Origin of the sequence: Rhodococcus sp. DN22 (assembly GCF_036669995.1) — a bacterium.
GTDB classification, from domain to species: domain Bacteria; phylum Actinomycetota; class Actinomycetes; order Mycobacteriales; family Mycobacteriaceae; genus Rhodococcus_F; species Rhodococcus_F erythropolis.
Genome location: NZ_CP133326.1, coordinates 6382002 through 6439672, shown reverse-complemented (window position 1 = coordinate 6439672; position 57671 = coordinate 6382002). Strand labels below are relative to the sequence as shown.

At 61.6% G+C, this 57671-nt stretch carries 51 protein-coding genes and 1 pseudogene (1 of these 52 only partly in view); 26 read left to right on the top strand and 26 right to left on the bottom strand.

What is annotated here, in order from left to right:
• Positions 1–370, bottom strand: the 5' portion of a protein-coding gene (locus RA302_RS29705) for a TIGR03668 family PPOX class F420-dependent oxidoreductase (RefSeq protein ID WP_003942513.1). The gene continues 47 nt to the left of window position 1, outside the view; the window shows 370 of its 417 coding nt (coding positions 1–370); its start codon is at positions 368–370; the stop codon falls past the left edge of the window.
• Between the two features lie 54 nt (positions 371–424).
• Between RA302_RS29705 and RA302_RS29700 the strand changes: the two genes are divergently transcribed.
• Positions 425–1426, top strand: coding sequence for a PHP domain-containing protein (locus RA302_RS29700; RefSeq protein ID WP_003942580.1), 1002 nt, complete (start codon positions 425–427; stop codon positions 1424–1426).
• 116 nt (positions 1427–1542) lie between these two features.
• Positions 1543–2391 (top strand): hypothetical protein, encoded by an 849-nt coding sequence (locus tag RA302_RS29695; protein ID WP_338478877.1) that lies wholly within the window; start codon positions 1543–1545, stop codon positions 2389–2391.
• Positions 2392–2400: 9 nt separating this feature from the next.
• On the opposite strand, the gene RA302_RS29690 is transcribed toward RA302_RS29695, so the two are convergent.
• From RA302_RS29690 to RA302_RS29680, 3 genes are all read right to left on the bottom strand, one after another.
• Positions 2401–3762, bottom strand: a complete 1362-nt coding sequence (locus RA302_RS29690) for an HNH endonuclease signature motif containing protein (RefSeq protein WP_166502866.1) — start codon at positions 3760–3762, stop codon at positions 2401–2403.
• 119 nt (positions 3763–3881) lie between these two features.
• Positions 3882–4793, bottom strand: a complete 912-nt coding sequence (locus RA302_RS29685) for a cation transporter (RefSeq protein ID WP_030537660.1) — start codon at positions 4791–4793, stop codon at positions 3882–3884.
• A 72-nt stretch (positions 4794–4865) separates the two neighbouring features.
• Positions 4866–5564 carry a haloacid dehalogenase type II gene (locus tag RA302_RS29680; protein ID WP_007735269.1) on the bottom strand — a complete coding sequence of 233 codons (699 nt, stop codon included), beginning with the start codon at positions 5562–5564 and terminating at the stop codon, positions 4866–4868.
• Between the two features lie 110 nt (positions 5565–5674).
• Here RA302_RS29680 and RA302_RS29675 point away from each other — a divergent pair, with 110 nt between their 5' ends.
• The 3 genes from RA302_RS29675 (at position 5675) to RA302_RS29665 (ending at position 14809) form a co-directional block, all read left to right on the top strand.
• The gene (locus tag RA302_RS29675; protein WP_019746148.1) at positions 5675–7012 is read left to right on the top strand and encodes a glycogen debranching protein; all 1338 of its coding nucleotides are present in this window, start codon (positions 5675–5677) and stop codon (positions 7010–7012) included.
• Positions 7013–7068: 56 nt separating this feature from the next.
• Positions 7069–7815 (top strand): glycoside hydrolase family 25 protein, encoded by a 747-nt coding sequence (locus RA302_RS29670; protein WP_003942452.1) that lies wholly within the window; start codon positions 7069–7071, stop codon positions 7813–7815.
• Between the two features lie 979 nt (positions 7816–8794).
• Complete coding sequence (locus RA302_RS29665) at positions 8795–14809, top strand: isopeptide-forming domain-containing fimbrial protein (protein ID WP_225320213.1); 6015 nt, start codon at positions 8795–8797, stop codon at positions 14807–14809.
• Positions 14810–14888: 79 nt separating this feature from the next.
• On the opposite strand, the gene RA302_RS29660 is transcribed toward RA302_RS29665, so the two are convergent.
• On the bottom strand, positions 14889–16970 hold the full coding sequence (locus RA302_RS29660) for a PhoX family phosphatase (protein ID WP_030537659.1): 2082 nt from the start codon (positions 16968–16970) through the stop codon (positions 14889–14891).
• Between the two features lie 234 nt (positions 16971–17204).
• On the opposite strand from RA302_RS29660, the gene RA302_RS29655 reads away from it, so the two are divergent.
• The 7 genes from RA302_RS29655 (at position 17205) to RA302_RS29625 (ending at position 22692) form a co-directional block, all read left to right on the top strand.
• Positions 17205–17441: a hypothetical protein gene (locus tag RA302_RS29655; protein ID WP_225320212.1), complete on the top strand. Its 237-nt coding sequence runs from the start codon at positions 17205–17207 to the stop codon at positions 17439–17441.
• The gene (locus RA302_RS29650; protein WP_030537657.1) at positions 17438–18376 is read left to right on the top strand and encodes an ABC transporter ATP-binding protein; all 939 of its coding nucleotides are present in this window, start codon (positions 17438–17440) and stop codon (positions 18374–18376) included. The genes RA302_RS29655 and RA302_RS29650 overlap by 4 nt, the downstream gene beginning before the upstream one ends.
• Entirely contained in the window at positions 18373–19164 is a 792-nt protein-coding gene (locus tag RA302_RS29645; protein WP_003946064.1) for an ABC transporter permease, read from the top strand. The genes RA302_RS29650 and RA302_RS29645 overlap by 4 nt, the downstream gene beginning before the upstream one ends.
• 21 nt (positions 19165–19185) lie before the next feature.
• The gene (locus tag RA302_RS29640) at positions 19186–20328 is read left to right on the top strand and encodes a histidine kinase (RefSeq protein ID WP_007735262.1); all 1143 of its coding nucleotides are present in this window, start codon (positions 19186–19188) and stop codon (positions 20326–20328) included.
• Entirely contained in the window at positions 20325–20939 is a 615-nt protein-coding gene (locus RA302_RS29635; RefSeq protein ID WP_030537656.1) for a response regulator transcription factor, read from the top strand. Before RA302_RS29640 ends, RA302_RS29635 begins: the two co-directional genes overlap by 4 nt.
• A 152-nt stretch (positions 20940–21091) precedes the next feature.
• Positions 21092–21499, top strand: coding sequence for a YciI family protein (locus RA302_RS29630; protein ID WP_003945999.1), 408 nt, complete (start codon positions 21092–21094; stop codon positions 21497–21499).
• 8 nt (positions 21500–21507) lie between these two features.
• Positions 21508–22692, top strand: a complete 1185-nt coding sequence (locus tag RA302_RS29625) for a DUF6596 domain-containing protein (protein ID WP_030537655.1) — start codon at positions 21508–21510, stop codon at positions 22690–22692.
• On the opposite strand, the gene RA302_RS29620 is transcribed toward RA302_RS29625, so the two are convergent.
• The 11 genes from RA302_RS29620 to RA302_RS29570 form a co-directional block, all read right to left on the bottom strand.
• A complete protein-coding gene (locus RA302_RS29620) occupies positions 22678–23424 on the bottom strand; it encodes an amino acid ABC transporter ATP-binding protein (protein WP_003946070.1) in 747 nt (248 codons plus the stop codon). The genes RA302_RS29625 and RA302_RS29620 overlap by 15 nt on opposite strands.
• Positions 23425–23428: 4 nt before the next feature.
• Positions 23429–25246 carry an ABC transporter substrate-binding protein/permease gene (locus tag RA302_RS29615; protein WP_030537654.1) on the bottom strand — a complete coding sequence of 606 codons (1818 nt, stop codon included), beginning with the start codon at positions 25244–25246 and terminating at the stop codon, positions 23429–23431.
• Positions 25247–25397: 151 nt separating this feature from the next.
• Positions 25398–26312, bottom strand: a complete 915-nt coding sequence (locus RA302_RS29610) for an SMP-30/gluconolactonase/LRE family protein (protein ID WP_030537653.1) — start codon at positions 26310–26312, stop codon at positions 25398–25400.
• A 31-nt stretch (positions 26313–26343) separates the two neighbouring features.
• Positions 26344–27543, bottom strand: a complete 1200-nt coding sequence (gene zigA / locus RA302_RS29605; protein ID WP_007735255.1) for a zinc metallochaperone GTPase ZigA — start codon at positions 27541–27543, stop codon at positions 26344–26346.
• Between the two features lie 98 nt (positions 27544–27641).
• Positions 27642–28280 carry a nitrile hydratase subunit beta gene (gene nthB, locus RA302_RS29600; RefSeq protein WP_030537652.1) on the bottom strand — a complete coding sequence of 213 codons (639 nt, stop codon included), beginning with the start codon at positions 28278–28280 and terminating at the stop codon, positions 27642–27644.
• Between the two features lie 26 nt (positions 28281–28306).
• Entirely contained in the window at positions 28307–28930 is a 624-nt protein-coding gene (nthA, locus tag RA302_RS29595) for a nitrile hydratase subunit alpha (RefSeq protein ID WP_003946052.1), read from the bottom strand.
• Positions 28931–29003: 73 nt separating this feature from the next.
• Entirely contained in the window at positions 29004–30569 is a 1566-nt protein-coding gene (locus RA302_RS29590) for an amidase (protein ID WP_030537651.1), read from the bottom strand.
• Positions 30570–30683: 114 nt separating this feature from the next.
• Positions 30684–32090 (bottom strand): substrate-binding protein, encoded by a 1407-nt coding sequence (locus RA302_RS29585; protein WP_030537650.1) that lies wholly within the window; start codon positions 32088–32090, stop codon positions 30684–30686.
• 44 nt (positions 32091–32134) lie between these two features.
• Positions 32135–32503 carry a winged helix-turn-helix domain-containing protein gene (locus RA302_RS29580; protein ID WP_007735244.1) on the bottom strand — a complete coding sequence of 123 codons (369 nt, stop codon included), beginning with the start codon at positions 32501–32503 and terminating at the stop codon, positions 32135–32137.
• A gap of 115 nt (positions 32504–32618) precedes the next feature.
• Positions 32619–33680, bottom strand: a complete 1062-nt coding sequence (locus tag RA302_RS29575; protein WP_030537649.1) for a phenylacetaldoxime dehydratase family protein — start codon at positions 33678–33680, stop codon at positions 32619–32621.
• A gap of 204 nt (positions 33681–33884) precedes the next feature.
• Positions 33885–34865, bottom strand: a complete 981-nt coding sequence (locus RA302_RS29570; protein ID WP_030537648.1) for a helix-turn-helix domain-containing protein — start codon at positions 34863–34865, stop codon at positions 33885–33887.
• 176 nt (positions 34866–35041) lie between these two features.
• Here RA302_RS29570 and RA302_RS29565 point away from each other — a divergent pair, with 176 nt between their 5' ends.
• From RA302_RS29565 to RA302_RS29555, 3 genes are read left to right on the top strand one after another with little or no spacing between them, the layout of a single operon-like run.
• Entirely contained in the window at positions 35042–35677 is a 636-nt protein-coding gene (locus RA302_RS29565) for a TetR/AcrR family transcriptional regulator C-terminal domain-containing protein (RefSeq protein WP_030537647.1), read from the top strand.
• Between the two features lie 36 nt (positions 35678–35713).
• The gene (locus RA302_RS29560; RefSeq protein ID WP_030537646.1) at positions 35714–37219 is read left to right on the top strand and encodes a long-chain-fatty-acid--CoA ligase; all 1506 of its coding nucleotides are present in this window, start codon (positions 35714–35716) and stop codon (positions 37217–37219) included.
• Between the two features lie 10 nt (positions 37220–37229).
• Entirely contained in the window at positions 37230–38921 is a 1692-nt protein-coding gene (locus tag RA302_RS29555; protein ID WP_030537645.1) for an acyl-CoA dehydrogenase family protein, read from the top strand.
• On the opposite strand, the gene RA302_RS29550 is transcribed toward RA302_RS29555, so the two are convergent.
• Positions 38918–39796 (bottom strand): LysR family transcriptional regulator, encoded by an 879-nt coding sequence (locus RA302_RS29550; protein WP_030537644.1) that lies wholly within the window; start codon positions 39794–39796, stop codon positions 38918–38920. The genes RA302_RS29555 and RA302_RS29550 overlap by 4 nt on opposite strands.
• Positions 39797–39943: 147 nt before the next feature.
• Between RA302_RS29550 and RA302_RS29545 the strand changes: the two genes are divergently transcribed.
• From RA302_RS29545 to RA302_RS29535, 3 genes are read left to right on the top strand one after another with little or no spacing between them, the layout of a single operon-like run.
• The gene (locus tag RA302_RS29545) at positions 39944–41320 is read left to right on the top strand and encodes an MFS transporter (RefSeq protein WP_030537643.1); all 1377 of its coding nucleotides are present in this window, start codon (positions 39944–39946) and stop codon (positions 41318–41320) included.
• Positions 41320–43035, top strand: coding sequence for an acyl-CoA dehydrogenase family protein (locus RA302_RS29540; protein ID WP_030537642.1), 1716 nt, complete (start codon positions 41320–41322; stop codon positions 43033–43035). Before RA302_RS29545 ends, RA302_RS29540 begins: the two co-directional genes overlap by 1 nt.
• Positions 43032–44261, top strand: coding sequence for a CoA transferase (locus RA302_RS29535; protein ID WP_030537641.1), 1230 nt, complete (start codon positions 43032–43034; stop codon positions 44259–44261). Before RA302_RS29540 ends, RA302_RS29535 begins: the two co-directional genes overlap by 4 nt.
• Here RA302_RS29535 and RA302_RS29530 read toward each other — a convergent pair.
• Positions 44183–44977, bottom strand: coding sequence for an LLM class F420-dependent oxidoreductase (locus tag RA302_RS29530; protein WP_030537640.1), 795 nt, complete (start codon positions 44975–44977; stop codon positions 44183–44185). The genes RA302_RS29535 and RA302_RS29530 overlap by 79 nt on opposite strands.
• A gap of 283 nt (positions 44978–45260) precedes the next feature.
• Here RA302_RS29530 and RA302_RS29525 point away from each other — a divergent pair, with 283 nt between their 5' ends.
• Together RA302_RS29525 and RA302_RS29520 are read left to right on the top strand one after the other, a co-directional pair.
• Positions 45261–45869 (top strand): ATP-dependent Clp protease proteolytic subunit, encoded by a 609-nt coding sequence (locus RA302_RS29525; protein WP_007735229.1) that lies wholly within the window; start codon positions 45261–45263, stop codon positions 45867–45869.
• A 4-nt stretch (positions 45870–45873) separates the two neighbouring features.
• Positions 45874–46461: an ATP-dependent Clp protease proteolytic subunit gene (locus RA302_RS29520; protein WP_003945993.1), complete on the top strand. Its 588-nt coding sequence runs from the start codon at positions 45874–45876 to the stop codon at positions 46459–46461.
• Here the strand turns inward: RA302_RS29520 and RA302_RS29515 are convergent, their stop codons facing one another.
• Together RA302_RS29515 and RA302_RS29510 are read right to left on the bottom strand one after the other, a co-directional pair.
• Positions 46462–46830: a helix-turn-helix transcriptional regulator gene (locus tag RA302_RS29515; RefSeq protein ID WP_030537639.1), complete on the bottom strand. Its 369-nt coding sequence runs from the start codon at positions 46828–46830 to the stop codon at positions 46462–46464. It abuts the gene before it with no gap.
• A 58-nt stretch (positions 46831–46888) separates the two neighbouring features.
• Positions 46889–47053: pseudogene (locus RA302_RS29510) on the bottom strand (TIGR04338 family metallohydrolase); the annotation flags it as partial.
• Positions 47054–47134: 81 nt separating this feature from the next.
• On the opposite strand from RA302_RS29510, the gene RA302_RS29505 reads away from it, so the two are divergent.
• The 5 genes from RA302_RS29505 to RA302_RS29485 all read left to right on the top strand — a co-directional run bounded on the left by RA302_RS29505 (position 47135) and on the right by RA302_RS29485 (position 53579).
• On the top strand, positions 47135–48685 hold the full coding sequence (locus RA302_RS29505) for a hypothetical protein (protein WP_155277947.1): 1551 nt from the start codon (positions 47135–47137) through the stop codon (positions 48683–48685).
• Between the two features lie 43 nt (positions 48686–48728).
• Positions 48729–50426, top strand: coding sequence for a hypothetical protein (locus RA302_RS29500; protein ID WP_030537636.1), 1698 nt, complete (start codon positions 48729–48731; stop codon positions 50424–50426).
• A gap of 134 nt (positions 50427–50560) precedes the next feature.
• Positions 50561–52597, top strand: a complete 2037-nt coding sequence (locus tag RA302_RS29495) for a hypothetical protein (RefSeq protein WP_166502865.1) — start codon at positions 50561–50563, stop codon at positions 52595–52597.
• The gene (locus tag RA302_RS29490) at positions 52594–53091 is read left to right on the top strand and encodes a hypothetical protein (protein WP_030537634.1); all 498 of its coding nucleotides are present in this window, start codon (positions 52594–52596) and stop codon (positions 53089–53091) included. Before RA302_RS29495 ends, RA302_RS29490 begins: the two co-directional genes overlap by 4 nt.
• Positions 53091–53579 carry a TIGR04338 family metallohydrolase gene (locus RA302_RS29485; protein ID WP_030537633.1) on the top strand — a complete coding sequence of 163 codons (489 nt, stop codon included), beginning with the start codon at positions 53091–53093 and terminating at the stop codon, positions 53577–53579. The genes RA302_RS29490 and RA302_RS29485 overlap by 1 nt, the downstream gene beginning before the upstream one ends.
• A 318-nt stretch (positions 53580–53897) precedes the next feature.
• On the opposite strand, the gene RA302_RS29480 is transcribed toward RA302_RS29485, so the two are convergent.
• The 6 genes from RA302_RS29480 to RA302_RS29455 form a co-directional block, all read right to left on the bottom strand.
• Positions 53898–54032: a hypothetical protein gene (locus RA302_RS29480; RefSeq protein WP_261943810.1), complete on the bottom strand. Its 135-nt coding sequence runs from the start codon at positions 54030–54032 to the stop codon at positions 53898–53900.
• Between the two features lie 87 nt (positions 54033–54119).
• On the bottom strand, positions 54120–54344 hold the full coding sequence (locus RA302_RS29475) for a hypothetical protein (RefSeq protein WP_225320211.1): 225 nt from the start codon (positions 54342–54344) through the stop codon (positions 54120–54122).
• A gap of 69 nt (positions 54345–54413) precedes the next feature.
• A complete protein-coding gene (locus tag RA302_RS29470; RefSeq protein WP_225320210.1) occupies positions 54414–55151 on the bottom strand; it encodes a Fic family protein in 738 nt (245 codons plus the stop codon).
• Between the two features lie 39 nt (positions 55152–55190).
• Positions 55191–55715 (bottom strand): hypothetical protein, encoded by a 525-nt coding sequence (locus tag RA302_RS29465; protein WP_030537629.1) that lies wholly within the window; start codon positions 55713–55715, stop codon positions 55191–55193.
• A gap of 65 nt (positions 55716–55780) precedes the next feature.
• Positions 55781–56056 (bottom strand): hypothetical protein, encoded by a 276-nt coding sequence (locus tag RA302_RS29460; protein WP_030537628.1) that lies wholly within the window; start codon positions 56054–56056, stop codon positions 55781–55783.
• Between the two features lie 223 nt (positions 56057–56279).
• Complete coding sequence (locus RA302_RS29455) at positions 56280–56447, bottom strand: hypothetical protein (protein WP_166502864.1); 168 nt, start codon at positions 56445–56447, stop codon at positions 56280–56282.
• 938 nt (positions 56448–57385) lie between these two features.
• Between RA302_RS29455 and RA302_RS29450 the strand changes: the two genes are divergently transcribed.
• Entirely contained in the window at positions 57386–57637 is a 252-nt protein-coding gene (locus RA302_RS29450; protein WP_080712806.1) for a helix-turn-helix transcriptional regulator, read from the top strand.
• Positions 57638–57671: the final 34 nt, after the last annotated feature.

Below are 57671 nucleotides of genomic sequence, written 5' to 3'. Positions count from 1 at the left end.
TGACCTGTCCGTGCGGTCGGTGATCTACGTACTGCGGATACTTTGCGGCCAAAGCATCGATCGCGCTCTCGGACTCCTTGGTGCCGGGGTCGAGAACCTCCGCATGTCCGTCGACGCGGACCCACCAGAGCGCGGACCAGTCGTCGTCGTAATGATCGACCAGCAGGCTTGCGCGCCCCGTCTCGGTGATGTTCCGGAGCCTGCGAAGAGCGGTCGTGGTTTTCGGTTTGTGGTCGACACAGGAATAGACGGTGCCGCCGACCAAGACGAATACCAGCGGCACGATGTGCGGAACGCCGGCCGCATCTGCCGTTGCCAGGTGAGCCACCCGCGCGGCTTCAAATCGTGCTCTCGGGTCGTCCATATTCACAGCGTAAGGGGATCAAGGGTTGCCGCGAGCCGCTGCTGACGGAACAGTGGTCTCATGGAACCGGATGAAGCGCTTCGGGAGATCGCCTACTGGCTCGAACGATCACGCGCTGAAACGCACCGCGTCAAGGCCTATCGCCGAGCTGCGGAGGTCTTTTCAGGATTGTCCGACGAGCAGAAGGAGTCTCGCCGGAAAGCCGACAGTTGGAAGGCCCTCACCGGCATCGGGCCGAAGACTGCCACGATTATCGCTCAGTCGTACGACGGCATCCCCGAGTATCTCGAGGAACTGCGGGGGCAGGCTGAGCCCATCGGCGACAGCCCATTGCGCCAAGCCCTCCGCGGCGACCTCCACACCCACTCCGACTGGTCCGATGGTGGAAGCCCCATCGAAGAAATGATGCGACGCGCAGCAGCACTCGGCCATGACTACTGCGCCCTCACCGACCATTCGCCTCGCCTCACAGTTGCCAACGGGCTGTCCGCGGAGCGCCTACGGTCTCAACTCGACGTGATAGCCGGGTTGAATGCCGAACTGGCTCCCTTCCGCATCCTCACGGGAATCGAGGTGGACATCCTCGAGGACGGTTCACTCGACCAGGATCCCGATCTGCTCGACGAACTCGACATCGTGGTGGCGAGCGTCCACTCCAAGCTGCGGTCCGAACGTGAGGCGATGACCCGCAGAATGCTTGCTGCAGTGAGAAACCCGCGTGTCGATATTCTCGGACACTGCACCGGGCGTCTTGTCGAGGGTGCTCGCGGAACCCGGCCCGAGTCGCAGTTCGACGCGGAGAAAGTGTTCGAGGCCTGCCGCGAATCAGGCACAGCCGTTGAGATCAATTCCCGACCGGAGCGTCGTGACCCGCCTTCGCGTTTGATCGAGTTGGCCCGCGATCTCGATTGTCTTTTCTCCATCGACACTGACGCCCATGCCCCCGGTCAGCTGGCTTGGCAGGGCTACGGCTGTGACCGGGCCGAAAAGTGCGGCGTCGAAGCCGATCGGGTGATCAATACCTGGACCGCCGAAGATCTTTTGGAGTGGGCGGGCAATTGACGGTCTCGGCACGCGCGCTGCTGTCGGTGCCGTTGGTGGCGTCGCTTTGCCTGGTCACCGCTTGTTCGGCTCCGTTCTGGCGAGATTCGGTGTACTTCACACCTCCTGAGGCTCGGGTGTTCGAGACTGCCAACTGTCTCGGAATTGAAGTCGCATGGGGCCTGTTCGGTGTCGATCTGTATTCGCGTCCGAAACACGAAACAGGGTATCTTCCATCTGATTTCGATCCAGTGGCAGTATTTCGTTGCGAAGTCGGCGAAGATGCCTCCGGAGCGCTAACCGTCGACATGGTTCGACTCGAAGGTGACGTAGCCGCCGTCAAGGATGCATATCGTGTCGACTCCAAACGCTTTCCCGACAATGTCGTTGCGAGTTGTGTCACAAGCGAACTGGTTCCCGTCAAACTGTGGATGGTCAACAGCGCCGGACAAGTGATGTTTCCGGCCTGGCCGTCGAGTCCGTGCGGCTTTCAAGTCGGGCCTCTCGATTCGCTTCGATCTCTGCATGAAGTCGAACGTGTCCGAACTTCGTTGAGTCTTTCTCCGACGATGGCGAATTGCGATCGCTCGTCTGCCGTTCAATTCGACCGGACAGATGCCAGAGAAGTTGACAAGGCGCGCGAGCAGTTCGAGAGAGGCGAAGGCTATGACCCGCTAGACAATGAGCTGGCTACGCCTGTCGCTGATGCTGCAGGACTATCCGTGTGCCGGCATGAATCTCAGACAGACGTGGACGTTATTCGCCTGTCCGAAGCGGAGAGTCGAGACGTGGTTGCCGCCATAGCCGATGCTCCTATAGCTCCGCCTTGTGATCAGATCGCGACAGCGACAGCATCATCAACCCTCCTACGGGTTGACGGTTCTGGTGGTACTCCTGTGAGCGTGGAGTTGGATGGATGTCGCCGCGCCGCCCTTTCCGGCTATCGAAGCACGCCGGAATGGGTCACCGAGGCGTTTGCTCGGTGACCTCCGGGTTCAGAGTCGTGTGGTGGAGCGGAGGGGTTTCCGGTCGGGGTCGATGCCCGGTGGTGGGATGAACCAGGGCAGGTGATCGGTGCCCATTCGGATTTCCCATTTGCCGGTGAATCCGGGTTTTCGGTGCATCAGGGTGTGGTGGGTTCGGCAGAGTAGGACCAGGTTGTCCATGACGGTTGGTCCTCCTTTGGCCCAGTGTTGGATGTGGTGGGCGTCGGTCCAGGCGGGGACGCAGTCGCAGCCGGGGAAGGCGCAGCCTTTGTCGCGGGCGATCAGGGCGGTGCGTTGTGCTGCGGTGACAAGCCTTTTGAGTGGGGTGACGTCGAGTGGGGCACCGTTTTCGTCGAGGAGGACGCTGGAGAGCATGCAGTCGCAGGCGATCATGCGGGTGCGGCCGACGCTCAGTGGTCCCATCCAGGGCATGTGGCCGACATCGAGATCTTGTTTGTCGAGATCGTGAAAGTCGAGATCGAGCATGCCGGGATCGTCGTCCTCGGAGGGGACAGGTGTTGAGCCATCACCCGTTGTGGCGCATTCACGGTGGTAGGCCAGGTCTTTGGCGTTGATGTGCACGTTCAGGTGTGGGCGTTGGCCGCCGTCGATGCCGGTGGCAGCGTTGTCGAGGTAGCGCCGGATGAGTTCTGCCATGGCGTCTGCGTTGCGTGTGGCGGCGGGTCGTTTGTCGGGTGTGCCGTCTTCGGCGGGGGTGGGCATGGAGAGGTTGGAGAGGGCGGAGAGAAGCATTTCGCCGGTCACTCCGTCGAAATCGCCTCGGACGGCGACTCTTCCGTTGAGGGTGGGGGAGATGCGCAGTTCGTTGCGGTCGGTGTCTTCGCTTGGTGGTGGGTCGTCGGATTCGAACATGTGCTCGAGGACGCTGATGGCGTAGCGCAGTTTGACGGTGGTTGCTTCGGTTCCCGATGCTGCGGCGAGGAGTGTGTCGCGGCAGTACGGTAGTGCGGCGTCGGGCATTGCCTTGGGTGGGGATTCGCAGAACGCCACGATCAGTGCTGCGTGCTCGAAAGTGAGGTCACCGGCATCGAATTGGTCTTCGATCTCGGGAAACGACCGTAGCGCTTTGCCCAGGGCTGCGATTCTTCTGCCGGTGGAGATCTGCAGCATGGTGTGGTTCGCGAGCCATTGTCCGGTGCCGCGGTAGCAGAGTACTTGTTCGTCCGGGTTCAACGTCAGGGTGTCGACAGCGGCCACTCGAATGGCTTCCAGGCGAAGGATTTCCGCTGACGCGGTGATGGCGATCTCGCGGACGTCGCTGGGGTGAAGCCGCCACAATCGTCCGCGCACACCCACGGCGGAGTTGTTGACCACGTCGGTGACGGCATCGTCGGTGATGTTGATCGTCATGAGAACCCCCCGTTCCACCTCCCATCATACTCGAACATACTTTCGAGTCAAGGGCTTTTTCGAGAAGGTGAGGTGGGCCCGGCCGTCGTGATTCTGTTGTTCGAGAGCAGATTCCGTCGCTAGAGCATCAGCGCCGGATCTGTAGTCAGTTCGATGTTCAGCCACGGTTCGTAGGGGAGATCGGCGAGGCTGGTGGCGAACGAGCGTCGTACTGCGTCTTCACCGTCGATGTCCCAGCTGTGTGGCGCGACCATGAACGTCGCTTCGACATACAGCTTGCGACCCACCTTGCTCATGGTGAGAGTCGGTTCGTCCAAGCCGAATTCGTCGCGGACGACGGCGATGGCTTCGTGCACGCGGGCCTGAACGTTTTCGCCGGGAGCACCTTCGAGGAGTTCGATCAGTGCGGTTCGCAGAAGTGCGTACGGTTGCGGGACCAGCATCGCGCAGCCGAGGAGGACCAAGACGGAGTCGGCATATCGGTCGGCGTCGGAGAAATCGGTGCGGCCCAGGATCATTGCGACGACAGCACCGACTGCGACCAGCGCGCTGAAGGCAGCCGACGCTCCCCATTGCCTGGCTTCGGCGACGAGCAGATCAGATGTGCGGTCGACTTGTCCGACGTAGCGCCAGATGATGATCGACACCACTGCGCTGACAGCGCCGTATGCCACCAGAGACCCCGCGGTGACGTCGGCTCCGCCCGCGAGGATGACACGAACTGCCTCGACTGCGGCGTAGGCGAGCGTCGCCAGTAGTGCCATGCCCTGGACAGCGATGACGACCGGGATCAATGCCTCCTTTCCGAACGGGAAGCGTGCGGTGGGGCCCGAGTCGGCTATCCGCGAGACCCGCAGTGAGATCGCCGTCAACACCATTCCGATGAGGGCGTACACACCGTCGAGCAGGATCACCTGGGACTGCGAGATCCAGCCCCAGAATGCGGCGAGCACAGCCAACGCCGTTGCGACCACGAGCGAGTACCGCAGGGCCTTGCGTTCGCGGGTAGCGCTGTCTTCCTTGGTGCCCATGAATTCCAAACCGCCTGTCCGTTTCGATATTCGTTCACGTAGGAATACCAGCAACGACGCGCAGGCACGGGATCAGTGGACCAATTGCGCTGCCAGATCGAGAAAGTCCTCGGCGTTGATGTCGAACTCGTCGGAGAAGGACACATCGGGATTGCCCCTGGCTCCGAATTCGAGTGGTCGAGCTATGAAGGCTGTGCGGAATCCGAGAGCTTTGGCCGCCCGGATGTCGTATTTGTGACTGGCAACCATCATGATCTCGGCCGGGTCGTACCCGAGATATCGAGCAGCCAGGTGGTAGATCTTCGGATCTGGTTTGAAGACGCCGGCCATTTCGGCAGTGAAGACGGCATGCCATGGCAGATTTCCGTGCCGGGAGATGCTGACTGCGGCATTCACGTCGGCGTTGGACAAGGCAGCGATTGTGTACTGCTGGCGCAGGGTTGTCAGGCCGGCGACAGTGTCGGGCCACGGGTCCAGGAATTTCCAGGCGGTGGTGAGTTCTTCCTGTTCGGCATCGGAAAGTTCGATGCTCTCGCGGGCCAACAGCTTGCGCAGAGCCTCGCGGTACACCGAATGTACTGTCACCCATTCGCCTGTGGAATCGTCGGCCTCGGAGGTGTTCGCGAAGTACTCAGCGCGCCAGAGATTGACGAATCTTGGCCAGTCCACGTCGGCGTCGGTGATTCGACGGGCCTCTCGGCACAGTGTGCTGTGAAAATCGGTCGCTGTGCCCTGGACGTCGAACAGCAGTGCTTTGATCTTCTCGCGCACTAGGCCTCCACTCCGAGATCACCTGACGGACTTCCTTCATTATTGCGGCTGCAGCGCCGGATTCGTGCTCGGTGAGCGCAAAGGCTCGACGCGTCGCAAAATAGACATCTATGGCCGACCGCGGATTTACCCCGACTCAGCTCGCCGCCCGAGCTGCCTACTTGCTGCGCGGAAACGACCTGGGCACGATGACCAGCGCTGCCCCGAAGCTGTATCCCCACATGTGGAGCTGGGACGCCGCGTTCGTGGCGGTAGGTCTGGCGCCGCTCAGCGTCGAACGGGCGGTAGTAGAGCTCGATACCTTGCTCTCGGCTCAGTGGAAGAACGGAATGATTCCGCACATCGTGTTCGCGAACGGTGTCGACGGCTACTTCCCCGGCCCGACGCGGTGGGATGTCAATGCGTTGGCAGCGCATGCTCCTTTGGGTACCGCTACATCGGGAATCACCCAACCCCCCGTTCACGCGATCGCGGTGCAGCGGATTCTCGATCATTCGCGTCGGCACGGACGTACGACGCGTGCGGTCGCGGAAGAGTTCCTCGACCGGCGCTGGAGCGATCTGGTTCGGTGGCACCGGTGGTTGGCGGAGGCCCGCGATCTCGACGGCAACGGCCGTATCGCGCTCTATCACGGGTGGGAATCTGGGATGGACAACTCTCCGCGGTGGGATCTGGCGTACGCGAATGTTGTTGCGGGACAAGTTCCTGCGTATCAGCGTGCTGATCTCGCTGTGGTGACGGACCTGTCTCAGCGGCCCACGGATCACGAATACGACCGCTACCTTTGGCTTCTCGAAGAGATGAAGGCCGTGCGGTACGAGGACTCGCAGCTTGCCACAGCCATGAGTTTTGCCGTCGAGGACGTGTTTGTCAGCGCGGTCTTCTCGATGGCGTGCGACGTCCTGGCGACGATCGGCGAGGAGCATTCCCGGCCGAACTCCGACGTCCGTGATCTACGCGGGTGGGCAGATCGATTCCGGCAGGGCGTGATTGCCACCACCGATGAACGATCAGGTGCAGCAAAGGATTTCGATCTTCGCACCGGGCGATGGGTTCATACCGAGACCATCGCGATGTTTGCGCCGTTGCTGTGCGGCGGTCTGAGCCGCGATGCCGAGCGCGCTCTGTTGCGCACTTTCGAGGGGCCCAAATTCTGTGGTCACCCGGACATGCGGTTTGCTGTCCCACCGTCGACGTCTCCGGTTTCCGGCGATTTCCGCCCGCGGGAGTATTGGCGTGGCCCGGTGTGGCCGGTGATCACGTGGTTGTTCTCGTGGGCGTTCGCGCGTCGGGGGTGGGCCGAGAGATCGCACGTGTTGCGTTCGGAAGGGTTGCGGCAGGCCAGCGATGGCAGTTTTGCCGAATACTACGAGCCTTTCACCGGTGAGCCGCTGGGCAGTATGCAACAGTCGTGGACCGCTGCGGCTGTTCTCGATTGGCTCGGTTGAGTGAACATTCCCTGAATTAGGGGACAAAACGGACTAGTCGACCTTAGTCTCGGGAAATGGTCGAGCGACGGATCGTCAGGACACTGGGCAAGCTCACCCCGATCGCGATGGCAGCTGCCATCGCGATCACGGCACCTGGCCTCGCCGCTGCCGACGCTCCCCGTGGCCCGGACGTCTCTTCGTGGCAACACGTGGACGGAACCGGAATCGACTGGTTCCAGGTCAAGGCGTCAGGGCACGAGTTCGCGATGGTCAAGGCCACCGAGTCGCTCAACTACGTCAATCCGTACTTCATCCAGGATTGCCTGGTCATGCGTGCTGCCGGCGTCTCGCGCGGGGCCTACCACTACGCAGACGTTCGCCAGTCCCCCGAAGCCCAGGCCGCCTTCTATTCGGCGATCGTCCTGGGTATCAACGGACCTGGTGACCTCCCGCCCGTTCTGGATCTCGAGGACGCGAAGGGACTGCCCGCCGGGCAGGTCATCGACTGGACTCATCGCTACTTGAATACAGTCCAGGCACTTACCGGGCGGCAGCCCATCATTTACACGTATCCCAACTTCTGGCGTACTCAGATGGCCAACACCACCGAGTTCAACCACTACCCGCTGTGGATCGCCGATTACAACGGGCAGAACGCACCGGGGCCGCTACCCGGCGGTTGGTCCAACTGGACTTTCTGGCAGTACACCAGCACCGGACGCATCCCCGGAATCACCGGAAACACTGATATCAACGTCTACAGCGGAGCCCAGGGCGATTTCGATCGCTACGCCAACAGTGTGGGGTTCGGCAGCAGCTAGTTTGCGGCGGGGCCCTTGGCTCCGTGGTGCCCGGTTCGGGCCCTTTCGCCCTCGATGCATTTGCCTCGAGGCACGCGGAAGGGCCCTTTTTGGCACTCTTGTGACGCTTGGCTGTTTAGTCCGGTTGTTGCTCGTCAGTTACGAGAATTCTGCCGGGCGGTAGCCACGGTCGCTGAACTTTCGACTAGCTGAGCAGGATCAGAAAATAGCTATGGCAGAAAATGAGCAGAACTGCTCTGCCTGAAAAGCTACAAAACGGACTTGAAGTTGGGTTTGAATCGAAGGCGGCCGCCCGGTTTCGGGCGAAGTTGGTGCCTCGCAATCCAATTATCGGAGCCTCGGGATGCTTCGTTACCGGCAGCCGTCGCTGAGTGTGGTCTGGATCAATTCGATCAATTTCGACGTGCTCGCACGGGTGATCGGACTCCATTCAGGACGGGGTTTCCGACCGTCGTTCGAGGGTCTGTGGCGCATCCAACAGGCCTTATCCATATTGGGCATTTGTCCAGATTCCGTACCTTCCTTGAGGTTGGTCGTCACCCGATCTGGTCAGCGGAAACGTTGAATGTCATCGCGTTCGCCGCGGTGCCGCACTCCGAGGGCTGAATTGTCCGCTCGGACAACACTGCTCCTCGAAGCTTGTCCGATCTACGAACAAAAACGTCGATCGGTCTGCTTTGTCCGACTTTCGATGGGCAAGCTCCCGGTTATCTGTTATCTTGTTCCTGATAACTGGAAGGTTGCTCTCGATTTGCGCGGATTTCGAGGGCCAAGGTCCTGTTCAGGGCGGCTCTTCCAACACGCAGGTGTTTCCGAAGAGGAGCTCGAATGACAGGACCGGCAACAGCGTCCGGTGTGAGGTCGATCAGCCGAAAACAGGCGCATCGACCCGAACCAACCGATCAACCGGGAGTTCGCGCCAGCGCTCTCGCATCTCCGTCCATCGAACATCGATCAGGCACATCCTGGGGAGTAAGAAATGCCTAACGACATACCGCCGACAAGGTCGGCCATATTCACCGCAGGGCTCCCGCCCTGGGTGCGAGCGTGGACGGTGGTATGGACCGCCATCGCGATGATTCTCGGTATCTCCGGCGCGACGGCAGTGGTTGCGTCAGCGCAGCCGGCCGCGACGCTCGGCGGCCCCGTTCAGGCTCAGGCGCCGGCTCGCGCCGCTGTTCTTCCGGATGAACAGCCTGCAAAAGGCTGCGCATTCAGCGCCCCCGGCACCGGTCCGTTCTCGCAGAACATCTGCTGGATCGATATGTCGACGCTCGATGCGGCAACGGCTGCTTCTGCGGCAGGGCAGTCGATGGAAATCCAGCTCACCGACGGTTACAAGATCAACTTCAAGGCTTTCCTCACCGACTCGGTAGCGGGAAAGACACACCAGGGGATCGAAACGAAGGCATTTCCCACGTTGCACTATGCAGCGTTGGGAACTTCCGCGTACACGGGTGTGCCGACGACGATCAAGCCGGCGATCTACCAAACCTCAGCCACCGCTGGTCAGTCCGGTGGAACAGTCTCGCTGAAGAACATCGTGATGACGGGGCCGAATGGCGCCGTCAACAACTACGGGCTTGTAGCAGCCGACGCCGAGTCGACAGACGCGAATATCAATACTACGAACGACCGTGAATTCCTCACTTTCAATTCGGACAAGCCTCTACGGCAGATCGCACGTACCGTCGGTGACGACAGTGATCCTGCCTACCCCGGAATTCGGGCCTGTGACGGTGGGCTGACGGGTATGCCAGCCAATACCGTCCGATGCGATTCGTGGAACAACGTCAATGGCCAGGGGCGCACGCCCGGAACGCTGGTCGTTGCATCGACTGCTCCGACAAGTTTCGCAGCCACTTTCGGAAATACCGTTCAGGCGACCTCGCGTCAGGGCCTGGCGTTCGGTGTGCTGCTGTCGAAGGTCAAGATCGACAAGGACCTCACGCGCGTCACCCCCGGTGACGATTTCACTATCGGCATGAGCACCGGACACCACGCTGATGCAGGCGCCGCTGCAGCAACCGAGATCAAGAGCACCACGACCGGTGCGACTGATACGACGGCATCGACTGGCTGGCGGACGCTCCTCGCAGATACCACGCCCACCCCTGTCACGTTCTGGGAGAAGCCAACTACCTCGGCGACCAAGACCGCGAACTATGCGACATCGTGGGATTGCCAGGTAAACGGCGTGACCCAGGCCCTCAGGGTCGGTGACGTTGCGCAGGCAGCACTTACACCGGGTGACAACGTGTATTGCAAGGTCAAGAACACCCCGGTTCTCGTGAAGAAGTCGTCGTCACCACCTACCGGTGAGACGGTCAATATCGGCCAATCAATCACCTACACTCTGAATTTCGAGAATCCGGGCACTGCGCCGGCAACGATCGACTACACGGACTACCTCGCCGACGTCATTGATGACGGAACAGTTGCGGTCGGTGCTGCAACCGGCGGACTCACCGCCGCATTGAACGGCGCCGACAAGATCAAGGTCGGCGGCACCTTGCCGGCCGGCGGCAAGGGGACAGTCACATACACCGTCACTGTCAAAGACGGCGGCAACAAAGTTCTGAACAACTATCTGGTTCCGGGGACTACAACTCCCCCCACAACATGTGATCCTGCAACCAATCTCTGCACGACGCATCCCATGCCTGGTTTCACGCTGACCAAGACGGCTGATCCGGTTTCCGGTTCGACGGTTCAGGCCGGCGACACCATTACGTACACCGTCACCGGTGCCAACACCGGCAGGACGGCCCTGACTCCCGCGACGATCACCGATGATCTGAGTGCGGTTCTCAACAATGCTGCTGTCGTTCCGGGCTCGCTGAAGGCGACCATCGACGGTGCTCCTGTTGCTGCTCCGACTCTTTCGGGCAGCACTTTGTCGTGGTCCGCGAATCTCCCGGCCGGTAAGTCTGTTGTTCTGACATACCAGGTGAAGGTCAATGCCGGCGTTGCCGCGGGAACGGTTCTGAACAACAAAGTCACCGGTACTGCGAAGCCGCCGACCGGTCCGGACATCACTCCTCCTCCGGTGGAAACGAATCACTCGGTTCCAGGTTTTACGCTGGCGAAGACTGCCGATCCGATCTCCGGTTCGACGGTTCAGGCCGGCGAGTCGATCAAGTACACCGTCACCGGCACCAACACCGGCAAGACGAAGCTTGATCCGGTACAGATCAATGACGATCTGGGTGCGGTCCTCAATAATGCTGCTGTCGTTCCTGGTTCGCTGAAGGCGACCATTGACGGAGCTTCCGTGGCTGTTCCGACTTTGTCGGGTACGACGCTCTCGTGGACTGGCGTTCTCGAAGCCGGCAAGTCGGTTGTCCTGACCTACGAGGTGAAGGTCAACGACGGTGTCGCTGCGGGTACGGTCTTGAACAACAAGGTCACGGGTACTGCGAAGCCGCCGACCGGTCCGGATATCACTCCGCCGCCGGTTGAGACGAATCACTCGGTTCCCGGTTTCACTGTCGCGAAGACTGCGGATCCTGCGTCGGGTACCGGCGTCAATGCTGGTCAGACGATCACGTATACGGTGACCGGTACGAACACCGGTAAGACGACGCTCAATCCTGTTGTGTTGACTGATGATTTATCGAAGGTTCTCGACAACGCGACGTTGGTGGACGGTTCGCTGAAGGCGACTGTTGACGGTGTCGACGGTGCTGCTCCGACGCTCTCGGGCACCACGCTCACCTGGACCGGTGGATTGGAAGCCGGTAAGTCGGTTGTCCTGACCTACCAGGTGAAGATCAATGCCGGTGTTGCCGGTGGCACGTTGATCAACAACAAGGTCACTGGTACTGCGAAGCCGCCGACGGGTCCGGAGATCACTCCTCCGCCCGTGACGACGGAGCATCCGGTTCTGTCTCCGAAGATTGCTGTGGTGAAGTCTTCTGATCCGGTGTCGGGGTCGAATGTTGTTGCCGGTCAGGACATCAAGTACACGCTTTCGTTCTCGAACACCGGTAACGGTGCGGGTGAGGTGGCGTACTTCGATGATTTGCGTCAGGTTGTGGACAAGGGTGCATTGAGTGGTTTGGCTGCTGATGCTCCGTTGGTTGCGACGATGGTCGGCAGTGATGGTTTCTCGGTGACGGGGACCTTGGCGGCCGGCGAAACGAAGACGGTGACGTATTCGGTGAAGGTCAATGCCGATGTGGTCGGTGGGGTGTTCGTGAACAACTTCGTTGTTCCGGGGACGACTCCTCCGGTTGATCCTCCGGAGGTGTGTGATCCGGTGACGCAGCTGTGCACGACGCATCCGGTGGTCTCTCCGAAGATTGCTGTGGTGAAGTCTTCTGATCCGGTGTCGGGTTCGAATGTTGTTGCCGGTCAGGACATCAAGTACACGCTTTCGTTCTCGAACACCGGTAACGGTGCGGGTGAGGTGGCGTACTTCGATGATTTGCGTCAGGTTGTGGACAAGGGTGCATTGAGTGGTTTGGCTGCTGATGCTCCGTTGGTTGCGACGATGGTCGGCAGTGATGGTTTCTCGGTGACGGGGACCTTGGCGGCCGGCGAAACGAAGACGGTGACGTATTCGGTGAAGGTCAATGCCGATGTGGTCGGTGGGGTGTTCGTGAACAACTTCGTTGTTCCGGGGACGACTCCGCCGGTTGATCCTCCGGAGGTGTGTGATCCGGTGACGCAGCTGTGCACGACGCATCCGGTGGTCTCTCCGAAGATTGCTGTGGTGAAGTCTTCTGATCCGGTGTCGGGTTCGAATGTTGTTGCCGGTCAGGACATCAAGTACACGCTTACGTTCACGAACACCGGTAACGGTGCGGGTGAGGTGGCGTACTTCGATGATTTGCGTCAGGTTGTGGACAAGGGTGCATTGAGTGGTTTGGCTGCTGATGCTCCGTTGGTTGCGACGATGGTCGGCAGTGATGGTTTCTCGGTGACGGGGACCTTGGCGGCCGGCGAAACGAAGACGGTGACGTATTCGGTGAAGGTCAATGCCGATGTGGTCGGTGGGGTGTTCGTGAACAACTTCGTTGTTCCGGGGACGACTCCGCCGGTTGATCCTCCGGAGGTGTGTGATCCGGTGACGCAGCTGTGCACGACGCATCCGGTGGTCTCTCCGAAGATTGCTGTGGTGAAGTCTTCTGATCCGGTGTCGGGTTCGAATGTTGTTGCCGGTCAGGACATCAAGTACACGCTTACGTTCACGAACACCGGTAACGGTGCGGGTGAGGTGGCGTACTTCGATGATTTGCGTCAGGTTGTGGACAAGGGTGCATTGAGTGGTTTGGCTGCTGATGCTCCGTTGGTTGCGACGATGGTCGGCAGTGATGGTTTCTCGGTGACGGGGACCTTGGCGGCCGGCGAAACGAAGACGGTGACGTATTCGGTGAAGGTCAATGCCGATGTGGTCGGTGGGGTGTTCGTGAACAACTTCGTTGTTCCGGGGACGACTCCTCCGGTTGATCCTCCGGAGGTGTGTGATCCGGCGACGCAGCTGTGCACGACGCATCCGGTGAAGGTTCCGGGGTTCACGGTCGCGAAGGCTGCTGATCCGGTGTCGGGTACCAATGTTGCTGCTGGTCAGACGATCACGTACACCGTGACGGGTGCGAATACGGGTAACACGACCCTTGATCCGGTGGTGTTGACCGATGATCTGTCGAAGGTTCTCGACAACGCGGTGTTGGTGGACGGTTCGCTGAAGGCGACTGTCGACGGTGTCGACGCGACTGCTCCGACACTGTCGGGCACCACGCTCACCTGGACCGGTGCATTGGAAGCCGGTAAGTCGGTTGTCCTGACCTACCAGGTGAAGATCAACGATGGTGTTGCCGGCGGGGTTCTGATCAACAACAAGGTCACCGGTACTGCGAAGCCGCCGACCGGTCCGGAGATCACTCCTCCGCCGGTGACGACCGAGCATCCGGTGGATGGCACACCCGCGATCGAGGTACTGAAGTCCTCTGTTCCGTCCACCACGAACCGTGTGGTTGGCGGCCAGGAGATCACGTACACGCTCACGTTCAAGAATGTGGGCACCGCGGATGGTGAGGTCAGCTTCTACGACGATCTCACCGACGTTCTCGACGATGCAGTAATGACGAAGGATCCGGCTACCACTTCCACGCTGGTTGTTTCGGGTGTCGTCGACAACGTCTTCACGGTCACCGGAAAGCTGGCCAAGGGCGAGACCGCGACAGTGACGTACACCGTCAAGGTCAATCCTGAGATCGGAACGTTGTCAGGTCCCGGATTCACTCCGGGTGTCCTGAACAACTACCTGGTGGTTGGTGGCGAGAACCCGCCAGTGGACTGTGTCCCGGGCGACGCTCTCTGCACCGAACACCCGATAGACCCGCCGGAGACCACCACTACGGTGCCGCCGACGACCACCACGACGCCGCCGGTCACGACGGAGCCCTGTGTTCCTCCGACGACGACCACGCGGATGGTTCCGACGACAACGGTTGCGACGACGACGGCTAGCGCGATCACTGCCGGTGACGCTGATGTGACCGGTACGGAGGAATCCACCACCGCGGAGGAGACCACCACAGAGGAGACCACGACAGAAGAAGTTGTCGCGGAAGAGATTGTGGATCCGTGTGGCGTGACGACAACGACGCCGCCGACGACAACGCCGCCGGTCACGACAGTTCCGCCGACCACGACGGTTCCGAACACGACGGTGCCGGTTACACCGACGATCATCATTCCCCCGATCGTCGTTGTGCCTCCGATCGTCGTACCGCCGACGGTTCCGGGTCAGCCGGTTCCGAGCACGGTTCCGGGACAGCCGAAGCCGCCGACAGCAAACCCGGGTCAGCCGGGTCAGCCGAAGCCGTCTGCTCCTCAGGGCGGGACGATCAACTCGGGTGGTGGCGCTGGTGAGAGTGGCGTGAACACCGGGTTGCTCGCAGCAGGTGGATTGGTTCTGCTGCTGGCGCTGGGAACGGGTGTTGTTCTCCTGACGCGTAAGCGTCGCGAGGACGGTGACAACTGATTCTCTTGAGAATCTGAGGTAAACGACGTGGGGCAGATCGCAGAGTATGCGATCTGCCCCACAGTCGTTTTCGTGTGTGTTACGAGCCGAGCCGAGATCCGTCCTTCTTCCAGGCTGCAACTACCGACGGGCGAGGCTGGGAAGAACCACCGTCGGGCCAATGGGATGCGGGGCTTTCGATGCTGGCGTCGTCGGTCTCGCCGGGGTGCTGGACGCAGACGATGACGCGCTTCTCGTCCACGATGGGGCCGCAGGTTTCGGCGCCGACGGGAACGGTGAGGAACTGCTTTGTCTCACCGCGGTTTTCGCCTTCGAGGACAACGCTGAACAGCCCGTCGTTGGACTTGAGTGCGTTGCCGTCGGTGGAGATCCACAGGTTTCCGTGCGGGTCGAAGGCAAGGTTGTCCGGGCATGAGATGGGGCTGACCTTGTTCTTGTCGAAACCGCCGAAGTAGGTATCGGCTGTGGCTGGATCTCCGCAGACGAGAAGGAGATTCCAGCCGAAGGTGGTGCCGGCGTGGTCGTCGGTGATTTCGAGGACCTGGCCGTTCTTGTTGTTGTTCCTCGGGTTCGCCTCGTCGGCCGCGGCGCCACCGTCGACTCCGCGCTTGGTGTTGTTGGTCAGTGCGACGTAAACCTTGCCGCTCTTCGGGTTTGCCTCGAAGTCCTCGGGGCGATCCATCTTCGTTGCCCCGACCTTGTCACCGGCCTGGCGGGTGAAGACGGCGACCTCTTCGGCGCTCATACCGTCTACCAGCGATTCGCCCTTGCCGTCTTCGCCGGTGCGCAGGATGGCTACCCACTCGCCGGTTCCGTCGAACGTGCCGTCCGACGGAAGTTTGCCGCTGCCGTCGATCTCGCCGGCGGAGTTTCCGCTGAGCTTTGCGACGTACAGTGTTCCGGCGTCGAGCAGAGTCATGTTGTGGCGCATGGCTGCTTGACTCTTGCCGTCCTGCATCTTTCGGCTGGAGACGAACTTGTACATGTAGTCGAAGCGCTCGTCGTCGCCGCTGTAGGCGACGACGGTGCCGTCCGCCGTGATGTAAATGGTGGCGGCTTCGTGCTTGAAACGTCCGAGCGCTGTGTGCTTGATCGGAGTCGACGACGGATCCCAGGGATCGATCTCGACGACGTATCCGAATCGGTTGACCTCGTTGGGTTCTGCGACCAGATCGAACCGCTTGTCGAAGCGTTCCCACTTGCGCTCGGAAGCGGCGCCGGCAAGACCGTAGCGCTTCAGTCGCGCTGCGACCGTGGGATCGGTGACACCCTCGGCGTTCGCGAAGTACTGGTTGAAGTTCTCTTCGCCGGAAAGCACTGTGCCCCAGGGGGTGACGCCGCCGGCGCAATTGTTGAGGGTGCCGAGCACTTTGGTTCCCGTGGGATCGGCACTCGTCTTGAGGAAGTCGCTACCTGCAGCGGGGCCGGTCACGACAAATTCCGTGGTTCCGGTGATGCGGCGGTTGTTCGATCCGATCTCCGGTACGAGCTTGCCGTTGTCGGATTCGCCCTTGACCTGGACGACCGACAGTCCGTGGCTGGCGAGGCCGATCTTGAACTGCTCCTCGGTCGGGTTCTCCGCATCGTAGCCGCGGAACATCGCCGGCTCGGTGGAGTATTCGTGATTGACCACGAGTAGGTAGGTGTTGGGCTGCCCGTCGACCGGGAGCAATCCGGCGAAGTCGTTGTTGAATCCGAACTGCAGTTCCTGCGCCGCCGCAGTCTGCTTGTCGAAGTCGAAAGCCGGGGCGCCGGCGAGAACGGCGTCACCCCAGCGAATCACGACGGCTTGATCGTATCCGTCAGGGACGGTGACCTTGTCTTCCTTGTTGGGCGCGACGGCGCCGAAGTTCGTCCCCGCTGGTGTCGATCCGCTGCTGCTGCCGCTCGTCGAACCGGTTCCCGGTTCCGCACTTGCGGATTCGTCCGAACACGCGACGAGGGCGCTGCCCGCTCCCACCGCGAGCACTGCCATGCCGCTGCCCCGGAGCAAGCCGCGACGACTCAGCGCTGTGCGTGCGATGTCGCGGAAGTACTCGCCGCCCGAGGTGTTGGGGACCTCGTGAGAGCACGCGTTTCCGCACTTGTACTGGCAGGTGATCGACGCGCGCGCAGACACGCCGTCGTGTTTGACGAACAAGGCCAAAGGCTTGATAGCCACCGTGAACTCCCGAGATTCGATGTACGGACTTCGGGAACCGTAGAAGCTCGAAGCAAGGGTAAAGGAACGTAAAAATGAACGGCAAAACAACGAGGTGACCCTTACCCGCGGTTTACGACGCGTCCCCGCGGGGACGTCGCATGACATTTGTCATCGCTGATCCGTGACGGTGTCACCGCAGGTGATGACGCTGTGCACTGTTTTCGGCTCTGACTTCCCGCGAAGCTTGGATGCATGAGAGAACCACATGAGGGAAGCCTCCTGACGGACCTGATGGACATCGGACCCGCACCCACGATGGGCCGCGAACTTGTTGTGATCGTCGTGAATATCGCGATCATCGGAGTGCTGTTCGTGATCATCGGCTCCAATCCCGTGTTCTGGATTCTTGTTGCCGCTCTCGCTGTCTATGCGGGTATCCGATTCGTGATCGGACTGCGCGGCTGGAACCGAGCGGAGGCGCAGCGATGAAGGGCGATCCCGTGATCGACGTAGTCGGAATGTCGCGGCGTTACGGCTCCGGTAAGGAGGCGTTCGATGCTGTTCGCAATCTGGATCTGAGTGTTCAGGAAGGCGAGCTGTTCGGCCTCCTCGGAACCAATGGTGCCGGCAAGACATCCACCCTCGAAGTGATTCAGGGTCTTTCACGAGCCAGTGCCGGAACGGTGCGCGTTCTGGGCATGGATCCGGTGCGCAACCGCAAGCAGATTCGCCCGTCGCTTGGCATCATGCTCCAGAAGGGTGGCTTGCCCCAAGACCTGACTGCTCGTGAGAGTTTGGCGATGTGGGCCGGAACCTGCTCGAATCCGCTGCCCGTGGACGAGGTGCTCGAGCGCGTGGACATGCGTGACCGTGGTGATACCCGCGTGAAGTTCCTCTCGGGAGGTGAGGCGCGGCGACTGGATCTGGCGTGCGCGATCATCGGCCGGCCACTCGTCCTGTTTCTCGACGAGCCGACTACTGGTTTGGATCCCGAAAGTCGACGTAACACTTGGCAATTGATCGCTGACTTGAAAGCGTCGGGCGTCACCATCATGTTGACGACGCATTACCTGGACGAAGCCGAGTCCCTGTGCGACCAGTTGGCGATCATGCACCGAGGATCGGTGGTGCGCAGCGGAACCGTGGCGGACGTCGTCGCGGATCATCCTGCCCAGATCAAACTGCACCGTCCCGGTCTTCCGCTCCCGGCCCTGGCCGGCGTCGAGGTACGCGTCGAAAACGATCTGGTGGTGATCACCACTCGCACAGTGCAGGAGACGCTGACGGAACTGCTGCTGTGGGCACAGCACAACAACATCCTGCTGACCGGCCTGGATGCCCGCGCGGCATCCCTGGAGACCGTATTCCTCTCCATTGCAGACCAATTCGATCATCACGCAACTCTCGAAGGAGCGTCGGCATGAACCGCATAGCAACCCTGTCTCGTTCGGAGTTCACGCTCCTGGGACGAAATCGACTGTTGCTCTTCAACGCAATCGTCCTCCCGTTGATCTTTCCCGTGGGGATGCTGTACCTGTCGCGCGATGGCGGGTTGTCCGACAAGTCGGTGTCGGCAGGCCTCGAGGTGTTTGCACTCTTCCTGCTCGTGTTCGTGGTCTTCTACAACCTCCTGTCGGTGTACGCGACGCGTCGTGACGAGTTGGTTCTCAAGCGACTACGGACAGGGGAATGCAGCGACGCCGAGATCCTCGCGGGCCCGGCAGTGCCGTCGTGGGTTCTCACCGGCCTGTTGACGGTGGTGATCGGAATCGCCGTGATGGTTCTGGGCGGTAGTGCTCCGGTCAATCCGGTCCTGGTGCTGGTCGCGGTGATCGGCGGCGCCGCGCTCTTCACGGCGCTGGCGTTGATCACTTCGGCTGTCACGCGAAATGCAGAGGCGGCGCAGATCACCTGCATGCCGATTCTGATTCTGGCGACGGCAGGTATGTCCTCGATCAGGAATGTCGTGCCGGACAACGTTGCTCGCATTCTCGATTTCACTCCGCTGGCCGCAGTAGTGGACCTTCTCAATCTCGGATGGCTGGGGCGGACCACTGGCGAACTGGCTGATCTGGGCGATGCGCCCGGTGCGGCAGCGGGATTTGTCGACACCTTCGGTTCGGCTGCGCAACCGCTGTTGGTCATGCTGGCGTGGATCGTCGGTTCGGTTCTGATCGCGAACGTCCACTTCCGCTGGGAACCGCGTTCGTAGAACTCTGAGAAGGTAGTGGGCATGATCGCGCAGAACTTCGGACGCTGGAATCCGAGACGGACGTGGCGAACCGCGTCGAACGTCGACAAGGTTCGCCTCTACACGCGGCAATCGTTCATCATGGTCGCAGTGGTTTTCGGTGGCTTCGGTGCGGTCACCGAGATAGTTGCGGATCGGTACCTGTCGGGTGTCTTCCTCGGAATCAGTGCCGTTGCGTGCGTCATCGCCGTGTCTCGGATGCCTGATCTGGGCGGAGTCGTGGCCAAGCCCGTCCAGATTCCTCTTGCCGTTATGACGTTGTCGGCGTTCTGCTCGGCGGGAATTGCCTTGGGAAGCAATGGCGAGAACGGCCCGTACTTCTGGCTGGCGGCAATCCTTGTCGTGCCCCTTGCGGGGTTGACGTCGTTGCGCTGGCTGATCGTGGGCTCGGTGGCCGCCGGGGTTGTACTGGGACTGCTTGCGGGTCCGGAAAGCGGCGTGTCTGTCGGAATCGTCGCCGCCTTCATGGGGCTGACCGTCTACATGTCGGTGTGGCTGCTGCGGATGGTCACCGAATTGGACGAGGCACGCGGAGCCGCTGCCGCTCTGTCCGTCGCCGAGGAACGGTTGCGATTTTCACGCGACCTCCATGACGTCGTCGGGCGGGCACTGTCTGCAATTGCGGTGAAAAGTGAACTTGCAGCTACTCTTTCACGACGCGGCGACGATCGTGCCGCCGCGCAGATGGACGAAGTACGCGAACTTGCGCAAGATTCACTCGACGAAGCGCGCGAGTTGGTTCGGGGATACCGGTCCATCGCCTTGGCGTCCGAGCTGGCCGGTGCGCAGTCTCTGCTCGAGGCCGCCGGAATCTCCACCGCGATACGTGGATCGGCAGATCAGCTGCCGGTGGAACTGGCCGAAGCTGCCGCCTGGGTCGTCCGTGAAGGCGTCACCAACATTCTCCGGCACTCCAGTGCCGAGAATTGCAGCATCGAAGTGTTCGCGGACGGCGTCGTGATCGCCAACGACGGCGCACGGATCGCAGAGCCGAACAACGGAACCGGCCTGAACGGATTGCGCGAGCGCGTCGGCGCCGTCGGAGGAATTGTCGAAACCGTGCAGGACGAAGATCGCTTCACCCTCACCGCCCACTTTCCGTCCCGAACGAAGGAGTCTCGGTGACCGAGCCGATCAAGGTTTTGCTGGCCGACGACGAGAACCTGATCCGCTCGGCTCTGGCCATGATGTTGTCGCTCGAGGACGACATCGATGTCGTCGCGGAAGCCGAATCCGGCGAGGATGCCGTGGTCGCTGCTGCAAAACATCAACCTGATGTAGCCGTGCTCGACCTTCAAATGGCAGGTATCGACGGCATCGAGACGGCGCAACAGATTGCGCAGACGGTCTCGGGGTGCGTCTCGATCATCGTGACGAGCCACGGGCGTCCCGGGTATCTGAAGAAGGCACTGTCAGCAGGCGTCCGAGGATTTCTGCCGAAGACGACGCCTGCGGCGACGCTCGCCGAGGTGGTCCGCAGCGTCCACGCGGGCGGGCGGTACGTCGATCCGTCGTTGGCTGCCGAGGCAATCGGCGCCGGCGACTCACCGCTTACTCCGCGCGAAGCGGACGTACTCGAGTACGCGGCCGACGGAGCATCCATCGAGCAGATCGCTTCCCGGGCACACCTCTCGGCAGGAACCACCCGGAACTATTTGTCGTCAGCTGTCACCAAACTCGGTGCAGCCAATCGGCACGAAGCTGCAGTGATCGCCCGCCGGCAGGGGTGGATTTAGGGCCTTCGGCCCCGTGCGCCTTTCTGGTTGCGGGCACTACCAAAAAGGCGCACAGGGCCGAAGGCCCCGCGATGTCGAGAATCCCCGACTTGCTTCGTCCCGGTAGTGAAGTGCGACCAGAATGGGTGGCACCGACACAGAGGAGATTCACGATGGCCAAGTACTTGCTGCTCAAGCACTACCGCGGCGCTCCGGCTGCAGTCAACGACGTGCCGATGGACCAGTGGACGCCGGACGAGATCACTGCCCACGTGAAGTACATGCAGGACTTCGCGGATCGGCTCGAGAAGGCGGGCGAGTTCGTCGACGGTCAGGCTCTCGCTCCTGAGGGCACCTTTGTCCGGTACGACGGTGAGGGTCGCCCGCCGGTCACCGACGGTCCGTTCGCGGAAACCAAGGACCTCATTGCCGGCTGGATGGTGATCGACGTCGACAACTACGACCGTGCCGTCCAATTGGCCGGCGAGCTCTCGGCCGCGCCCGGCGCAGGCGGGAAGCCGATTCACGAATGGCTCGAACTGCGCCCGTTCCTGACCGAGCCGCCGACCATCACGGACTGAAACCTGTCATGGACGACGCCCTGCTTCGGAGTCTGACTCCGAGCGTGCTCGGCATCCTCGTCCGCCGCGGAGCAGATTTCGCGTCGGCCGAGGACGCCGTGCAGGACGCTCTGCTCGAGGCGGTCAGGGTCTGGCCGGACAACCCGCCGCGGGACCCGAAGGGCTGGCTGGTCACGGTGGCCTGGCGGCGGTTCCTCGACGGGATCCGGTCGGATGCGGCTCGCCGTAAGCGGGAGTTTCTGGCTGACGAGCAGCCAGGCGAGCGGCCGGTCAGCGGGTCGGTGCCGGGCGTGGACGACACACTCCAGCTCTACTTTTTGTGCGCGCACCCGTCGTTGACGCCGTCGTCCGCCGTCGCACTCACGCTGCGCGCTGTCGGCGGGCTGACCACCCGCCAGATTGCGCAGGCCTACCTGGTGCCCGAGGCGACTATGGCTCAGCGCATCAGCCGAGCCAAGCGCACGGTCTCCGGCGTCCGGTTCGAGCAACCCGGCGATGTCGCCACCGTCCTGCGTGTCCTTTATCTGGTCTTCAACGAGGGGTACTCCGGCGACGTCGACCTGGCTGCCGAGGCCATCCGGCTCACCCGGCAGTTGGCGGCCGCGATCGATCACCCCGAAGTCGCAGGGTTGCTCGCACTGATGCTGCTCCATCACGCTCGTCGAGCCGCGCGAACTGCCGCGGACGGCAGTCTGGTTCCGCTAGCCGAGCAGGATCGCAGCCGGTGGGACACCGATTCGATTGCCGAAGGAGTCGCAATCCTCCAGTCAGCTCTCGCCCGCGACCGGCTCGGTGAGTTCCAGGCCCAGGCCGCCATTGCTGCACTCCATGCCGACGCTCTCACAGCAGACGAGACCGACTGGGTGCAGATCGTGGAGTGGTACGACGAACTCGCAGCCTTGACCGACAGCCCGATCGTCCGGCTCAACCGAGCGGTGGCGGTCGGCGAGGCGGACGGGCCACGCGCCGGCTTGGCAGCTCTTGCAGCGCTCGACGATTCACTTCCACGCCATGCCGCAGTCGAGGCCTATCTCCGTGAACGCGACGGAGACCTGGAGACGGCGGCGAGGTTGTATGCCGATGCAGCGCACAAGGCATCCAACCTCGCCGAACGCGACCATCTGATGCTTCAGGCGTCCAGGATCAACGCCCGTCGATCTCCTGCAAGCGCCCCTGACTCAGAGAACCTGTGAGAGGAACGCTTGCAGTCGATCTGTTTCGGGATCGTCGAAAAGCTGTTCCGGAGTACCGGTTTCGACAACGGCGCCGCGATCCATGAACAGCACCTTGTCGGAAACGGAACGCGCGAAACCCATTTCGTGCGTCACGACGACCATGGTCATGCCGGACTTCGCGAGATCGGCCATCAATGCCAGAACACCCTTGACCAGTTCGGGGTCGAGAGCTGACGTCGCCTCGTCGAAGAACATGACCTCGGGCTTCATCGCCAGGGCGCGGGCAATGGCGACGCGCTGCTGCTGACCGCCGGAAAGGTTGCCGGGCCGCGAGTCGGCCTTCTCCCTGAGCCCCACCAGATCCAGCTGCTCGAGCGCGAGCGCCCGAGCTTGTTCCTTCGACAAACCCTTGAGCTTGTTCGGCCCGAGTGCGATGTTCTCCGCGACGGTCTTGTGCGGGAACAGGTTGAAGTGCTGGAACACCATGCCTATTCGCTGGCGAAGCTCGTCGGGGTTGTCCTTCAGGACGGACTTCCCGTCGAGCAGCACGTCACCCTGCTCGGGCTCGTGCAGACGGTTCAGCACGCGCAGGAGCGTCGACTTGCCCGAACCGGAGGGCCCGATGACGGTGACGGTGTTTCCGGCGTCGACGTGCAGGTTGACGCCGCGAAGCACCTTGTTGGTACCGAAGGACAGATGCAGGTCCTTGCCGGTGAGCGATACGGACTTCAGTTCAGAGCTGGTGGTCATGTCCTCAGCCCCTTTCCACGACGATGGCCTGCTCGAGCGGATCCAACGTGCCTGAAGTGTCGGCGCGTCCGGTCCGGAGTCGGTTGTCGATGTAGTTGACGAGGTGCGTCAGCGGGATGGTCAGAGCAAGGTAGAACAAGCCTGCCGCAACGAGCGGGGACAGGCTGCCGGTCTGGGCGTTGAGATCACGTCCGACGGCAAAGAGTTCCCGCTGGGTGACGAGCAGACCGAGGAAGTAGATCAGCGACGAGTCCTTGATCAGCGAGATGAACTGGTTCATCAACGCCGGCAGAACGCGTCGTACACCCTGCGGGATGACGACCAGCGACATGGACTTTCGGTAGCTGAAACCGAGGGCACGTGAAGCCTCGAGCTGCCCGGACTCGACGCTCTGGATTCCGGATCTGAAGATCTCACCGATGTATGCCGACGCGAGCAGTGACAGCGCCGCGACACCGAGCCAGTACGGATTGCTACCGGTGATTCCCTTGACGATCGGTCCGACGCCGAGCCCGATGATCAAGATGATGACGACTGCGGGCAGGCCACGGAAGATATCGGTGTAGACGCGGGCCGGCCAGCGCAGCCAACGGGTGCGCGAGATACCGGCGACAGCGAGCAGCATGCCGAGGATCGTGCCGATGATGCCGGACGCGAGCGCAAGGATCAGGGTGTTGGGAAGACCGGTCTTGAGGAGATCGGGGAATGCCTTCTTGTACAGATCCCAGTCGAAGAACGTGTCCTTGAGCTGTTCGAGCGTCGACTTCGGTTGGTACGACGCGGTATCGCCACCGTCGCCGTTCGCTGCGTTTTCCGCGGCAATGGCTGCGAAGTCGGGCAGTTCCGGAGTGGCCGCGGCCTTGGATCCGGGCTTCCAGCCTTCAGGGAGTTGGCGCGGTACCCAGTCGGCGTACAGCTGAGACCAGGTCCCGTCGTCGATGACTGCGTCGAGGCCGGAGTTGAGGGCGTCGATCAGCGGCTGGTTTTCCTTGTTCACCGCCCAGCCGACGAAGTTGTTGACCGAGAAGGTGTTCTGGATGATCGAGGTCGGATCACCGGGAGCGATTGCACCTTCGGCCTGCTGAGACGGAGCTACCCAGGCGTCGATCTGTCCGGACTTGAGGTTCGCGTACGCCGTGGCGTAGTCGGGAAACTTCACGGGATCGAGCTTGAGCGTGTTCACGACGTAGTCGTCCTGCACGGTTCCCTGCACGACGCCGATGCGCTTGGAGGCATCCAGGTCTCCGAAGCCGGTGATCGGGCTGCCGTTAGGCACGACGAGGGAGAAGTATCCGAAGTCGTAACCGTTGGTGAAGCCGACGGTGTTGCGACGGTCGTCCGTGGTGGTGATGGACGACGAACCGACGTCGAAGCGTCGACCGGCAACCTGGGCGAGAAGCCCGGCGAACTCGGTGCCGACGAACTCGACCTTCAGGCCCAGCTTGTCCGCGACGGCCTTCAGCAGCTCGTTGTCGTATCCGGTGTACTGATTCTCGGAGTTGACGCAGATGCTCGGGGGCGCGTCACCGAGCGTGCCGACCGTGATGACCCCGGGTTTGATCAGATTCAGCTTCGAGGTGTCGATCTGATCGGCAGGGGTGACGGTGGCCGTGGTGTAGCGGTCTTCGGCGCCCGCACCCGCTGCCGCGTCCAGATTGGTGGGCGCCGCGGTTGCAGCTCCCACTCCTGGAGGTGCACACAGGTCTGTGGGGGCTGCCGACGAATCCGAGCCACTCGAGCACGATGACAGAGTCAGCGCCAGGAGGGCAGTGAGGAGCAGTGCCACCACCAGGCGGATCTTCGCTGCGACGGAAGAAAACATGCGTGCAGCGTAAACCTAAGGGTAGCCATTTCTCCGTGTAGAACTGTTGACAGTTTTCGGACAAGGGGCCGTTGCGCTGCGGGCATGCCTTCAAATCAGCGTGATTTTAAGTATCGCCAGGTCGGGGAATCTCGTGCCGAAGAGATCGGCGTCAGCGGACGGGTGCGAGTTCGACGCCCGACGGAGGTACCAGGCGACGCAGCGTTCCGTCGAAGCCGGTGACGTAGAGCGCCCAGCCGTCGCCGTCCTGTCCTATACGCACTGAACTCGGCCCGTTCCACCCATTCGACAGACCCGAAGCGACGACGCAGGAAGTGCCGGTTTCAGGGTGTACGCGATAGATCGAGCCTTCGACGTGAGCAGCGGCGTAGAGCATTCCATCCTGCGACATGGTCAGATCGTCGAGTCCGGGTATCAGGCTCGGGACCGTCGCTACAACTGTCCACGCGTCAGGGGTATCCAAGGGCACTCGAATGATCTGACCGGTGAACAGGTCATCGGTGTACACGGCTCGATGATCCGGACTGAGCGCGAGTCCCTCCGAACGCGGCACTGTCGACCAATTGGGAACGACGGCTCCGGAGTCGTGCAGATAGCGCGAGACGCCCTTTGGCGGACCTCCTTCTGTTCCGACCCACGTGGTCAGCAGATCGCCGTCGGGAAGCCGGAGCAGGCCGTTGCCCGCGAAGTCGACGGGTGCGGACAGCTGATCCGTCGAGGTGTCCAGGTGCCACAGCTTGCCGTCCTGTCTGGTGAGGAAGGACAGCCTCGAACCGTCGAGTTGCAAACCGCCAGGGGCAGCCATGTCGTCGAGGACAGTTCGTACCTGTCCTGCGGCGTCGACGTGATAGATCTTCGACTCGCCGGAGAGGTAGAACCCGCCGTTGTCATCGGGCTCGAGGTTTTCGAGCTGTTCCAACCCTTGCGCTACGGTTTCGACCCGCCACTCGCCGCACATCGGCGCGACTGTCCAGGTGGCCCCCGCCGGCGTCACCGCGGCCACGGTCCCGGCTGCGATCGCCGCGACGATCAACAACGCCCGAGTTCGGTTGCGTGATACCCCCATTGCGCACAACTTACGGCAAACCGGACCAATATCAAACGGTCTGGTCGGTATAGCCGACGCCCAGGGGGTCGCTCCAGGTGGTCCAGACGTCTGGCCCGAGTTCGATCTCGGCTGTGGTGAGTAGACACGCGTCGAGTTCTCGGTGCAGTCGAGACGGGTCGATGGCTTGGCCGATGAAGACGAGTTCTTGTCGGCAGTCTCCGACGGGTTCTTCCCACTTGTCGAGGATTCCGTCACGACGGTAATCGTCGGCCGGCCACTCGTCACGGGGTAGAAACTTCCACCAACGGCCGACGTATCCGTGGCGAATGAGATGACCGGCCTGAGAAATACTCCCGATCTCGGTGAACCGGCCGGCATTCCAGTAGTAGCCCTTGGCCCGAAGTAACTTTCCGTTGGTCCACTCGCTGCTGAGGAAATCATGCAGCCGTTGGGGGTGGAAGGGTGCGCGCTCGCGGTACACCACCGAACTGATTCCGTACTCTTCGGTTTCGGGGATGTGTTCACCTTGGAGTTCTTGTAACCATCCGGGGGCCTGTGCAGCCTTTTCGAGCGAGAACAAACCGGTGTCGAGAATCGTGTCGAGTGGGATGCGACCGAGCGTCATCGGAACTATCGCAGCGGATGCGTTCAAAGAGCGCAGGACTGCGGTCAATTCGACCAGGTGCTGGTGCGAGACGAGATCGGCCTTGCTCACCAGGATGACGTCGGCAAATTCGATCTGATCGACAAGCAGATCCGCGATGTCTCGTGCGTCTTCCGGGGCATCGGCTTCGACGCGGCCCCCAGCCGTGTAGTCGCGCAGAAAACTGTGGCCGTCGACGACGGTGACCATGGTGTCGAGTCGGGCGACGTCGGCGAGGGCGTGGCCGTCGGTATCGATGAATGTGAACGTCTCTGCGACGGGAAGCGGTTCGGAGATGCCCGAAGATTCGATGAGTAGGTAGTCGAATCGGCCATCGGCGGCCAAGGCACTGATCTCGGAAAGAAGATCCTCTCGCAGAGTGCAGCAGATGCAGCCGTTGGTCATCTCGACCAGTTTCTCCTCGGAGCGACTGAGCGAGATCTCACGCTCGACTTCTGCACTGTCGATGTTGATTTCGCTCATGTCGTTGACGATCACCGCGACCCGCCGACCCTCTCGATTTCGCAGGATCTCGTTGAGTAGTGTCGTCTTCCCGGCGCCCAGGAAACCTGACAGCACCGTGACCGGAAGTCGTGTGTCGACCATGATTTCCAGTGTCCTTCCGAATGAGAGAATTGCTGTGATCAGGCGGCGGTCACGCGAAACGCTGTGATCGCGTGACCGCCGCCCGGAATGTTGGACGATCAGGCCGCAGGCTCGAGGTAACCCTCGAAAAGGTCGACTACGACGCTGCCGCCGTCGGTGTCGCTACCGAACAATTCCTCGGCGTCGAACTTCACGTGGTACGTCGGTTCTTCGCCGGCGTCGTTGCGCCCGTGGCCGATTGCGTCGGGAAATGGCCACTTCTCGGTAGTCCGATGAGAGATGGTTCCCACTCGTCCGCGGCAGTACGCAGGCATTCGAATATGCCCCGGAACGTACTCGTCGCGCACGCGTACTCGCTGACCGACTTCGAAGGTGGTCGTCTCGACGGGTGCCGGACGCCCTTCGGATTCGCTGGGCCGCGACAGTGGGAACGGTCCCCCTGCAAGGCTTTCGAGTTCTTCCTGCGTCAGGATTCCCTTTTCGACCATCAGTGTCGCGACGCCGATGACGTACCTCTCGTAGTACGGGGTCATCATGTAGTGGCGTGGTTCCATCCGCTCGACGACGTATCGAACTTCGTCGACGCTGAATGCCCCGAGTTCGGCGACACCGGCGAACATCAGGCTGTACGGCAGGTGTTCCCACTCGGCGTGGAAGGTGGGGCCGATGTCGGCGTTGACGGTATGCGGGACTTTGCCGAAGCCTTGAACTCCGGCAAGATCGTGTACTCCATCCATGGTGTGCTTCTTTCTTGTCGGGGTGATCAGACGGTGGGGACCTGCGGGACTGCGACGCCGATCAGGCAGTCCTTGGTGACGATTTCCTGCAGTTGTTCCTGGCTCCAGCCTTCGGTGCCTGCGGGACGTTGCGGGAGAACCATGTAGCGAGTTTCGGCGGTGGTGTCGTAGACGCGGATCTCGACGTCCGACGCGATCTCGGTTCCCATCTCGGAGAGAACCTTCCGTGGCTCACGCACCACTCGCGCACGGTATTCGAAACTCTTGTACCAGGTAGGGGGCAGGCCGAGAATGGGCCACGCGGTGCATGAACACAGCGAGCACACGATCACGTTCTTGAGGGTCGGGGTGTCTTCGACTGCCACGATGTATTCGCCCTGGGGGCCCAGATATCCGTACTGGGCAACCGCGGCGGTACCGTCGGTGAGAAGCAGTTGCCGGAAATCGGGGTCGGTCCAAGCCCGCGCGACCAATTCCGCTCCGCGCCTTGGACTGAAGTCCTCCTCGAAGGTTTTCTTCCATCCTTCGACGTAACCGTCGGGTACCAATCCCTTACCGTCGAGTGCGCGGAACAGGGCCCACGCGCGATCGGAGACCGGCGCCTGGGCCGGTGCGGCGTTCTCCGTTGTGTGGTCGATCGTTACTGACATCTGGTTCACCTTTTCTATGCGGGCTGATCATGTGTGAATCGGTGGAATTTGTTGTGCAAGTGCGGATACAGAACTAGGTGAGGCTGAGTTGTGGTGCAGAGTCGGAGATGTGGTCGGCAGGCGTCGGAAACGCGCCGCGAAGCTTTTCGAATGCGCGCCCGACCCGGAGGACCGTCGCATCGTCGAAGGTCTTGCCGGTGATCATCATTCCGACCGGAAGCCCGTTCACCAGGCCGGCGGGAACGGACAGGGACGGATGTCCGGTCACGTCGAATGGTGCTGTGTTGGCGATCATCCCGAGAGCTTTCGTGATGAAGGTTGCACGATCCACGTCGTTCGCCGGCAATTCGGATGCGACGTAGGGCAGTGTGGGCATCACCAGGACGTCGAATTGTCTCAAGGCAGTGTCGTAGGCGGCGCGGGCGAGCGGTACGAGGTTCCGGGCTTTGCCGTAGCTCGCGCCGCCGAGGGTGGTGATGCCGTGGTGGCCGGTCAGAGCCACCAGTTTGACGGTTTCGGACAGAGCGTCGGCGTGCTGAAGGCGTCGAGAAGCAAAGTGTGCCATCAGTTCCGGATCGTACAAACCTTCGGCGTTCATGCCGTATCCGTTGCCGTCCAACATCTGGTAGGCACCACCGTCCGTGGCGATCACGTTCCAGATGTGGAAAGCATGTAGGTGCCACGGGATGTTTACTTCCTCTACCGTGCAACCGATTTCGGCCAGACTGTGTGCCGCTGCGCGGACTGCGTCGTCGACCTCGGGCTGTGAGACCGCGTGCCCGAAACCTTCTCGAACGATCCCGATTCGCAGACCATCCACATCGGAGTCGAGGGTGGACAGATAGTCACCTGCTTCGACGCTGTCGGCTTGGCGTGGGTCGTTACCGTCGCGACCGGCGATGACCGAGAGCATCAGTGCGGCATCGTGGACCGTGCGTGTGATCGGGCCGAGATGGTCGATTGTTCGCTCGATGGGGAATGCACCGGTATACGGGACGAGCCCGAACGTCGGCTTGTGTCCGACGACGCCGCAGAATGCCGCCGGGATCCGGATCGATCCACCCTGATCCCCGCCGATGGCAAAATCGACGTCACCGTTTGCGACGAGAGCCGCACTGCCACCGGATGATCCACCTGCTTCACGCTGTGGGTCCCATGGATTGCGGACCGGTCCGCTTGCCGGTGTGAAGCTCGAACCGGAGAAACACAGGTCCTCACACACAGCTTTGCCCGCGACGGTTGCACCGGCCGCCAGTAGTCGAGTGACCACAGTCGCGTCGCGAGACGGAGTGAACCCCTCTACTGTCCGAGACCCGTTCATCATCGGAACTCCGGCCACGGTCACGTTGTCCTTGATCGCCACGCGTCGGCCGGTCAGGACGCCGTCCGACGTCGGCGGGATGCTTGTGGTCACATACCAAGCGCTCAAAGGATTTTCGCTCGCTGTTGGCACCGTGTGCTCACGTGACGTGGTCGGCGGGGTTGCCTCGTCGGCGTACAACTGGTCGACGACGTCGTAGGAGCCCAGTGCTCCGTCGATCAGTGCCGGCCACTCGAGCCGGGCTGACTGGTCGAGAGTGATGCCGTAATGCCTTGCGGCGGTGTCTATTGCATTGTCGTCAGGTCGGATTGTCGCCATGAGAAGTGTGCTCCTGATGTGATCGGCTTCACTTGTCTTTCAGACTAGGGCCGGATCCATAATTGCGTCAATAGGTATCGACATATTGACTCGTTAAGTTCGGGTTACGCGCGCTCAGAGAGAGCGGGGGTACAGGCGCCCACGGCGTGATTCAGCGAGCAGAATCGGTCGATGCAGTGGAACGCCGTTGTTCGTAGAGCTTTTCGACGTCGTGACAAGCTGCCGAAGTACTGTTTCCGGATCGCCTGCCGACGTTCGTTCGACTGCGCGTGCGTAAGCGACGATCGCTTCGTATGTTGTCTCCGACAGGGAACTGAGCGGAGGCAGGAGTTCGTTCGAGCTCGCGCTGTATCGCTTTTCGAGGTCGTGATCGCCGGCTGCGGATTGAAAGTAGCCGAATGCCGCCCAGACTCCGTCGGCATCGGAATTGCCGATGAGCTGCTGAGTGGCCTCGTCGAGGACCAATGCAAACGTCCGCGTGGTGGCCCGCAGTCCGTGCTGGGCGCATTGTCGTTCGAAGAAGACCTCGTCATGGCCCACCAGGGTGGAAAGAATCAGTTCGGCCCCGGAGTCGGCTATCGACTCGATGATGCGTGAGAAGTCGGTTGTCCCCAACGGTACGTAGACTTCGCCGGCCACCGAACCTGTGGATTCGGCGATCACACGCCGGGCCGCCCAATGCGCTCCGAACGACCACGAATACTGCTGGCCGACCAGGAACCAAGTGCGAGAACCGGTCTCGGACATCATTGCGGGTATACCCGCTCGCGTCTGGTCGAGTGGTCGCTCACCCAATCGAAGGACTCCCGGACGCGATCGACCTCCCTCGTTGAGAACTGTGTGCACCAACAGCACACCGGTGTTCTGCAATGCAGATGCAGCGGCATTGAAGGTCGACGATGTCACGCACGCGAAAACGGCGCGACATCCGCTTTTCACCAATCGCAGTGCGGTCGCCGCTCCGGCCGCCGAGTCGGAAGCGTCATCGCCGATCACCAAGTCGACGAGAACGCCGCCGATGCCGCCGTCGGCATTGATTTCTTCCACGGCCAGGGATGCGAGTGTTTCTGTCGCCTGGGCGAATACAGCTGCCGGGCCGGATTTGCTGACCAGCAGCCCGATCCGATGTCGGTCGGAACGCGGAGGTTCGGGTGGAGCGAATCCGCGCTTGTTGGCAAGCCAGGAAATGCCGTCCTGATCGAGGCTGGACTCGAGAACGATCCGGGTCCCGGCGCCGTCGGGAAAGAACCGGATCGTCAGGCGGCCGCGCCACGGTTGGTGGTGCACGATCACGACCGATCGGCCCCGCTTCACGCCGGCGACGTATCCCAACAGCGTGATCGGCATTCCGGCTGGCTCTGCGCGTGCGCCGTCGCCGACGGGAAGGGAGATGGCGGCAGCGGCCCCGACCGTCAGTTGCTCACATTCGAGTTCGAGCAGTTGCCCCGTTTCGAGGCGCTCGAAGGCTGACCCTGGTGGGTCGGTCGTCACGATCTGTGCCGTTACAGAGAGACCTGGCACGTTCTACTTCCTGCCTGAAATAGGTGCTGGGGCTCAACAAGGCCTCACGCTCGGCGACGCACCGATGCGACGTCTGAATCCTCAGTCGCAGTGGCCGGCAACTCGGAGGCGTTCGAACCTGCTTCCAGCGCTCGCCCGAGGACGTCGCGCAGGAACTGGAGTGCATCGTTGGCGGGCCCCGATGGATCTATCGAGAACAGGCGATGACGTCCTTGACGCCGTTCGACGATCACGCCGGACAACCGCAGCGCCTTGAGATGTGTGGATACCGTGGTGCGACCGACCGTCGAAATTTGATCGCTGATGAAGCCCGCGTTGCACTCGCCGTGGGTAGCCAGCGTGTCGAGAATCTGTCGACGCACTTGGTCGGCCAGCACAGCAAACGCCAACTCTTCGTTTCGTTGAGTAGTCACTGTCTGCTGTCCGCGCTTCCTCGATGGTCTCTACTGAGATATGTCGACACCCGTCAACATATCTCGAGTTGCCTCCGAGGGAAAGAATGTGGCCGAAGATTGCCGGCGACTTCGGTCAGTGCTCGGCGGTGATCACCGCGTCGCGCAGCATTCCGGTCCCGGGATGGCAATTGATGTACTCGTAGAGCTGATCGGCGGCATCGAATACCGAGACCTCATGGTAGAGACGCAATTTCGAAAGGCCCTCGGCCACCCGGAAGAACGTCGTGAAGATCCGTAGATGGGTCGGGTGGGATTCCGACCACCGTTCGAGTTGGTCGAGGGAGGCCCAGTGGCCGATGTTGTAGCTCAAGTCGAGGAAGTTTCCGTCGATGTCGATATTGCGTACGAATCGGTTGCTGTAGCACCCGACGGCCGGGCCGTTGTCGCGGAGGAAGTCCATGCCCGATTGAAGAGTGGGCAGGATTTCGTCCAGGTAGAGGCTGCGCTCGTCTGCTTCCGCGTCGGCCCAGTCCTGCCCGGACCTGATCAGTGCGATGTTGTCGTGTCCCCGCACTACTACGCGTCCACCTACGGCGGGGTCACCGGCGACGACCCGCAGTTCGCCCGAGGCCTGCATCCAGTCGGTTTGGGAGATCGGAAACCGCTCGCGCATCGAACCCCAGTAGCCGTGCTCGTTGATTTCGCCGCTGACACCGTCCATGACAGATCCCACCCCGGGGAGGTCGTCTTGGAACGCGTAGAGCGTTTCGAATTGTTCGGCTCTCGGTGCCACGATCTCGCGGAAGAACCCCAATCCGTCCGACAGGCGGTCTTCGGACTCCCACCAGGAGGACACTGGAGGTGATGTGCTCCAACGATGTTGGGAAGAAACATCTTTCCAGTAACCGACCACGATGAGGTTCTCGTAGCCCTGGTTGTCGATGTGATGGGTGAGATCGTGGTGTGCCGGTCCGTCCGGCAAGTCGAAGCCGGCGACGATATCCCGCATCGCCCGCAGTGCTGCCGGGCGCTGATCCTCGCCGCGGAACTGCACGCCGAGATAGCCCATCACGACCTGGTGCAATGTGTCGTCTGCGCGCCCGACCCACATGGGAAACGGTGGCGTATAGGTATCCGGAACCCGCCTGGTCAGAGTGCGCGGGCATTGAAGGTGTTCGCCGATTGCAGATTCCATGAGTGCTCCCTGTGATGTAGGTGGTCGAATCGGGCGCCTGGCACTTGGCAACGCCGTGCCGAAAATCTACGCCCGCTCAGCCGAGCAAACTTGGCCGTCAGCGCCCGATACTTGGCCTACCGCGCCGAGAATTGTGGATAGGCGTCGGCGACAGAACGTTTTGAACATCATATTGAATGGTTAAGTGTCCGAGGATGTTACAGATCAGCGGGCAGTACTTGTGGGGGCCACTGCTTGCGACCGGTATTGCCGCGGGCTGATCCCGAACTCCGTCTTGAAGGCTCGACTGAAGGCGGCCAGGTCGGTGAATCCCCAGCGGTGAGAAATCTGGGTCAGCGACCGCTCTACTCCGTGGCGTTGCACGATCTCACGACGGCAACCGTCGAGTCGACGGCTGCGAATCGAACGCGACACCGTTGTGCCGTGTTCGGCGAAGGCTCGGTGCAACTGGCGAATGGAGACTTTGACTGATCCCGCGATGTCCACCGGAGACAGGGCCGGGTCTGCGATGCGGGCGTCTATGACCGACAGGGCGGATTCGTAGAGGCTGGTTCGCCGCGAGGTGATCGGTCGCGCAGTTGTGTGAAGAACGGACTTGACCAGGTTGCCGATCTCGTTGACGACTTCCTCTTCGTCTCCGCTTGCGTCGGACGTCATGCGGACGGAGGCAAGATCGTGAAGAAAGCGACCAAGCAGACCACTCAGGCCCGCGTGTCCGTCGAAGGCGATGGCGGTCAGGCTCGTGACCTCCGCGTCGCTGAGCGACAGGTACGACCGTGGCCAGGTGAACACCTCGAGTCCCCAGATGCCGTCGTGTGCGTGTCCCTCGATCTGCCAATCGAAGGGGCGCGTGGTGTCGTACAGGACGTAGTCGCCACGTCGCAGGACGCATTCGCGGTCGTCTTGGCGCACTACCGCGCTACCGCGGCGGATCATCCCGATCTGCAGATAGTCCGCGCCGTCGCTCTTGATCAGGCTGTTGCTACGGACTATTCGTTGTTCCATCGATTGAACTGCGGATACCCGAACGTGTGCGAGTTGGGCCGAGTGGACGGCCCCGCTGAATCGATCGCCGTCTCCGATATCGGATACGTCGAGCGCGACAAAATGCTCGCGCAACAAATCTGCCCAGTCGCCCGTGAGAGTCGTGCGTGTGGGCAGGGAGAAGCCGGATCGCGCGAGCATTGCAGGGCGCCTCCTCGCAGAAAAGCCGAAGTTCTCGGGTGCTCGATGTTCAGAGAGTAATCCCGCACATCAGACATGTCGATAGAAGTCGACATGTCATCGCGTCGGGAAGAAATTGTTTGCCATACAAACAACGCCGAGTTATTGTTTGTCGTACAAACAAGTAGGAGTTCGTGATGGCCACCGAGGCAGTTCCCGCAGCGCGCGCGACGCGTGAGTCGGGCAAGCAGACGCGCATGGCGCTGTTCAACGCCGCAACCGAGCTGTTCCTCGAGCACGGCGACAGCGTCTCCATCGCGCAGATCTGCACGGCCGCCGGCGCCCATCCCAACCAGGTGACCTACTACTACGGCTCCAAAGAAAAGCTCTTCGTCGAGGTGGCGTGCGCGGCCGTTCTGCGCGCAGGCAAGCGTGCCGAGGTCGATGCCGCCGACGCCGACACGGTCGGCGATTACACCGAGAAGCTGGTCGGATCCCTCCTGGGCTCGGGCGCTCCCAGCGTCGAACTCTTCGTGGAAGCGATGATGATGACGGGTCGTCGTGGTGAACTCCGCGACCTGATCTCCGAAACGCTTCGCACTCTGCACTCCTCGGGCGAAACCGCCCTCCTCCGTACCTTGATCCGCACCGGCTGGCAGCTGCGCGCGGGCATCGACGTCGAGTCCAAGGCCTTCTGGTCTGCGATCTTCGGCCTCGTCATCCAGAAGACTGCCACCGGCGAGAGCTTCGGCTACTCCCTCGAGGAGGCGGTTGCCGTCATCTTCGCCACCCTCCAGATACCCGACGCCGTACTCAACAGCTCGATGGAATGAACTCTCTTCGAGCGTGATTCTCCGACAAGGACTTCGATGAATATCGTTCGCGTATTCGACAGCAACGTCACCAAGACCCCGGACAAACCCTTCCTGATATTCGACGGTCACGATCACACGTACTCCCAGGTTCAGGACGGAAGTCGACGCGCCGCAGGCTATTTGCAGTCGCTGGGCGTGCAGCCGGGCGACCGCGTCGCGCTGATGTGTTACAACACTCCGGGATTCGTGTACGCGATGCTCGGTGCCTGGCGCTTGGGCGCCGTCGTGGTCCCCATCAACCACAAGATGCAGACTCCGGAAGTTGCCTACGTGCTGGGACACGCGAAGGTGTCGGTGTGCGTCTTCGACGGTGAGTTGGCGCCGGTTGTCGGTCGACTGGAGACAACGGCCAAGCTGATCAGCACGGACTCTGTCGCAGACGGTTTCGACTTCTTCGACGACGCCATCACCCGCCAGGACGGCGTTGACGGTATCGACATCGACGAGAACGATCCGGCCGAAATCCTCTACACCTCGGGGACTACCGGCTCGCCCAAGGGCTGCGTCCACAGCCACCGCAACGTCGTCGGTGTTGCCGTCACCGCGGCCCTCGCCGTGTCGACGACTCGGGACGAGCGACTGCTCATGGCCGTCCCGATCTGGCACGCTTCCCCGCTCAACAACTGGTTCATGTCCACGCTCTACATGGGCGGAACCGTCGTGCTGCTGCGCGAGTACCATCCCGTCAAATTCCTGGAAACAGTTCAGGAACAACGCATTACCCTCTGCTTCGGCCCGCCGGTCATCTACACCACTGCACTCAACCTCGTGCCGAACTTTGCCGACTACAACCTCGGAAGCGTTCGTGCGTGGTTGTACGGCGGGGGACCGATCGGCGCGGATGTCGCTCGGCGACTGGTGGAGTCGTACGGCACCACCGAATTCCGACAGGTCTACGGCATGACCGAGACCGGGCCAGTGGGCACCGTGCTGTACCCCGAAGAGCAGTTGAGCAAGGCGGGCTCGATCGGCCGCGTCGCGCTGGCCGGCGTCGACCTGCGCCTGGTTGCCGATGACGGCACCGACGCGGAGCCCGATCAGATCGGTGAGATCTGGCTGCGCGCCGACACCGTCATGCAGGGGTACCTCGACGACCCCGCTGCCACGAAGGCTGCTTTTGCCGACGGCGGTTGGTATCGCACCGGCGATCTGGCGCGCAAGGATGCGGACGGTTACCTCTTCATCGTCGACCGCGCGAAGGACATGATCATCACGGGCGGCGAGAACGTCTACTCCAAGGAGGTCGAGGACGTGATCTCCGGCCACCCGGACGTCGTCGACGTCGCCGTTGTCGGAAAACCCAACGAAGAATGGGGCGAGACCGTCGTCGCGCACGTCGTCTGGCGTGAACCGGATGTCATCAGCGCCGACGACATCAAGGACTACCTCTCGGACAAGTTGGCGCGCTACAAGATTCCGCGTGAAGTGGTGTTCGCGACGATTCTTCCGCGTACACCGACCGGCAAGATCCAGAAGCACCTCATCCGCGCAGCGAGCTGAAAGGCCTGTCATGACTGATATTTCCGAGAAGACCGTCACCCACCCGGCTCCGCATCGCACCCATGCAGTGCTCAACCAGTCGGTACCGCGCACGGACGTCAACGAGTTCCTGCTCGATACGGTCCTGGCCGAAGGCGTCGCGCGTCACGACGCCGATTGGGCCACCAGTGAACTCACCGATATCGGTGAACTGGTCGGCAGTGCCGGGTTCCAGCACGACGCCGAGCTGGCCAACACGGTGATCCCCGAATTGAAGACCTTCGATCGCTGGGGAAACCGCATCGACGAGGTCGAATACCATCCGTCGTATCACCGGATCATCTCTGCCGCCGTTGCGCACGGTGCTCACACCTCTGCCTGGGCTGACCCGAAGCCGGGTGCCAACGTGGCTCGGGCCGCGGCATTCATGCTCTTCTCCCAGGTCGAACCGGGCCACGCGTGCCCGATCTCCATGACGCACGCTGTGATCCCCTCGCTCGAGCTGCAACCCGATGTAGCCGCCATCTGGACCCCGCGTGCCCTTTCTCGGAGTTACACCCCCGAGTTGGATGCTCCCGGAAAGGCATCCGCGATCTTCGGAATGTCGATGACGGAAAAGCAGGGTGGCTCCGACGTGCGAGCCAACACGACCATCGCCAAGCCGGCCGGACGTGGCGGCCCGGGTGCGGACTACCTCCTCACCGGACACAAGTGGTTCTGCTCCGCGCCGATGTCCGACGCCTTCCTGGTTCTCGCTCAGGCCGAAGGTGCTGCCGGCGAGGGACTTTCCTGCTTCCTTCTCCCCCGCATCCTGCCCGACGGCACACGCAACGTCTTCCGCATCCAGCGTCTGAAGAACAAGCTGGGCAACAAGTCCAACGCGTCGTCCGAGATCGAGCTCGACGGCACCGTCGGCACCATGATCGGCGAACCGGGACGTGGCGTGCGGACCATCATCGAAATGGTGTCCCAGACGCGACTCGACTGCATCCTCGGCAGCACGGCAGGTATGCGTCAGTCGGTCGCCGAAGCGGTGTGGCACGCACGGCACCGCAGCGCTTTCGGTGCCGTCCTGGCAGATCAGCCGGCAATGACCTCGGTGCTTGCCGATCTGGCTCTCGAATCCGAAGCCGCGACCATCACCGCACTGCGATTGGCCCGTGCGCAGGACGAGGACGCGAATGAGCAGGAAAAGGCGTTCCGCCGACTCGCGACGGCTGTTGCGAAGTACTGGATCTGCAAGCGCGGCCCGCACCACTCCTACGAAGCCCTCGAGTGCCTGGGCGGCAACGGTTACACCGAGGACTTCCCGCTTGCCCGTCGCTACCGTGAGCAGCCCGTCATGGCCGTGTGGGAGGGGTCGGGCAACGTCATCGCGCTCGACGTCCTGCGCGCGATGACCCGTGAACCCGACTCCGTTGCCGCCTTCGACCACGAGATCAACCTCGCCCGCGGCAACAACCCGGTCCTCGATCAGCACCTCGATCGGGTACGACGCCAACTCGGTGAGCTCGCCACGATGGCACCTGCCGACGCTCAACTCCGCGCTCGGACCGTCGTCGAGGCTATGGCGTTGGCACTGCAGGCTTCGCTCATGGTGCGCCACTCCCCGGCCGCCTCGTCCGATGCGTTCATTGCCGCTCGCCTCGGCGACGACCGTGGTCACGAGTACGGAACTCTGCCTGTGGGAACAGATTTCGCCGGAATTCTCGCGAGAGCCTAAGGCTGCTCCCTCAGTACCCTGGTGACGGTGTGTACTGCCGGCGTCGGATTGTTGGGTCGCCATGCCATCGCGATTTTCAGCGTGGGCGTGGCCCCGGCGATCGGCAGGTACACGACCCCGTCCATGGACAGATGCGCCGTCGACTCCACGACGACGGCGATCCCGACCCCCGCTCCGACCATGGCCAACAGGCTGTACGGATCGGGGGCTTCGTGTGCGATGGTGGGCGTGAAACCTGCTGTGGCGCAAACGGACAACGTTGCATCGCGCACCACCGAGCCGTGCTCGGCGGGATACATCACGAATCGCTCGGTTGCCAGGTCTTCCGGTGACACCGAGTCATGCGTACCGAGGTGATGCCTGGCCGGAACCGCGACCATCAAGGTTTCCTCCCGCACAGTGTGAGTCTCGAATCCGCGCGGAATGGGCAGGCCGACTATGCCCATGTCCAGTGCGCCGCGTCGGAGAGCGTCGAGCACCTCACCCGAGTACATCTGCGGCCGTAGTTCCAGTTCGATTCCCGGATGGGAGTCGGCCAAGGACCGTGTGAGGGCCGACAGGACGGTGTAGCCGCCTGTTCCGCCGAAACCCACTGTGACACGGCCCGTCTCGCCAGTCGACGCGGCCGATGCGATTTCTCGTACCACGGCGATCTGCGCTTCGATGATTCGTGCGGGCGTGACCAAGGCTTCGCCGGCTGCGGTCAGTTGCACTGATCTGGTGGTCCGGACGAACAGGTCGGTGCCGAGTTCGCGCTCGAGCGCCCGAATGGTCTGGCTGAGCGGGGACTGCCCGATGTGGAGTCGCTCGGCGGCCCGGCCGAAATGAAGTTCGTCGGCTACTGCGAGAAACGCGCGCAGCTGACGCAATTCCATGTCGCTCCTCCCAGTCTTCATTTATGTGGTTCTCCCACATAAATGAGTCGAACTAAGTCTTGGACTCTACATGGATTTCGGACGATAGTGATTCACGCCTCACATTGCAACCCTTGGTGATGCCCGACGCGAGAATCAGGGAGAACCGTGGATCAAAACCCAGGTCAAGACACCAATCCGCCTGAATACAACACCAAACAGGCACGCAAGGCGGGAATCACGGCGTTTGTCGGAACGACCATCGAATGGTTCGACTTCAACATCTACGGAACCGCATCCGCCTTGGTGCTCGGCCCGCTGTTCTTCCCGGATGCGTCGCCGGCGGTGGGGACACTCGCAGCCTTCGCGACTTTTGCCGTGGGATTCGTGGCTCGTCCGGTCGGCGGAGTGGTGTTCGGTCATTTCGGAGACAAGTTCGGTCGCAAGAACGCCGTGATCATCACCCTCGCGCTCATGGGGTTGGGAACTGTCGGTGTCGGCCTCCTCCCTACGTACTCCCAGATCGGGATCTGGGCACCGATACTGCTTGTGGCACTGCGTGTTCTCCAGGGCATTGCCATGGGCGGCGAATGGGGCGGTGCCGTGTTGATCGCCACCGAATTCGCTCCCCCGAAGAAGAAGGTGCTCTACGGCGCGTTTGCGCAGCAGGGTTCACCGGTCGGCAACCTGCTCGCGACGCTGGCCTTCCTCGGCCTGACGTTGATGTCGGATTCCGTGTTCGAGTCGTGGGGTTGGCGTCTGCCGTTCCTCGGATCCGCAGCTTTGGTGATCGTCGCTCTCTACATCCGGTTGCACATCTCCGAGACACCCGAGATGAAGAAGGCTGTTGCAGCACAGGAGCGTACACGGATGCCGCTGGTCGAAGTGTTGCGGTCGCATCCCGTCGAACTTGCTCTCGGCGTCGGCGCTGTGGTTGCCGGTGTTGCCATCACGTACGTCAAGACAACCTTTGCGCTCTCTTGGGCGACAACGGATCTCGGCTTCGAGCGTAGTGACTTCCTCCTCGTGATCACCGTGGCACTGGTAGCCCAAGCGCTCGTACAGCCTTTCGGTGCTGTGCTGGCCACGCGGATCGATCCGTCGAAAGCGGTCCGTTGGATGCTGCTTCCGGAGATCGTGCTCCTACCACTGATGTTCGTGCTGGTTCAGACGGGCTCCGTGCCCTTGGCGATTCTGGGTATGGTCCTCGCGACGGCGCCTCACGCAATGTATTACGCCGCGTTGGCCGGCATCCTGGCGCAGGTTTTCCCCACCAATGTTCGGTATACCGGCATCTCTCTGTCGTACCAATTGTCGACCGCCGTTTTTGCCGGAACGGCCCCGATGGTCAGCCAGTATCTGCTGACGCGAACCAACTCGATCTGGCCGGTCGTAGCTCTGGGGCTCGTGTATGTCGTTCTCTCCCTTGTCTGTATGACTGCTTTGTTGCGCAGGAGTGCGCTGCATGCGCAAGCGCCCGGGCCGGAGTCGACGAGCTCCTCGAACATGACCGATGCTTCCACCCTGAAAGGCGTTGACCACTGATGAACTTTGCACACACCGACCCCGCTGTGACAGCGGTAGTGGACAGATGGACCGCCGGGGCGGACCGAGAGACGTTGAACGGATTGCTCGACCGACTGGGCCGAGATGCCGCCGGCCGTTTGTCCGAGCTTGCCGACATCGCGGACAAGAACCCGCCGCTGCTGCAGCAATTCGACAAGGCCGGTGACCGCGTCGACCGGATTTCCTATCACCCGGCCTACCTGGAACTGTGCCGGGCGGCGTACAACGAGTACGGCCTGTCCGCCATGTCGCACCGAAAAGGGTTGCACGGATGGGACTCCGTGCATCCGCCACTCGCGAAGTATCTCGCGTCGTACATCTTCGTGCAGGCAGAGTTCGGGCTGGCCTGCCCGGTGTCGATGACAGATGCTGCTGCGCGGACCCTGCGTATGTTCGGTGATCCGGCCGTGTTCTCGCCCTGGATCGACGCGTTGACGTCGACGGACCCCGAGCAGGCGAAGACGGGTGCGATGTTCATGACCGAGATTCAGGCAGGCACCGACATCGCCTGCACCGAAACACGCGCCGAGCGCGACGGTGACGGATGGGTTCTGACGGGCAAGAAGTGGTTCGCCTCCAACCCGGATGCCGATGTGATCATCACCCTCGCGAGATTCCCGGGCGGACAGGATGGTTCGACGCGTGGAGTCGGAATGTTCATGGTGCCCAAGACCTTAGGATCCGGCGAGCGCAACAACCTCACGATCGATCGTCTCAAGGACAAGCTGGGTACGCGTTCCATGCCGAGCGGCGAGGTGACGCTGAACCGCGCGCACGCACTCCAGGTCGGCGAACTCGATCGAGGATTCCGCCAGATGGCGGAGATGGTCAACACGTCTCGCCTGTCCAATGCGATGCGTTCGAGCGCTCTCATGCGCCGAGCAGTCCGCGAAGCCGTCGAACATTCGAAGAGTCGAGTCGTGTTCGGTAAGAAGCTCTTCGACCAGCCGCTGATGCGGGCGACGCTTCTTCCCCTTGCACTCGATGCCGAGGCTTCGCTGGCCCTGGTCGCGTACAGCGCACAGTGTCTTCAGGCAGCAGACGGCGGCGACGAACAGGCGCGCGCACTGATCAGGGTGCTGACACCGATCGCCAAACACTTTGTCTGCAAACGCGCGCGGGTGGTCACCGGCGAGGCCATGGAGGTGCGCGGAGGAAACGGCTACATCGAGGAATGGGCCAACGCGCGACTAGTGCGGGATGCCCACTTGGGCTCGATCTGGGAGGGCTCGAGCAATGTCATTGCGCTGGACGTACTTCGGTGCCTACGCAAGTTCAACTCGCACCGCACGGTCGCGGAAGCGATGACGGACATCTTGTCCACCGTCGGACCGGATTGCGAAGCCGGGGCCGGAGTTCTGTTGCGGCGCTGGGAGGAACTGGTAGAGGAAGGAGATCGTCTGATCTCCGGATCTGACGATGCCGCCCAGGCCGCCAGCGCAAAGTATGCCGACGAGCTCGCTCGTGCCGTCATGGCGACCCTGCTTTTCGATCTTGCAGACCACGGCATCCGACACGGTAATGGGTACCGGTCACTGCTGGTGGCGAATTCCTACCTGGCCGGTCTTGTGGGGAAGGTGCCGTCGGCTGCACTCGGCAATCTCGACGTGATCACCGACGGCGGTGACGTCGAGCTGGATGATGCACGTGACGTCGTAGCCGAGTTCCTCTCCGTAGCAGGGGTTCACCAGTGAATTCTCCAACAGGCCCCACACCCTTGGCTGGTGTCCGCGTGCTCGATCTGTCGAAGATCCTTGCCGGGCCGTACGCAACCATGTCGCTTGCCGATCTCGGAGCCGACGTCACCAAGATCGAACACCCTGAAGGCGGCGACGCCACGCGTTCGTGGGGGCCTCCCTTCGTCGGCGTAGATGCCGCCTACTACCTCGCGATCAACCGCGGCAAGAAGTCGGTCACGATCGACCTCAAGTCCACCGAAGGACAGGAGATCATCCACCGCATGCTCGAAGAGACCGATGTGGTCGTGGAGAACTTCAAGCCGGGCAGCGGATTACAGAAGATCTTCGACTACCAGGCACTGTCCGAGCGATACCCGCATCTGATCACCCTGCACATCTCTGCCTTCGGTGAAGAAGGACCGCTGCGCGACGAACCGGGGTACGACATGATCGCGCAGGCCGCGGGTGGGCTCATGTCGCTCACCGGTGAACCCGGCGGCGCTCCGATGAAATCCGGGTTTGCGTTGGGAGACTTGGGCGCAGCGCTTTTCGGACTGGTCGGTGTCCTGGCTGCATTGGTCGAGCGAGGCCGGACCGGGCGCGGACAGTACGTGACCACGTCGCTGTACGAGTGCCAACTCGCGATGCACGTCAACTGGGCGACCAGTTACTTCGCCACCGGTGAGCGCCCGACTGCGTTGGGCTCCGGTCATCCGAATCTTGCTCCGTATCAAGCATTTCCTGCCAGCGACGGGTACTTCGTCGTCGCTGTCGGCAACGACGCGATGTGGGCGTCGCTGGCCGAGGCCATCGGAAGGAGTGAACTGGTCACCGATTCGCGTTTTGCCCACAACCGCGACAGAGTGGAGAACCGCGAGAGTCTGGAACGAGAACTCACCAGCGCCTTCGCATCGGAGACCGTCGAACACTGGTGCGCTCTTCTCGCCCAACGCGCCGTACCGGTCTCACCGATCCGGCATCTCGACGAGATCTACTCCGATCCCCACACCGCCGCGCTCGGCATGGTCGGAACCGTCGACCATCCGACGCTCGGACCGTTGAAGCAAGTGGCCTTTCCGGTCAACTTCTCCGGCCAGAGGCCACGTCTGACGTCGGCGCCGCCCGTTCTCGGCGCCGACAACGACGAAGTCCTTGGTACCGCTCAGGCCAGCCCGCTCAACGCAGGCGGCGTGTTGTCGTCGCGCCAACCGATGGCCTCGGCAAGCGTCGTGAGGTCGTAGTCCGGTCCGCTGACGCCGACGGTGAAGAGTGAGACACCGTCGGCGACCAGGTCGGCTGCATTTTCGAGCCCAGGCCACGGAACCGAGTGCTCTACTTCCAGCGGGTTCCGGCCCACGTCGGCGCAGTGGTCGGAGAGGATGTCTGACTTGCGCAGGTGTGTCTCACGGTCGCCGAAGCTGTGCCAGACGTCGGCGTACTCGGCGACCAAGCGCAGGGTCTTCTTCTCGCCGCCACCGCCGATGAGGACCGGGATGTTGCGCGTCGGCGGCGGGTTGCCCTTCGCCAGGCGGCCCGTGATGCGGGGGAGGTATTCGCCAAGCAGTTTCAGCCGTGAACCGGGAGTGCCGAAGTCGTATCCGAACTGGTCGTAGTCCTTCTCGAACCAGCCGGCACCGATACCGAGGATCAGGCGCCCGCCGCTGATGTGGTCGACGGTTCGCGCCATGTCGGCGAGTAGATCCGGATTGCGGTAGCCACCACCGGTGACCAGGGCGCCGATCTCGACGCGTTCGGTTTGCTCGGCCCAGGCGCCGAGCATGGTCCAGCATTCGAAGTGGGCGCCGTCGGGATCGCCGGTCAACGGGTAGAAGTGGTCCCAGTTGAAGACGATGTCCACCCCGGCGTCCTCGGACCGCAAGACGGCGTCGCGTATCAACCCGTAATCGGGTGCGTGCTGGGGTTGGAGTTGAACACCGATGCGTACCGGACGAGTCATGCCACGCTCCTGACGAGAGGAATGGTTGTCTTCTCCCATCATGGCCGGGTGTGCGCGGTACCGCTACCGCCGCCGTCGGTGACGGGTTTGCCCGATCTTGTGCCCACCCCTTTTCGAGCGAACGGTACTTTCGGCGCCTTAGATCGACTGAACGTGCCGTTCGCTCAGAAAGGGGGCAGGCAAAAAAGGCGGCAGTCAACAGGGGGGCGGGTAAAAACAGGGGTGGTCTGCCCACAGCAGACAAGCGGGGCCGCGGCACTGCCGCGCCGGTAGGAATGGATTCATGACTACTGAAGCGCCCACCGATACCGGCTACCGTGACCTGTTGACAGACAGGCTCTTCCGACAGCGAACCATTCTGCTCACCGGCGAGGTCAACGACGCCATGGCCGAACGTGTGTGTTCGGAACTGGTGCTCCTCGCCACCACCGACCCCAAGCGCGACGTCGTGCTCTACATCAATTCACCTGGCGGATCGGTGTTTGCCGGTCTGGCCATCTACGACACTATGAAGCTCATCCCCAACGACGTCGTGACGGTCGCGATGGGCTTCGCCGCCAGCATGGGCCAGGTGCTTCTCTGCTCCGGCACCCACGGCAAGCGAATCAGCCTGGCGCACAGCCGCATCATGATGCACCAACCTTCGGCAGGTATCGGTGGCACTGCGGTGGACATTGCGATCCAGGCCGAGAGCCTCGAGCTGATGAAGCGTCAATCGCAGGAAATCCTCGCCGCCGAAACGGGCCGGACCGTCGAAGAGATCGAGACCGACAGCGATCGGGATCGCTGGTTCACCGCCGAGCAGGCGCGCGAGTACGGAATCGTCGACCGCGTCGTGACGTCCTTCGCCGAGATAGCACCGCAAGCTACCTTCCCCAAGATCGGATTGTGACGTCATGTCCCAGTACACGATTCCCAGTGTCATCGAGCGAACACCAACGGGTGAGCGATCTTTCGACATCTTCAGCAGGCTGCTCAACGAGCGCATCGTCTTTCTCGGCACAGAGATCGACGACGGCGTCGCCAACGTCGTGATGGCTCAGATGCTGCATCTGCAAGCCGACAACCCGGATCGTGAAATCGGTTTGTACATAAACTCTCCCGGCGGTTCCACCACGGCGATGCTCGCGATCTACGACACCATGCAGTTCTTGAAACCGACGATTTCCACGTACTGCATGGGTCAAGCGGCTTCGGCTGCTGCAGTGCTTCTGGCCGCCGGCACTCCAGGCCATCGGCATGTTCTTGCCCATTCGCGGGTGCTGCTGCACCAACCGTCGACGCAAGGTAGCGGCACCATCTCGGACCTCGCGCTTCAAGCAGCCGAGATCCTGAGAATCCGGGAGCAGACCGAGGCGATTCTGAGTAAGCACACCGGTCAGAGCGTCGAGCGGCTCCGTAAGGACACCGATCGCGACAGGATCTTCACCGCCGACGACGCTATCTCCTACGGACTGGCTGACACCCTCATCGAAGGGAACTGACTAGGCCGCCATCAGGACGGGACCCGAGATCGGTGCGGGAGAGTGCCCGAAGGTGAGGGAGTTGAGCGCAACGATCCGGTTGCCCGCTCGGAACAGCAGGTGCTCGAGCGGCATCCCGAGCGCTTCGCAGATTGCGCGCAGAATTTCCGACGACGGTTCCTTCTTGCCCCGTTCGATCTCGGAGAGGTATTGCTTCGACATCCCGACCTTTGCGGCTACGTCGTCGAGAGTTCGGTCCTGATCGCGTCGAACCTCCCGCAGCACTCGTCCGTAGGCTTCACGAATCAGTGGGGTTTTGCGCACGGCAACAGTCGGATCGGGGAGTTCCGACTCACCCTTGACCAGGACCAGTCTGCGCGGCGCATCCATAGGCCGAGTATTCCAGCCGACCGGTACGGACACCACCGGGTTCGCCGAGGGCTGACATCTAGTCCGTTCGAACACCACCGGCAAGGAACATCGCTCGAAGAACGAAGGCCGCCTCGGGCCCGATGATCTCGCCGACAAGGCTCGTGTAGCGGTCGACGAACTCGGGCCCGTGGGAAGCCTCGTCGGAGGCGGGGTCGCCGAGGTGGTGCGCAAGTTCGTGCAAGTCGGCTTCTGTAGACACGCGGGGTGTTACGGTGGTGCTGTCCACATCCGGGAACCCGGGGGTGTTATGGGTGATAGATGGTTGACCGTGCTTTCTGGTGGAAGCCCGTCCGCCCCAACGAACTTGCTCCCCGAATTGGCGTGGGTCGAGCTTGATGAGCTGGAAGCGCAGGCGGGCATCAAGCCCGGAACCCCGGTCATCATCGACCTTGCGCGGCTGCACGCTGACCCGGAGGGATACCGGACAGAATGGGTCTTCACCGAGTTCCTGCGAACTTCCCGCTGGTCACGACTGAAGCAAGGTACACGCGTAACCTATGCGACCGTCTACCCGCCAATCATTCGATGGCTCGCAAGCCGCCCCTTTCCAACGGCGCTCCACGAGATGGACGCGAATGATCTCAACGAGTGGAAGGAATGGCGCACTGATCCCATCAGAAATGAGAATTCCATCAGCGGGGCGACGTGGAACAAAGAGGTCGCGGCGCTCTCACTGTTCTTTTCGTGGGCGGTGAGGAAGAAGTACGCAGCCGAGAATCCGATCGAAGAGTTCGGACCAGGACTTAAGTTCAAGGACCAAAATAGAACCAGCGTTAGGGCCGGCGGGTGGAAGAGCAAGAACGCTCGCATTCGCCGCGTTGATTGGATTGAGCCCGAGACTTTCCGTCTGTGGTCCAACGTTGCGTTCAGGGGGTACGCCGTATCGGCAAGCGAGACAGGCAAACTCGTTGGAGCGGGGGAAGACCAGTCCTTCCGGGGCCGCAATACGCAGCGCAACGCGACGTTTATTGACACGGTCTATTTTTGCGGCACACGCGAAGGTGAAACAAGCCTGCTACTGATATTGGAGTTGCCCCAGAAGAGCGCCAGCGCATTCGCGGAAATGCGTCTGCCCAGTTCCATCACGAAGACTGGACAGTCGCGGATGATTGTCATGCCGTGGCTGGTTGAAGGGCTACTCAGGCGGTACATCCAGCAGGATCGACGTCGAGCGGTCGCGTTGGGGCGACAGCACGGTAACTACAGCGACGCCCAGTGGCACAAGATCACCGACCATCGAGTCAAACGAGGGAAGCTTGAGGTCCAGATCGACGGTGGCCGAACGTGGAAGACTCATGATCAATTACGTGGACCCGCTCGGCGATGGCTATTGATGGAGACAGAATATGGCTGGGAACCGGCCATGCTGTGGCTCACCGAGAGCGGACTGCCTGCCGATCAACGCAACATGATCAAGGTCATTCAGCGCGCAACGTATAAGTGGGAAAAGGCCTGCAAGGCGGCAGGTTTCACGGGTGACGTCCCCTACCCAACCGCGAAGACCCTACGGTACTCGTTCGCTTTGAATTGGCTCATCGCATGGCACAAGGTCATTGATGACGAACTGGGATCGCCACCTGCCACTTACAGCCCAAGCCGGTACGAGGACGCCTACACCAACGTCCAATGGCAACTCGGACACCGTGACCTGCAGACGACGATGGATGCCTACCTCCTTGCGGTGAAAGACCTACGGGGCATCAACATCTTTCGCGAGGCAACATTCAAATCCGTCTATGAGGCGCTGCATTCCAGCCATGAGAGCGTTCTACCGGGATTGGACTACCGAGAGGAGGGCCGTGGCCTTGGCTAGGGGACGGTTCGCGTCGTTGCCTGATGGACAACAAAAGAGCCGAGTGAGTGAAGACGGTTTGAGTGTCACGATCTGGGATGAGGACGGCACCCGACACATGACGGTGGACTTTGCAGGCGCTGCTGGCTCAGAGGAACTCCGCAAGCAATGGGTTGTCTGCATTGCTCGCGCCAACGGACCCTCCGGTTCTTGGCGTTCGATCGAAAGCGCACGCGGCTTGTCCTCGACCAGTCGAGTTTTCCTTAGGTGGGCTTCCGAACGGGGGATCACCAGCCTCGACTCCCTGGCCGCCGACGATTGGTTCGACTTCGTATTATGGGTTCGTGACACCTACCCGGACGCAATGGCGAAATCCCGCAATCACAAACTGACCGCGGTGCGAGGTGTACTCCTGCAGCACGGTGAGTTGCCCCTCGAAGTCGGGCAGGCGCTCTCCCAGCGATATCTGGAGACTCAAGAGAGCACCCTCCCAGATCACTACACTGTCAGCGAACTTCAGCAGATTCGATCCAGCGCGGTCCGGGCACTCCGCAATGCATGGAGCCGGATCGAGCCCAATTGGGCGCTGGCGCAAACGCGCAAGGAATCGGTGCCACCAGAACAACACTGCCGTTGGGAGGCGCTCCATGCTCTCCTTCGTGCGCCCCACAAGCGTTTGGGCAGCGCCGACGGTGCAGCCCTCGGCCTTCTCGATCAATACCACAACGTTCGGATCGAACAGACGCGGTCCTTGCTATTCCTCACGACGCATGAAGGGCTTGCGGCGTATGCCGCCATCGTCGGTGCGACGGGAGAAAACACATCAACGACTGCACGGCGACGGGTGCCAAGCACCGCCGCGTCAGCCGCCTCAGAGAGCCTCACGATCTTCACCTCCGAAAGGGACAAGCGCCGCCGAGGCGGCGGCAGATCCTTGATGTCGGAGAATGCTGTCGCCACTTCCCCCCTCGGCAGAATCCTGCAACTGGTCATGGACTGCACCGCCCCGGCGCGGCTTTCTGCTCACCTCAATCCAGAAGCCCTGTTGGATTGTCAGCCGAGTGCGCACCAGTCCGCGAAGGAGTTGTCCAGCGAAAGCCTCATTCTGTTCATGAGGTACAACGGAGTGCTAGCGAACAGCGTCGCAACCATTCCCAAGTCCATGGCGTGGATGCCCGCCGGGCTACATCTTGACCTCAGACGACTCCACAGGACCTACCTGACGCGGGTGGCACAGCACCCCGTGGACAATCGGCACCTCACGTGGATTGATGCCTACATTCTCAAGGACCCCGAAAGGATTCAGGAACTGGAGGACATCCACCGTGCTGCGCAGCAGAAGGCGCTCGATACGGTGCGAAGCCTCGCGGTACGACTGTTGACTGAAGAAAAAGCGACGGCAGAGGGTCTCGACACGACACCGACAGACAAGGGTACGAGGTGTCAGGACATCCTTCACAACCCGGAGACAGGCACCTACTGCTCGAAGTCGTGGCTCTCTTGCTTGGGCTGCAAGAACGCCTACGTCGTCACGAGTAACCTACCCCCGCTCGTAGCTTTGCTGGATCTGCTGGAGATGAAGCAGCGAGACGATGATGACCGGGAGCGTTGGCGCCGGGAATACCTCACCGCGTGGCAACAACTCAACGCGATTCTGAGCGACGTGGAGCCAGAAACCGTCGCTGCAGCACGCGCGAAGGTCAGTCCGGAGCTGCGTTCGCGAGTCTGGAATACAGTCATTGTGAACAGGGGCGAGTCATGACAACGCAGCCACTCACAGTTGACTTCCCGGAATCATGGAGCGACGACGCTCCGATCATTGCGAATGCCAAGCGCATCGTTCGCGAAGAAGCGCCAATCTCCACCTTCGGCGAGAACGTGTGGAACCTGGCTGCGATGGCACCACCGCGCAAGCGAGCACAACTCACCTGCAACTTCGAGTCGATCCCTTGCCAGTTCAGGCTTCCCGTCAAGAAGGCGGTGTGGCTCCTGATCAATGAGGGAAAGCCGAGCCGCGCAGTTCGGCGCGGCGGCACGACGACCAAGAAATGGGTTTCGACTGGCACGATTGCGCAGTTCACTAATCACATCCGAGCATTCCTGAACTACGTGGCAGTGGAGACGCCCGAGGTCCGCTCACTGCGGGGCATTGTTAGCGAAACCATGGATGCATACGTCGGCACCCTCGAAGGAAAGATGAGTAGGGAGTCGGCCGGGTTCCGCTACGGAAGCATTCGGCTTCTCCACGACCTCACGGCAGACCTCCACGCAGGCGAGAGGCTCAGGGAACCGTCATGGGTCGATGACCAGGTATTCCTCGGCGATGTTGGCAGGTCGGAAAACGCAACGTCACCCATGCCCGACGCCGTTCTTACACCGATGCTTCTGTGGAGTGTGGCGTTCATTGAGCAATTCGCTGACGACATCCTCTCTGCACGTAATGCAATCGATGGCTACATGCCCGCCACGGTTCAGGACTACCCTTTGAGGGCACAGCAGCGCGACAAAATCGTTTCCGCGTGGAGGAAGGACCATGGAGACACTCTGCCTCGGACCGACACCTCACGCGGGGGCATCGCTCTGGGCTATATGTGCTTCATCCTGAATTGGCCTATCCGATTCCAGGGCGGTGGACTCAAGGAGCAACTGAGCGCCGTTCCGGACATGGTGATCAGTGACAGCCCTGCGTGTCCGGTTCCCACTCAGGTGAACGGAAGAGTTCACGGCAGGTGCTGGCAGCCCACTGGCCTGGACTACTACAGGCTGACCGTGCATGAGCGCGATCTGCAAAGCGCCTGCCTGTTCCTACTTGGTCTGAACTCGTCTATGAGACCGGAGGAATTGCTGAGCCTTGAGGTAAAGACCTTGCAAGATGACGGGACGAGCAAGCGAGTAACTGAGCGCGTCCAAGCCCCTGACGGTCAGGTGCGTCATCTGTTGTATGGGCGAACATTCAAAGGGCAGGACGGGGCCGATGGAACTCAACGTGCAGACGGCATCGCGCGTCCATGGGCGATCACGGAGTTGGGCGCATCTGCCGTCACTGTGATTGAGCGGCTCAATGGGCGGCACGGACGACTCTTCGTAGCTGCCGGGTTTGGCGGGCCTGTCGCCAGGGACGGTTTATCTCGATCACTTACGACACAAACGGCGGCTATCAACCTGCGGAAATTCGTGAAAAGAATGCGCAGCCTCGCATCAGAATTGGCGCTCCCCGAAGAGTACTGCTTCCCCGAGGACGCCGAAGACTTCATGACGCTAAGCACGCTTCGCCGCACCGCTGAGGTCCTCACCCAGCAAGAGATAGGCGGTGTCCTTGCTGGCGCACATCAGGCAGGACACCGTGTCGGCGACCCGTACGGCACCCGCGTCACGGAGGGATACGGCGGACTTGCCACACAATCAAAGGTAGGACGCCGTACGTCGGAATGCACAGGGCACGCACTCGCACACCTAGTTGTCGAGTCGCGTCACGGCGTCGTCGGTGGACCCGCAGGAGACCGAGCCCTCGGCGTAGCGAACCTAGCCGCCTCAGAGTTGGAATTGGTCGACCCCGCCAACCTCATGACCCCGGTACTTAGCAACGAGTGGAAGCGGATCACTAAGTCGGTTGGACAATCCGTTTACGAGATCCCGCTGGCCGGCGGCGCGCACGCCTACTGCATCTTCCACCTGCCATGGTCAGCCTGCACCAAGGAAGGCGAGGAGCCCGACGTTGCCGGTTGCAAGATCGCCTGCCCAAACAAGGCACTCACCACGGATTCAGTCCGCGGTCTGCAGCAGCGCCAGCAGGAGCTAGAAGAGTCAAAGCAAGGAGCTACTAGCGAAGAGGTGATCAGGGCTGAGCACTTAATCACGGCCTACGAGGAACAGATCGCTGATTCGGGGCTACCTGTGGCGTCACGCAACAAGAAGCGCGGTACCTCAAAATGACACTCCATCGCGACACCATCCCGTTGGTCGCGGACGAGAGAAATGCAGAGCGAAAGAAGATCGTCGCCGCTATGCGTCGGCTCCTCATCACCGGGAAGCCCCGCGTTGTAGCGCTCGACGACCGACTCGTGATCGACACGCTTCGCAGAGAAGCAGACGTGACGCGGTCGGCACTCACGCACAGGCATATTGACCTCAAAGACCTGTTCCTCGATTGCGTCGCGGAACGCGAGCAGGAAGCCCAAGCCCTCCGCCCTCCGAACGAGGTCGCTCTTGAAGCGCGGGTCGATGACCTCAAGAAGAAGAACCGAGACCTTCAGACGCGTGCCACTCATTGGGAGGGCGCGGCACGTGACCTCGCTCGAACGGTTGCCGCGCTACAGATGCTCTACGCCACAGCCAGCGCCCGGCTTGACGCCATCATTGCCGATGTCGCTCCCGAAGATCCGGGCAGGGGCGCCAATGTCTCTGCCATCGGTGACAGGCGTCAGTAGTGAGCGCTTCAGCGGTCTACGGGGCCGAACACGTGTGGTCCGCAGCCCTCGACAGGGGCGGACTTGTGGACTTCCACGGTTCACATCTCTACGTTCCGATCCAAAAGCGATTCGCCGACATACCTTCAGCGCAGCGGTACATCGACGGTGTGCTGGCACTGGACTTGATTCGCGAGGAGTACCCAAAAGTCGGTCCGGTCCGTGTTAGAGAACGCCGTGGGCAAGGCAAAGCCCACTACGAGCCTTTAACCGCGACATTGGCACTCCCCTTGAAAAACAGGGCGTTTGGTCGCGAGAGCACCTTGTTGCATGAGTTGGCACACCACCTGTCAGTGAGCGAGGGCCTTCCTTCTACGCCGGCCGGGACGCGATGGCACGGAGTGGAGTTCCGCAACGCGATGCTCTTCTTAGTCAGCGCCGTATTGGGGGAAGCCGCGGCATTGATTCTTCGCGCCGCGTACTACGACTCGGGGGTTCGAAGCGGGTAGCGAGCAAGGCTATCAGCGGAAGGCACGACCCCCATCTGTCATCCGCAACACGCCGGCCGGCGTCTCGGGCGCGTTCGCCAGGATGCAGCGACTTAGGCACAAGGTGATTGTCTGAAGCGGCACTGCTCTCAGGGCTCCCTGCGTGTGAGCAGAGGAATCGAAGACAGAACCCCGCACCTGCCGGGGAGGCAGAGTGCTCGGCGGCAATCGCGGGCCTTGCCGGTCGAGCTGAGACGGCCGCCAACGACGCACCCGTGCAAGAAAAAGTATCGCGATAAAGCCACTGCGGTATTGAAGTTTCCGGAGCGCCAGGAAGAGTCAGTTGGCGATGGGCCGTCGCTCACTGGTGGTTTTGAGTGCCGCGAGTTTCTCGATCTCGGGCTTTGACGTTCTCTTCAACTTCTTGTCGATGATCAACTTCGTCCGAGCTGCATTGATTCGCGCGTCAGTCACAGGTGACGGTTCGGATGGTCTTGAGTTCGTCAAGAGTGATCCTCCTCTGCACAGTCAGTATCGCCCCTTGCGAGCACTCCGTCGATATCAGTGGCAGTGACGGGAAGAACCCGATGGATCATACCTACCGAGACCCAACACGCCGGCCGCGATGGTGCGAATCGACTCGTCGCGATCGCGGCGAGCCAGGATCGCCGCACGTTTGTCGTCGTCGATGACAGTGGGGCGACCACCGACGTTGCCGCGCTTGCAGGCGGCAGCGAGACCGTTGCGGGTCTTGCACACGATGTCGCGGCGCGGGTCCTCGGCCACAGCGAGTGCGAGGTCGAGTACTAGCGACCGCTTGGTGTACTCGCCGACCGCGCCGCGCTGTCGCCCTACTCAGTGCGGCAGGTCAACGATTCCGTGTTTGCGCAGCAGTTCCTTGACGGCGTCGTGCTCGTCGTGGATGTATGCCTTGGCTAGGAGGTCGTTGAAGGTGTCGGACAGTTGTGGATCGTTCTCGTCGACGGGGACTACGAGCATCCGGCCGCCGCCGATGAGCAGACTGTTCGCGGCGAACAACGCTGTGCGCTTGTTCCCGTCCTCGAACGGTTGGGCTTTGGCGAGCTCCACGAACAGATCGAGAGCCGTCTCTGTGACGTGCTCGCAGGTCAGCGAGGTGATGAGCTGCTGTAGTCCGGCCTCGGTCAATGCGGGAGGAGTGTGCCGCCCGTAGCGGGTTCTGACGCCGATCTGCTGGTCCTGGGTTCGAAGCGCTCCCGGGTGTAGTGCTCCTCGGCGGGTGATCTGAGCATTGATCGCGCGGACGTGAGCGGCGTCGATCGGCTGATCGTGGTGGTCGATGATGAACTGTGCGACGTCCCGGAGGTCTTCGAGCAGCGCAAGGTCGGCGCGGGAGAAGATTCCGACCAGGCTTCCGGAGCGCAGGAAGTTCCCGGTGTCTCGGCGACTGGTAGCGAGGCCGTCGAACACTTTTCCCGAGGAGTAGACGACGCTGGCCAGGTTGGTGATGTTGATCGCGGACAACTCCTGCATAGTCCTCCGGACATTGCTGACGGCCTTCTCGTCGAGCCGCGGAGCAGCCTCCGCCCGCACCTCACGCCAATTTCGAGCCATGTCGCACACCTCCCAAGTTCATCGCGGTGTCACGGTGGCTCATACGGCCCACCGCTGCGCGTCAGCGCGGGCCAGCTCCAGGGCTGGGTCGACGGGGTGGCCGCTGGTGATCCAGTCGGCCGCGCTGCGGTCGCCGAGTTCTTCCTGTGGGCTGCGTAGCCAGATTGCGCAGGTCCACGGGTCGGCGCTTTCACGAAGCGTCTGCCACAGCGCGATCAGGTGCGGATGCACTGTTTGGGAGTCCGTGAACTGCCAGGTGGGGTACCCCCACTGCCCGCCGTCGAGGCGGCAGGCGATCACGGTGCCGGCAGACACAGCCCTGTTGATGGCTTGCCGGCTCACGCCTCGCCACTGTGTCAGGCCGGTGGTGTCGTAGAACGGGCCGACGAGATGGTCGTAGACGTGACTGCTGGGCAGTGCTGCGGTCATGGAGCGGGCGATCGACTCGACATCGTCGAAGACCTCGGCCGGGACGCCGGCAGCGTGGGCGTCGGCGAATGTCTGGTGGACGCGGCGGGTGAGCAGGTCCATGAGCTTGCGTTCTTGTTCGGCGAGTGTGTTCATGAGATCTCCTCGATGGTCAACCATGTCAACCTCAGTGCCCATTGGTCCAATCTCGTCCGATGCAGTCAGCCCTGCAGTTCGCGAACAGAGCGGGCTGCCGCGACCAGGGCCAGACCTAGAGCCTCAGCTTCGTTCATGTCGTCGATTGTTTCAGGGTCGGCGCCGAACTTATGGATTCGCACGGCTCCTCTTTCGGATCCCGTGTTGAACGACAGGTCAGCTTCGACGAAGGTGGGGACGGTCGAGTCGAGCGCCCAGACCGGGTTTCCGGCGGCATTGAGCCTGTCACATTCAGGCAGCTTGAGCAGGGCGTTCATGTTCGTGGGGGCTTCGTTGTCCATGAGGCGTCTCCGAAGGAAGTTGGTGCGGTTGACAGGGTACGATTGCTTCTCGTAAGCCCCTAGTCAGCTAGCACCCAGTGCCGAGTCGCTAGGGGCAACTGCTTTATTGGGGCAGGTCTCCCGCTCCATCTTCCCTGGAAATGGCTGATTTCGGCTCCGCACAAGAAGAAAGTATCGCGATAGTGCTACCGCGGTATTGAAGCTCCCGGAGCGCCAGGAAGAGTCAGTTGGCTATGGGCCGTCGTTCACTGGTGGTCTTGAGCGCCGCGAGTTTCTCGATCTCGGGCTTCGACGGTCTCTTCAATTTCCCATCGATGATCAACTTGGCCCGAGCCGCCTTGATTTGAGCATCAGTGACACGTGAAGCGCTCGATGGTGTCGAGTCCGTCATGACAGATCCTCCGATTCGCTGTAGGCGGAACCCGCACCTGCTGGGAAGGCAGAGTGCGGGTTCTGTGGTTGGCCGTTGTCGCGCCGGCCCTGAAATAGCTGACAGATGTGCAGTCCCTCAAGAGCCGTTCTGCACCAACACCTGACAAGAGCCAGATTAGCGTCACTGTCGTGGCGGTCAGTAGGTGGACGAACACTCATTTGGCGATGGACGACCGCTGACGTCAGTCAGAGTCCTCGTCAAATTCTGCCCACGCCTGGACAGTGGAGGGACATAGTAAGCCGGTTGTTCCGGGTTCAGCCAGAACCGCAATGTCCTGCAATGCGGAAACGGTCCGACCCGGGAATTCGAGGACCCACTGACCTACTCCAACGATGGCAGCCGACGTAGTCGAAACCACATGGCCTACAACGTGGAACGGTGCAGGATCGAAATCCCGTTGGAAGATCGCCTCGACGAGGTGACCATGCCGAACTGTGGTGGCCCGACTCGATGACACGGACCGCGGGCACATCTCCGTGGCTCGCTCGGCCCGTGAGATGGAGAGGACCGATTTGAGCGGTTCACGCCTTGAACTGACCAACTGCGATCCCAGGTAGAACGCATCCACGATGTCGGAATACATGATGCGTCCAGTCACCGCAAACACCCCGAACGGTTCGACGCTGAGGACGACTCGTACCAAGTCGCCACTCGCAAGTTCCTGTAACAGGAGACGCATCGCAGAGACGGGCCTGCGGTTCGGAGCTGTGAGCAAGCTGGTGACGTAGTCGATATCGACGAAAGCGGGCTCAGTTGGTGGCCACGCCGCGAGCGCTCGGATTGGCGTATGTGAGGCCGCACGGAGGTCGGCTGGAGCGAGTTCCACTGGTCACACGGTACACCGTTGAGACCATTTGGCTCTGGCCTGCTCGGCTCTGTTCATCTGGACTCGATCAATGGTCGAGACACGGGCAACACCCGTTTCGGGTGCTGCCCGCGTTTTCGGTGCTCGTGTACGCGAAGCCCGCCATCGTCACGGATGGAGCCTGGAGACTGCGGCAGAGCACTGTGGTTTCCACTGGACATATCTAGCCAGGGTGGAACGAGGCCAACGCAGCATTCGGCTTGAGAACATCGTTCGCGTAGCGGAGGGTCTTGGTGTCGACCCAGGCGATCTGATAGCAGGAATCACGACCGACTGCGCCTGAGGCTTGGTCCGGCCGTGCTCTTCAATGGCCTCCG

Bases quoted from the DNA above. Each gene is read 5' to 3' on its own strand.
- RA302_RS29700 (WP_003942580.1), top strand. From the start codon at position 425: ATGGAACCGGATGAAGCGCTTCGGGAGATCGCCTACTGGCTCGAACGA.
- RA302_RS29690 (WP_166502866.1), bottom strand. From the start codon at position 3,762: ATGACGATCAACATCACCGACGATGCCGTCACCGACGTGGTCAACAAC.
- RA302_RS29685 (WP_030537660.1), bottom strand. From the start codon at position 4,793: ATGGGCACCAAGGAAGACAGCGCTACCCGCGAACGCAAGGCCCTGCGG.
- RA302_RS29675 (WP_019746148.1), top strand. From the start codon at position 5,675: ATGGCCGACCGCGGATTTACCCCGACTCAGCTCGCCGCCCGAGCTGCC.
- RA302_RS29670 (WP_003942452.1), top strand. From the start codon at position 7,069: ATGGTCGAGCGACGGATCGTCAGGACACTGGGCAAGCTCACCCCGATC.
- RA302_RS29665 (WP_225320213.1), top strand. From the start codon at position 8,795: ATGCCTAACGACATACCGCCGACAAGGTCGGCCATATTCACCGCAGGG.
- RA302_RS29655 (WP_225320212.1), top strand. From the start codon at position 17,205: ATGAGAGAACCACATGAGGGAAGCCTCCTGACGGACCTGATGGACATC.
- RA302_RS29650 (WP_030537657.1), top strand. From the start codon at position 17,438: ATGAAGGGCGATCCCGTGATCGACGTAGTCGGAATGTCGCGGCGTTAC.
- RA302_RS29645 (WP_003946064.1), top strand. From the start codon at position 18,373: ATGAACCGCATAGCAACCCTGTCTCGTTCGGAGTTCACGCTCCTGGGA.
- RA302_RS29640 (WP_007735262.1), top strand. From the start codon at position 19,186: ATGATCGCGCAGAACTTCGGACGCTGGAATCCGAGACGGACGTGGCGA.
- RA302_RS29630 (WP_003945999.1), top strand. From the start codon at position 21,092: ATGGCCAAGTACTTGCTGCTCAAGCACTACCGCGGCGCTCCGGCTGCA.
- RA302_RS29625 (WP_030537655.1), top strand. From the start codon at position 21,508: ATGGACGACGCCCTGCTTCGGAGTCTGACTCCGAGCGTGCTCGGCATC.
- RA302_RS29620 (WP_003946070.1), bottom strand. From the start codon at position 23,424: ATGACCACCAGCTCTGAACTGAAGTCCGTATCGCTCACCGGCAAGGAC.
- RA302_RS29615 (WP_030537654.1), bottom strand. From the start codon at position 25,246: ATGTTTTCTTCCGTCGCAGCGAAGATCCGCCTGGTGGTGGCACTGCTC.
- RA302_RS29610 (WP_030537653.1), bottom strand. From the start codon at position 26,312: ATGGGGGTATCACGCAACCGAACTCGGGCGTTGTTGATCGTCGCGGCG.
- zigA (WP_007735255.1), bottom strand. From the start codon at position 27,543: ATGGTCGACACACGACTTCCGGTCACGGTGCTGTCAGGTTTCCTGGGC.
- nthB (WP_030537652.1), bottom strand. From the start codon at position 28,280: ATGGATGGAGTACACGATCTTGCCGGAGTTCAAGGCTTCGGCAAAGTC.
- nthA (WP_003946052.1), bottom strand. From the start codon at position 28,930: ATGTCAGTAACGATCGACCACACAACGGAGAACGCCGCACCGGCCCAG.
- RA302_RS29590 (WP_030537651.1), bottom strand. From the start codon at position 30,569: ATGGCGACAATCCGACCTGACGACAATGCAATAGACACCGCCGCAAGG.
- RA302_RS29575 (WP_030537649.1), bottom strand. From the start codon at position 33,680: ATGGAATCTGCAATCGGCGAACACCTTCAATGCCCGCGCACTCTGACC.
- RA302_RS29570 (WP_030537648.1), bottom strand. From the start codon at position 34,865: ATGCTCGCGCGATCCGGCTTCTCCCTGCCCACACGCACGACTCTCACG.
- RA302_RS29565 (WP_030537647.1), top strand. From the start codon at position 35,042: ATGGCCACCGAGGCAGTTCCCGCAGCGCGCGCGACGCGTGAGTCGGGC.
- RA302_RS29560 (WP_030537646.1), top strand. From the start codon at position 35,714: ATGAATATCGTTCGCGTATTCGACAGCAACGTCACCAAGACCCCGGAC.
- RA302_RS29555 (WP_030537645.1), top strand. From the start codon at position 37,230: ATGACTGATATTTCCGAGAAGACCGTCACCCACCCGGCTCCGCATCGC.
- RA302_RS29550 (WP_030537644.1), bottom strand. From the start codon at position 39,796: ATGGAATTGCGTCAGCTGCGCGCGTTTCTCGCAGTAGCCGACGAACTT.
- RA302_RS29540 (WP_030537642.1), top strand. From the start codon at position 41,320: ATGAACTTTGCACACACCGACCCCGCTGTGACAGCGGTAGTGGACAGA.
- RA302_RS29530 (WP_030537640.1), bottom strand. From the start codon at position 44,977: ATGACTCGTCCGGTACGCATCGGTGTTCAACTCCAACCCCAGCACGCA.
- RA302_RS29525 (WP_007735229.1), top strand. From the start codon at position 45,261: ATGACTACTGAAGCGCCCACCGATACCGGCTACCGTGACCTGTTGACA.
- RA302_RS29520 (WP_003945993.1), top strand. From the start codon at position 45,874: ATGTCCCAGTACACGATTCCCAGTGTCATCGAGCGAACACCAACGGGT.
- RA302_RS29515 (WP_030537639.1), bottom strand. From the start codon at position 46,830: ATGGATGCGCCGCGCAGACTGGTCCTGGTCAAGGGTGAGTCGGAACTC.
- RA302_RS29495 (WP_166502865.1), top strand. From the start codon at position 50,561: ATGGCACCACCGCGCAAGCGAGCACAACTCACCTGCAACTTCGAGTCG.
- RA302_RS29490 (WP_030537634.1), top strand. From the start codon at position 52,594: ATGACACTCCATCGCGACACCATCCCGTTGGTCGCGGACGAGAGAAAT.
- RA302_RS29470 (WP_225320210.1), bottom strand. From the start codon at position 55,151: ATGGCTCGAAATTGGCGTGAGGTGCGGGCGGAGGCTGCTCCGCGGCTC.
- RA302_RS29465 (WP_030537629.1), bottom strand. From the start codon at position 55,715: ATGAACACACTCGCCGAACAAGAACGCAAGCTCATGGACCTGCTCACC.
- RA302_RS29460 (WP_030537628.1), bottom strand. From the start codon at position 56,056: ATGGACAACGAAGCCCCCACGAACATGAACGCCCTGCTCAAGCTGCCT.
- RA302_RS29455 (WP_166502864.1), bottom strand. From the start codon at position 56,447: ATGACGGACTCGACACCATCGAGCGCTTCACGTGTCACTGATGCTCAA.
- RA302_RS29450 (WP_080712806.1), top strand. From the start codon at position 57,386: ATGGTCGAGACACGGGCAACACCCGTTTCGGGTGCTGCCCGCGTTTTC.